The sequence below is a fragment of the Bacillus sp. S2(2024) genome (assembly GCF_050474045.1).
In the GTDB taxonomy this organism is placed as follows: domain Bacteria; phylum Bacillota; class Bacilli; order Bacillales; family Bacillaceae_G; genus Bacillus_A; species Bacillus_A yunxiaonensis.
In genome coordinates this window covers 3195691-3250242 of sequence record NZ_JBFLUS010000003.1, presented here as the reverse complement: position 1 = coordinate 3250242, position 54552 = coordinate 3195691, and the positions used below count along the sequence as shown (strand labels likewise).

Genomic DNA, 54552 nt, shown 5'->3' with positions numbered 1-54552 from the left:
TTAGCAAAACAGGCTGTAATAGAGAGCGAAAAAGAAGTATATGTAGCAGGAGCAATGGGCCCAACAACAAAAGCGATTAGTGTTACAGGCGGGGTGACGTTTGAAGGGCTTATTGAGGCATACACAAGACAGGCGCGCGGGTTATTGCGTGGTGGTGTAGATTTGTTACTTGTGGAAACAAGTCAGGATATGCGTAATGTAAAAGCGGCCTGTTTAGGAATTGAAAAGGCATTTGTTGAGGCCGATAAAAGAGTTCCTCTTATGATTTCTGGAACAATTGAACCGATGGGAACAACGTTAGCTGGGCAAACAATTGAGGCATTTTACTTATCGGTAGAGCATATGAATCCATTATCAGTAGGGTTAAACTGCGCAACAGGACCGGAGTTTATGAGAGAACATATTCGTTCACTCGCAGAGTTATCAGAGTGTTATATTTCTTGTTATCCAAATGCTGGGCTTCCGGATGAAGATGGCCATTATCATGAATCACCGCATTCGCTTGCATATAAAGTGAAGCAGTTTGCAGAAGAAGGTTGGGTCAATATTGTTGGTGGATGTTGCGGAACAACGCCAGCGCACATTCGAGCGATGAAAGAGGCGTTGTTATCATTTCAGCCACGTGTGAAACAAGAAAGAAAAGGACATGGAATTAGCGGGCTTGAAGCGTTGCAATATGAAGATGCAATGCGTCCGTTATTCGTTGGGGAGCGTACGAATGTAATTGGCTCAAGGAAATTTAAACGTCTTGTTGCAGACGGGAATTTTGAAGAAGCAGCAGAAGTAGCGAGGGCACAAGTAAAGAAAAATGCCCATATTATTGATATTTGTATGGCAGATCCAGACCGTGATGAAGTAGAAGATATGGAGAATTTCCTGCAAGCTGTGACGAAAGTATTAAAGGTGCCAATTATGATCGATTCGACAGATGAGAAAGTTATGGCAAGAGCTCTTACTTATTTGCAAGGAAAAGGAGTGATTAACTCCATTAACTTAGAAAATGGAGAAGAGCGTTTTGAAAAAGTGATTCCACTTATTAAACAGTATGGAGCTGCTATTGTTGTTGGAACAATTGATGAAATTGGTATGGCGGTAACGGCCAAGCGGAAGCTTGAAATTGCGAAAAGAAGTTATGAGTTATTAACAACGAAATACGGAGTACGCCCATCTGATATTATTTTTGATGCACTTGTATTCCCTGTTGGAACAGGAGATGAAGAATATATCGGTTCAGCTGCGGCAACAATTGAAGGCATTCGGCTTATAAAAGAAGCAATGCCTGAGTGTTTAACGATATTAGGTGTAAGTAATATTTCGTTCGGTTTACCACCAGCAGGACGCGAAGTATTAAATTCAGTCTTTTTATATCATGCTACAAAGGCAGGCTTAGATTATGCAATTGTTAATACTGAAAAACTAGAGCGCTATGCCTCTATTTCTGAAGAAGAGAAAGCACTAGCAAATGCTCTTTTGTTTGAAACGACGAAAGAAACATTAGAGAAGTTTACAAACTTTTATCGTAATGTGAAGCAGAAAGAAGTCATAGCAGCTGAAACGCTAACGCTTGATGAGCGCATATCTCATTATATTGTCGAAGGAACGAAGCAAGGATTACACGATGACTTGCAAGCTGCGCTTGCTGAAGGAAGAAAGCCGCTCGATATTATTAATGGGCCGCTTATGGCAGGAATGGATGAAGTAGGGCGTTTATTTAATAATAATGAGCTGATTGTTGCAGAAGTGTTGCAAAGTGCGGAAAGCATGAAAGCAGCAGTTGCTTATTTAGAGCCATATATGGAGACAACTGATAGTGCCAAAAAAGGGAAAGTATTGCTTGCTACAGTAAAAGGGGATGTACATGATATCGGTAAAAATTTAGTGGAAATTATTTTATCGAATAATGGATATGATATTGTGAACCTCGGTATTAATGTGCGATCTGATCGTATTATTCAAGAGGTGAAAGAACAAAAGCCCGATATTATTGGATTATCAGGATTGCTAGTTAAATCTGCGCAACAGATGGTGACAACAGCAGAAGACTTAAAAGCAGCAAATATTGATGTTCCCATTGTTGTAGGCGGAGCAGCGCTGACGCGGAAATTCACAGAAACGCGTATTTCTCCTTCTTATCAAGGACTCGTATTATACGCAAGCGACGCGATGACGGGGTTAGATCTTATCAATCGTCTGCAGCATGAAGAGGAACGAGAAAAGATGCGTGAAGAAAAAGCGAATCGCCACTTACATGTTGTTGCAACAGAAGAGAAAAAAGTAGTAGAGGTACCAGTACAGATTGAAAAATTACCTGCAGTGCCAGTTATCATACCAGATTCTACAAAACGTGTCGTTCTCCGGGATTTTCCAGTAGCACATCTTGCTCCGTTTTTAAATCGACAAATGTTACTTGGGCATCATTTGGGTTTAAAAGGGAATGTGAAAAAGTTGCTGCAAGAAGGAGATAGAAGGGCCCATGAACTCAATGATTTAATTGATGAATTGCTTCGTGAAGGAGAATCATGGTTACGTCCGAGTGCGGTTTATCAATTCTTTCCTGCACAAAGTAAAAACCAAGATATCTTAATTTATGACCCAGAAGATCGGGCGCGTGTATTAGAGCGATTTACATTCCCAAGACAAGGGAAAGCTCCGCACCGCACGTTAGGTGATTACCTGCGCCCAGTTGGAGATGAAATGGATTATGTTGCTTTTTTAGCTGTAACGGTTGGGAAAGGCGTACGCGCTGTAGCAGAAAAGTGGAAAGAGCAAGGTGATTATTTGCGCAGCCATGCTATTCAGTCGCTTGCACTTGAACTTGCAGAAGGCTTAGCTGAAAAAACGCATATGCTCATACGTGATCGCTGGGGATTTCCAGATTCACTAAACATGACGATGGAAGAGCGATTCCGTACAAAATATCAAGGAATTCGTGTTTCTTTTGGCTATCCTGCATGTCCGGAACTTGCTGATCAAGAAAAATTATTCCGTCTCATTTATCCAGAAGAAATTGGAATCTCCTTAACTGAAGGGTTTATGATGGAACCTGAGGCTTCCGTTACAGCAATGGTGTTTTCTCATCCGGAAGCACGTTATTTCAGTGTGTTATAATCTAAAGTAAAACTTCTATAAAAGGAGACTTACTGTGAAGACGATTATATTTACAGGCGGAGGTTCTGCTGGTCATGTTACGCCTAATTTAGCGCTTATACCGCATTTTCAAAAGAGTGGGTGGAACGTGTGCTATATTGGTTCGCATAATGGAATAGAAAAGACTATCATTGAAAAAGAAGGGATTCCTTATTATGGTGTAGCAAGCGGAAAGCTTCGTCGTTATTTTGATTTAAAAAATATAAAAGACCCCTTTCTTGTGATGAAAGGGGTTATGGATGCGTATGTACGCATTCGGAAATTAAAACCAGATGTTATTTTTTCAAAAGGTGGCTTCGTATCTGTACCAGTTGTAATTGGTGCATGGTTAAACCGTGTTCCTGTTTTTTTACATGAGTCTGATATGACACCGGGGCTTGCAAATAAAATTGCTCTTCGTTTTGCCTCGAAAATATTTGTTACGTTTGAAGAAGCAAAAAAACATTTACCAAAAGAAAAAACAGTCTATACGGGGTCACCTGTGCGTGAAGAGGTATTGCAAGGGAGTCGCAATAAAGGACTGCAATTTTTACGGTTCACTGCATCAAAGCCAGTTATTACAGTTATGGGAGGCAGTTTAGGGGCAAAGCGCATTAATGAAGCAGTTCGCGGTGCATTGCCGGATCTTCTTCAAACATATCAAATTGTTCATTTGTGCGGGAAAGGAAATCTCGACGAAAAGCTTGAAAGTATGCCAGGATACAAGCAGTTTGAATATGTTCATGGTGAACTGCCAGACATATTAGCAGCAACAGATATTGTCATTTCTCGTGCAGGATCCAATGCAATCTTTGAATTTCTAACACTGCAAAAGCCGATGCTATTAATTCCTCTTCCGAAATCTTCGAGCCGAGGCGATCAAATTTTAAATGCACAGTCGTTTGAAAAACAAGGATATGGACGTGTGTTATTTGAAGAAGATTTAACGGAAACGTTACTTGTTGAATATGTGGAAGAATTGTATAACCATCGTTTGCAGTATAAAAGATCTATGCAGCAGTATAACGGAAAAGAAGCGTTACAAACGATAATTGATTACGTCACGAAAGCATGATTTCATAGAAATCATGCTTTTTGAATAGAGATAACAGCATACTTTATGTTACAATAACATAGATTTGACAGGAGAATTCTAATTGTTGATGCGTGAAAATACGGATGAGATTAGGAGTGACTATGTTGGGGCTAAGTCTCTATGAAAACATTGCTCTAGTTGTTTGTTTAGTATTGTATATTGGTAGTATTATAGTTTATATGGGACGGAATTTTTCACAAGAACGTAAACTAGAAAAATCAGAAATTACAGCTGAATTAGATATGTTAAATGATAAAAGCAATAAAAAAGTAAAAAAAGAGTTATAGTTGTAAACGTTCTCTTTTTTCATGCATATAAAGGGTTTCCTGTCTATGTATTTCATAATAAGGAGAGAAGTAGTATGAAATTTTACATCGCTTCAACCTTTACAAATAAACCTCTTGTCCGCTTTGTAGCTGATAAATTGAAACGAGCAGGATGGATTCATACATATGATTGGACAATAAATGAAAAGGCGACAAATAGATTGGAATTAGAAATTATTGGGAAAGCAGAAAAGCAAGCTGTACAAGATGCAGACGTTTTTCTGCTTTTGTTGGATGGAGGGAAAGGGAGTCATACAGAGTTTGGAATGGCACTTGCTTGGGGTAAAAAGGTATATTTATATAGCGAAAATCATTCTTTAGATACAACGTTTTACCATTTACCAGAAGTACATATAGTGGAAGGCAGTATAGAAGAATTTATTGAACAAGTGTTAGAGGAGGCAAGAGTTTGATTACAATTAATGATACTATATATGGTGAACATCATATAGATGGTGTGCTCGCAGAACTCTTGCAATCAAAAGCAGTACAGCGCTTAAAGAAGATTCATCAAGGCGGCGCAAGCTTTCTTGTGAATCCGGCGTGGAATGTAACACGTTACGAGCACTCAGTTGGCGTTATGATTCTTGTAAAAATGTTAGGTGGTAGCGTAGAAGAACAAATTGCAGCTTTGCTTCACGATATATCGCATACAGCATTTTCTCACATTGTGGATCACGTATTAGAGGAGCAAGATGAAGATTATCATGAACAAATCTTTATGGATGTTATTGAAGCTTCAGATATTCCATCTATTTTGCAGACATATGGCTATGATTATAGAATGATTGAGAAATGGGAACAATGGACGTTGTTAGAACAACCTCTGCCGAATTTATGTGCAGATCGTATGGACTATACGTTACGGGATTTATACACATATGGAATGATTACAAAGCAAGAAGTGTGCTCTTTTTTAGAGGACGTAACAGTTCATAACGGACAAATATGTTTACAGTCTGTACAGGCAGCAGAATGGTTTACAGAAGCTTATTATAAAGAAACGATTGATTTCTTTTTGCATCCGTTGAATTCGTATGGTTATTATATATTAACAAAGGTATTACAAGAAGCGCTACAAAAGAATATTTTGGATTTATCTGATTTTTCAGCTGATGATGAAACGGTATTACATATGTTGCGAAATAGTGGAGATAGTGAAATTGAGAAGATGCTTAGTTCCTTACATTCAAAAGTAGAATTAGAAGAGAACAGGGCAGAATACGACATTTGTTATAAGGGTGGAAAAGCACGATTAATTGATCCGTTTGTTTATAGAAATGGCAAGATGCAAAGAGCATCTGTCTTATCTCCATTTGTTAAACAGTGTAATGAGAAAGCGAAAAGGCAATTGCAACAAAATATATATTTAAAAATCCAGAATGTATAGAAGGAGTAACGAAATATGAATTTAGAGCAAGGATGGAAAACAAACTTTTTAACAGTTGTACAGCAAAGTGAATATAAGAAAAGTGCACTTTTAGCACAATTACTATTTGAAGATGGAGAAGAAGTAGAAGAACTCGTTGATGATTATGGGTATGAAGAGATTATAAATCGTGAACATGATGATGAACTGGAAGAGATCTTAGGCGAAGAATTATTTTATGAACTTGAGCGTAACGTTTTTGTATCATCGCAGTCAAAAGAGAAGTTCATTTCCTTTATAAATGGTTTAGGATTTCATTTATTAGATTGTATTGTGTTATTGGAATCAGAATTTCATGTAGATAGCTCGATATTTTCATCTGATGCAGTGAAAAAAATGGAGAAGCGTTTTCATAAGTTTCCTTATGTAGAAGGTGAGCAAACGATTTTTGATATGACACTAGAAGAAGTAGTTGAATTATTAGAGAATGCGTCAGGTCTTCAAATTAAAGAAAATATGACTGTATAAAAGAAGAACGTGCTTAGCACGTTCTTTTTTTTGTATGTTCTGCGTTTTTATATTGCTTTTCAATGATTGTATTTAAATACTCAACCTTTCGTATGCAAGATTGTATATGCTTCTCGACTTCATGCAATTCTGTAAGGTGATGTGTTTCAATAGGATGAATGTGTACGCTGAATTTTTCAAATTGAGCGCTATATGTTATTTCTGCATAGCCGCTCATAATATCTGTGTCGTTGTGAAACAGATACTGTTTTGTTTTTTCGCAATATGCTGCATTTTGAAATCCATATGATTTTAAAGTTTCGATGATTTTTGTAATAATTACTGTATTCATTGTTTTTCCTCTTTAAGAAATTCGACTTTATCTCGCTATTTGTGAACAGTAAGCCCTCCACTTTAAGACTGTGAGAAAGCCTAAAAGATAGTGAAGAATAAATGCCCACAAAAAACGATGTGCGAAATTGATTATCAGTGAAGTCCCGATTAATGGATTTTTCACTGTATTAGTATAACATGAGTTTATTTTAGAAAGCGCTATCAATTCGTTTGTAACATGAATTTTTATGTATATTTTATACAATTAAAACAAATGAAAAATAATTGTAATAAAGCAAAAAGTAGGGGACTCTTTCATTGTTTCATCATATACATACAGAAATGGAGCAAATGAAAGAGGTGAAGATGTTGAACTTTGATATTACAGGACAAAAAGCATATGTAAAAGATGGCCCGCATCGGAATCAAATTGGATTCATAAAACGAAATGATACGAAGAGCAGTACAGAATATGCGATTGTAATTGACGATATGAATATCGATATTGAATTAAAAGATATTGTTTTAATTGATGTAGATGTTCGGCAATTTCATGATTGGTGCGAGGAACAAGGTTATTTGTAAAAAGTTTTATTACTGTGCTTACTTTAACGATCATTCATTAACAAATTGAATGATATAACTATGTTTGGAAAAAACAGCTGCCAGATTACTGTCAGCTGTTTTTTCTTATAATGCAACTTCTTCAGTTTTATTGACTGTTTCATTGTAAGTATTTACATCTAATTCTCCGAGCCATTTGCTAGAAATCAAACCAGTTGTCATAGAACCGCTCACGTTTAAGGCTGTGCGCCCCATATCAATTAACGGTTCAACAGAGATTAATAGAGCAACAATTCCAATTGGTAAGTTCATTGTAGAAAGTACAATGAGTGCCGCGAATGTTGCTCCGCCTCCAACACCAGCAACGCCAAATGAACTAATCGCAACAACGGCAATTAACGTTAAGATAAATTGCGGCTGCAACGGATCGATACCAACAGTTGGCGCAACCATCATCGCAAGCATTGCAGGATAAATACCAGCGCATCCATTTTGACCAATTGATACACCAAAGGATGCTGCAAAGTTTGCAATTCCTTCTGAAATGCCTAGTTTTTCTTTTTGCGCTTCAATATTTAATGGCAGTGTACCTGCGCTTGAGCGTGAAGTAAACGCAAATGTTAAAACAGGGAATACCTTTTTCAAATATTGGATTGGATTTAAACCAGAAAGAGCGATAAGTAATAAGTGAATAATAAACATAACAATGAGTGCTACGTAAGACGCTAATACAAAGTTTCCAAGTTTTAAAATGGCCTGGATGTCACTACCTGAAACTGTTTTTGCCATAAGAGCAAGTACGCCATATGGAGTAAGACGTAAAATTAATGTTACCATCCGCATTACGACCGCATATACGGCATCGAGCATACTCTTAAATTGTTCTGCCTGCTCTGGGTATTTCTTTTTCACTCCTAAGAAGGCGATCCCAAGAAATGCTGCAAAGATTACAACAGAAATTGTTGATGTTGGACGAGCACCTGTTAAATCTAGAAATGGATTTGCAGGGAGTAATTCTAATAATTTTTGCGGGATGGGTGTTTGTTCAATGGAAGTGAATTTTTCTTCCACTAATTTTAAGCGGGCTGTTTCTGCATCACCTTGCTGCAAGCCAGTTGCTTGCACATCAAAACCAGCGCTTGCAGCAATTCCGACTGCAGCTGCAATTCCCGTTGTAAGAAGTAAAATACCGATAATAAAACCGCTAATTTTACCAAGATTATTTGTTAGTTTCAATTTTGTAAACGCTGAAAGAATAGAAACTAAAATAAGCGGCATAACGATCATTTGTAATAACTTAACATAACCGCTTCCAATTAAGTTAAACCAATTGTTGGATTGGATAATGACTTCAGAAGTTGGTTTATAAAAAAATTGTAAAATAAGTCCAAATACAATTCCGAGTCCAAGTGCGGTAAATACACGTTTATTAAATGAAACGTGCTTGCGTTGCATATAATATAACACGCCTACTAATAAGAGCATAATTACAACGTTTATGCTAACTGACAATGTATTCATACTATTTTCCTCCTTCAAATCTGTTACATACAAATATATTCCAATAAATCCTATAAGTCAACTATGAAATAAGTTAGGTATAAAAAAAGATGGCATATATGCCATCTTAATGTCCTATTCCTGGTGTAAGAAGGAATGTCGTATAGTATGTAAATCCAATGAAGAAAACTGTTAAATATGCGCCGAATACATAAATGTACATGCGCTCTGTTAATTTTAAATAGCTTAAAAGTACAAAAAATCCTGTTTGTCCTAAAAATAATAGTGCTGTGCTATACATATCCCCTAAATAAAACATGACGGAAAAAATACCAGTCCAAAAGCCGAGAACGCGAAACATGCGCTCCATCCCATTCCCCTCCTTTTGTATGAACTAAATACTTCTTTTATTATAATGCACTTTTCTAACTATTGTAAACATTTACAAAATAATAAGAAGCCAGTATAATCTGGCTTCTTATTTTACATATGAATATGATAACTACAAGACTTACAACTTGTTTCTAGCATAGTATCGTTGCGTGTTAAATCCATGTTTGGAAATAGAATTTCAAAGATACCTTTCATCATATCTCCGTGCATGTTGCAAATTTCTTTTGGGTGGTGAATAGCTACTTCTTTAAAAGGACAATTGTATACTTCATAGAAAATTTTTGTTTCATCAATGCTTAATTCAAATGTCGGAGATAATCCGGCTGTTGTTAAAGCTTCTTTGGCAATTTGTACTTTTTGTTCTACAGTCAATTCATTTTCGTTAATGTTTAGATGACGTAGATGTTGTTCCATTAATTCTTTGCCAAACTGTTTACCTGTCTCATATAGCGCAGTTTTACCAACTTCGCCTAAGCTAAGTAATGTATTGCATGCAATTTGTGCTAACAATTGATAATCACGAAACGGAAACTGTAGTTGAATTACATCGTCTGATAGTGCGTATAACCGGCTTGGTCTGCCGCCTTTGCCTGTTTTTTTTGTTTCTGATTTTAACATATTTACATCTTCTAGCTTAGAGAGATGTAGACGTGCAACATTTGGATGAATATTAAATTCGTCAGCAATTTCTTGTACAGTAACATCAGTATGTTTTTGAGAAATATATTGATAAATATAATAGCGTGTTGGATCAGATAGTACGTTTGTAATTTTTAAAGCTTGTTCCATGAGGATCGCCACCTTTATCACTTTATCTGGGATAACAATATTATAATATAGATAATGTTGTATAATAATCAGTTTTGGCAATGATTCATTAATTGTTCATAATCTCACATACTTTTTCTTGTTTTTCTCCCAGAAAATTCGAAAATTTCATGATAGAAATAGAAAACTCCTCATTTTTCTTTTCATGATGGCTATGATATATAAATAGTGAGGAGGGGATAATAGTGAATGCTGTTGAACAGTTTGCTGACACAATCATGAAAGAAGCATGTCGGTTACGTGCATCAGATCTTCATATTGTGCCGCGTCATGAAGATGCTGTTGTGCAATTACGTATTGGAAAAGATTTGATGACAAAGCGCTGTATTTCAAAAGAGTTTTGCGAACGGCTTGTATCGCACTTTAAATTTTTAGCATCTATGGATATTGGTGAAAGGAGAAAGCCGCAAAATGGTTCATTGCAGATGAAAATTGATGAGGAGGAAGTATATTTACGCCTTTCTACTTTGCCAACTATACATCATGAAAGTTTGGTCATTCGTATGCACTTGCAAACGGCGGTGCCAAATCTCTCACATCTCTCTTTATTCCCAAGTTCCGCGAAAACACTTCTCTCTTTTTTACATCATTCGCATGGATTAATTATTTTTACAGGACCTACAGGGTCAGGAAAAACAACAACGATGTATGCTCTTTTAGAAGTAGCGAAGAAGGAGCAGACTCGCCGTATTGTTACGCTTGAAGATCCGGTTGAAAAGAAAAAGGACGGGTTATTACAAATTCAAATTAATGAAAAAGCTGGTATTACGTATGCAACTGGATTAAAAGCAATTTTACGTCATGACCCAGATATTATTTTAGTAGGAGAAATTCGAGATGAAGAAACGGCAAAAGTGGCGATTCGAGCAAGTTTAACAGGCCATTTAGTTATGACAACATTGCATACAAATGATGCGAAAAGTGCGGTGTTACGCTTAATGGATTATGGTATTACCCTTCAAGAAATTGAACAGTCGTTATTAGCAGTAGCGGCACAAAGACTAGTGGAATTGAAATGTCCATTTTGCAAAGGAAAATGCTCGCCGTTATGTAAAAAAATGCGTCATGTACGCCGAGCAAGCATTTATGAATTATTGTACGGTTATGAGCTAAAAGAAGTAATTCGGGAAGCGAATGGAAAACAAGCGATGTATCAATATACAACGCTTCAAGATGAATTAAGAAAAGGATATGCATTAGGGTTTATTGAAGAAGATATCTATGTTTAAACATGAGAAGTGGCGGTTACATGAACAAGCCTTATTGCTCCGAAGGCTTGGTGAGCTCTTAGAGAAAGGATATTCTTTATTACATGCATTAGAATTTCTTCATTTCCACTTAAATCCTCAAAAACAAATACAGCTTCAAGATGCTGCTGAAGAATTTAAAAAAGGAAGTAGCTTGCATGATGTGTTCTATAAACTTGCATTTCACCCAGATATTTTAAGTTATTTATTTTATGCAGAGCAGCATGGTGACATTTCCTTTGCATTGCAACAAGGAAGCTCACTACTCAGCAGAAAAGATAAACACCAAAAAAATATGATGAAAGTATTGCGTTATCCACTTTTTCTTTCCTTGTTTTTATTAGGAATCCTCCTCGTATTTAATATGGTTCTTCTTCCGCAGTTTTCAACTTTATATCGTTCACTCCAAGGGTCTTCTTCTTCGTTTACAGACGATATTTTAACGTTTATTCAAATCCTTCCGTATGTGATAGGTGGAGCTGCTTTGGTAATCGGTATTGTAGTGCTTATATATATGGTGTATGTAAAGAGATTGCACCCGATTAGAAGAATGAATATTTTTATGCGAGTGCCTCTTATAAAACAGTTTTTTATGTTAACGAACTCACACTATTTTGCAATTCAATTAAGCGGTCTTTTGCAAGGCGGGTTATCTATATTAGAAGCGCTCACATTAATGAAGGAACAAAAGCATCATCCGTTTTTTCAATGTGAAGCTCTCAAAATACAGGAGTTATTAACAATAGGCGAACATCTTGATTTCATTATGATGAACCGTCCTTACTACGAACGGGAGCTTTCTTATATTATTAAACATGGACAAGCAAATGGGAATTTAGCAGCTGAGCTTGCCGATTATAGTGAACTGACAATAGAAAAGATGGAAGAGAAAATGAATCGTATTTTATTTGTTGTGCAACCTCTTTTATTTGCATGTATCGGAATAGTTGTTATTCTCATGTATTTGGCGATGATTATGCCGATGTTTCAAATGATGGATTCTATTTAGGAGGCTTGTTCTGTGAAAAATGAAAAAGGCTTTACGTTGTTAGAAATGTTGCTTGTAATGCTTGTGATTTCTGTTTTACTGCTTCTTATTATTCCAAATGTGGTAAAACAGCGCTCTTCTGTACAGGGGAAGGGATGCGACGCCTTTGTAAAGTCTGTTGAAGCGCAAGTACAAGCGTATCAACTAGAATATAATAAAGTCCCAACAGTAGACGAGTTATACAATGGTAAATATATTACATCTAAAACTTGTCCAAAAGGTGAGAGTATTACAATTGATGCGACAAGTGGGGAAGTTGCAGTTGCAGGAAAATCGTGAAGAAAAATGGCTTTACGCTATTAGAAATGCTCATCGTATTAAGCGCCATCTCTATATTAAGTGTTGTAACATACTTTAATCTATCCTCAATATATGAAAAACAAAAAATTGATCAGTTTATTAATCAATTTTCCCAAGACATTCTTTTTATGCAACAATCAGCGGTAAGCCATCGTAATCGTCATACGTTACGATGGTTTACCAATCAAGCAAAGTATAGCATTACATCTTCAGGAGGAACAGATCCTGTTCTTGTTCTTGTTCGTTACTATCCATCTGATATACAGGTGAACTTAAATACGTTTCCAAATCCAATGACTTACGGTGCTGATGGAAATATTAATAGAGGCGGCACAATTATTGTTTCTTATAAGACAAAAACGTATTATATCGTATTTCAGCTTGGGAGAGGAAGATTTACGTATTATGAAGTGTGAAAAAGGTTCGGTTATGCTTGAGATTCTTGTGTCCCTTAGTTTATTAATGATGACGGTCTCACTCTTGCTCCCGCAAACGCTTCTCATTATGCAAGAACGAAAAAATATTCAACTCCGGTACAAAGCACAGCTATTCTTAAAAGAAGCAGCGGCTGTATATATGTATCATCATGTAATTTCACCAGTAATAGAAAATCGATATGAGAATGTAACGTATAGAATTCAATGGCAAACTGACAAGGCATGTGTACAATGGAAAGATATGAAACAACGAGAAAATGAACGGTGTCGCTATGTTGAAAAATAGCAAAAAAGAAAAAGGATTTACGTTATTAGAAGTGATGATGTGTTTTTTATTGTTATCGGTATTCTTTCTTCTTCTACCTCGGCTTCACGTATTATTTATAGAAACTCCTTACTCTAAACAAGTTACGAATTGGGAATGGAATATCTTTTTAGAGCAAGTGCAAATTGAAATTCGAGAAGTACAGGAAGGAAATAGTGGAGACGGAAAATTGTTTTTAAAAACAAAGACAGGAGAACGTATTACGTATGTTATGTCTGGAAATAATGTTGTTCGAAAAGTAAATGGTACGGGACATGAAGTTCTTTTACAAAAAGTAGAGAATATTTCTTATGAATTAACAGCGCATACATTGATAATACGCGTGCAGGATATAAGTGGTAAGATATATGATGGTGTTGTTACCCGTTATTCTGCTATTGAGGTGAATAGATGAGGTCTGAAAGTGGATTTACAATGCCGGGAACAATCATTCTCATATTGTTGCTCATGTCTTTCTATGTATATGAGACAAATATATTCTTATCAGATCAAAAGTTTTATGCAGAAGCAGAAGAATTGTTTATATTAGAAGAAATAACCGATCAAGCTGTTGCAGAAGTGAAACAAGAATTAAAAACTGGAATGGGAAAAAGAGAGTTTTTTTATACGTATGAAAAAGGGGAAGCGAAGGGCGGTTACACAAAAGTAGATGGGGATGCTTTTGTTACTTTGCAATGTATAACGAAACGAAAGCTCACACATAAAGTGAGCTTTCGTTATAATACAAATAACGAAGCGATTACGAATTGGCAAGAGGAGAGGTTGTAGTATGAGAGCATTATATATAACAGGTTTTATGGGGGCTGGGAAAACGACAATTGGTAAAGCATTAAGCAGTGTACTTCAGATCCCAGTGATTGATACAGATCAACGTATTGAAGAAAACACGAAGAAAATCATTCGAAATATTTTTTCGGAAGAAGGAGAAGATGTATTTCGAAAGTATGAAAGTGAAGTACTGCAATCGTTACCTACAAATGATTATATTATTACAACAGGAGGGGGAATAGTCGAAAAAGCTGAAAATCGACAATGGATGAAAGAACATGGCGTTGTAATTTATTTGTATTGTGATCCGTATGTGATTGCAAAGCGCATTGCAGAGGATACAACAAGGCCGTTATTTCAAAAAGAAAACATCCCATCGTTTATAGAGAAATTTGAAGAGCGTCAAGCCTATTATGAAGAAGCAACATTGAGAATAGACACGACAAATAAAAGTATTGAAACAATTGTGCAAGAAATTCAAACGCAGATTAAGGTATAAAAAAGTGGACATACTACTCTAGTAGGGGTGAGAGATATGTCTACAAATGATTATATAAGATATATGACACAACAATTCGTATCATATATGGATGCTCCAAAAGCTGACCGAAAACAAAAGCGGCAACAGCGTCGCGAGGAAAGAGAACCATTTTTAAATCGTTGGTTCGGTGTACTGCCGTTAAGTGCTGCAGTATTTTACCGGCAAGTGAAGAAAAAGCGAAAAAAATCGAGTTAATGCTTTTGGAATAATTTACTACTAGAAAAGAACTGCATGCCATAGTACAATTTCTACGGCGAGTTATACTCGTCATCTATTCGACAATATAACCTAAACAAGTAGCTCCACTGTTTGTAAACAGTGGAGCTACTTGTTTATCTTGCTACTTTTGTTTCTTACTTACTTAACGAATGCACCTATTAGTATCTCTAAAAACATCAAGTTCACTGCCCCATGTTTTTTACTTATTTTGGCTTTTTTTGAGCTCTTAATGCTACTTTTTCAAGTCCATTTTCTCCTGAAAATTCTACATCTGCTTTTGGCTGAGCATTTTTATTATTTTTAAATTGATTATTCTTGTTTTTAACCATTTTTTTCACCGCCCTTGTAGTTTGATTTAGTTATTCCTTCAAGAATGCCAACACTATATAAAGATATCAGAGTGATATTTGTATATGTTTTTCGTTATCGGCATCCACGATTTTAGTTTGCTTTCTTTTTTATTAGCTATGCTATTTCTTTTTCTTTAACAGAACCAAAGAAAAAGAAACACTCTACTTCAAAATAATAAAAAACCCCCACTGATGGGAGTTTCACTTTATAAGTTAAATTCTGCTTCTGTCACTTGCCTAATTTTATGACCAACCCAAAGGAATCCAGCTCCGATTCCTATCGAAACGAACCAACCAATTCCTGTCATAATTGCTTTCATTTCTCCGTATCCATCTACCCCAAACTTAGAAATCATATATATTTTGATGAAACTAAGTACAATAAACTGTAAGCCAAAAAACAAAGTAAAGTACTGAAACGATGGAAAGAGACGAGGATCACGGTACAACACTTGTGATTCCTTTCGATCATAACCTTGGAGTGCAGCATAGTCGGCGGCGAAATATAACATAAGTGGTTGCTTAATAAAAATGGTACATATGACAAGAGTTCCAAGTGTAATGTGATAGTATACGTCATTCCATAACATCTTTTCAGCTGAGCCAGAAAGTAAGTCTACACTTGTGTTTACAATCATCGTAATAAGGATGAAAAAGCCAGTCACATGAAATTGTCGTTCTTTCTTGAAACTATACAATGTATAGAAAATACCTGGTACAGAAGAAATGAGCATTGCATAATACGCATCCATATAATGTTTGCCGAATTTCCAAATAACAAATGGAAAGATGAGATAAAAAACGATATCGTATAGAGCTTTATGGTTTTGTTTCATTAAAATCCTCCTCTAATTGTATTTTACAACAACATTTCTGAATATTACACCTATTTAATTGATAAAGAAACTTAAATTAAAATAATTTTAATTTAATGTTGACTTCAATTTAATAACATGTATAATACTAATTGTAATGATTATAAAATAGAAATAAATATCAATTAGCTCTTAGGAGGAAGAATACGGATATGACAAAACGTTTAGTAGGAAAACAAGCACCGCGTTTTGAAATGAATGCAGTGATGCCAAATAAAGAATTTAAAAAAGTTAGTTTAGAAGAAAATATGAAAAATGATAAATGGACAGTGCTATACTTCTATCCAATGGATTTCACTTTCGTTTGTCCAACTGAAATCATCGCCCTTTCTGATCGTTATGACGAATTTGAAGATTTAGACGCAGAGGTAATCGGTGTTTCTACAGATACAGTGCACACACATTTAGCATGGATTAACACAGATCGTACGAAAAATGGTTTAGGTGATTTACGTTATCCATTAGCAGCGGATACAAATCATACTGTATCCAATGACTATGGTGTGTTATTAGAAGAAGAAGGTATTGCACTTCGTGGATTATTCATTATAAATCCAGAGGGTGAATTAATGTATCAAATTGTACACCACAACAATATCGGACGTGAAGTAGACGAAGTATTACGCGTTCTACAAGCATTGCAAACAGGCGGACTTTGTCCAGCAAACTGGAAACCTGGGCAAGAAACGTTATAATTTAAAGGGGGAATTAAGTTTATGAAATTACGCGAGCAAATGCCATCATTAGAAGGCGCAACACAAATTTTAAATGACACAATCACACGTGAAGAGTTAATTGGAGATAAACCAACGCTTATTCACTTTTGGTCAGTAAGTTGTTATCTATGTAAAGAAGCAATGCCAGAAGTAAATGAATTACGCGATGAGTATGATGATCGTTTAAATGTTGTTGCAGTTCATATGCCGCGTTCAGAAGATGATTTAGATTTAGCGGTAATTGAAAAAATGGCAGAGAGTCATGATATCATTCAACCCATCTTAGTTGACAGCGAACATGTAATTACAGATGTATTTGAAAATAAATATGTCCCTGCGTATTACGTATTTGATAAAGAAGGTAAACTGCGCCATTTCCAAGCAGGTGGAAGTGGTATGCCAATGCTTCGCAAACGTCTTGAGCGTGTATTAAACGAAGAATAGAAACAAAAATGATTACCTCTAGCAAGGTAATCATTTTTGTTATATAATAATTAAAACGCTTTCATTTTTTGGGTTGTTCACAAATTTGTCTAAATTACACATTAATACTGTGACAATATTGTTTTATAATGAAACTAATCATTCATACATGCATACGTTAATTGTGAAATAAATAACATATTGAATCTATATAAATGTAAACGTTATCAAAAAGAGGTGGTATAAATGAGTAAATTTTTCTTTGATCAAAACCCTGCAAGAGTTGAGGACGGAAAGTTGGTAGAGTATGCGGAAACGATTTATGGAAAAGGAGGTCGCTCTGTATTAGAAAATTTAGTTATAAAGGCATCTATTCGACTACGTGATCGTTATCCTGATAAGTCTGATGAGCAGATTTCTTTTCTTGTGAATCAAGGTCTGCATGATATGTTTCAAAAATATGTGTAAGGAGAGGCCAATGCCTCTCCTTACTTTTTTTGCATAAGGAAAATTATGATTGCTAAAACTAATGGTGAAGTATATGCGAGTGGGGTGAACAAAATGAGTAACGGAGCAGGCGGTTCAAAGAAGAATAAAGAAACAGATGCAAATCATGTGAGTGCAAAACAGAGAGAATATCAAAAGCGAATGACAAAGATTCATCAACAAGAACATAACGATGGTCGAAAATATAATGGGAAAATATAAAGTGAAACTTCCATCAGTGGGGAGGCTTCATCCCCTGCTGATGGAAAGCACGTCCAATCGAGCTTCTTAGGGGTAGTTATTCTATCTTCTTGGCTTTCTCTGAATTTTGAGATGAGGGTCTTACTGCCCAAAAGTAGCGGGATAAAAAAGCACCTTCTAGAAGGTGCTTTTTTATGTTAGAAAATGATTCGCTGTGACATAAAAGAGTCCACCGTTTATAACTTGCATGGTAATACGCGGTTCATATTGTTCTTGCAATGCTTGTTTTTCTACCTTGTAGCTTTCTGGTAATTCATCACTTTCCTCGTAAAAGCGATTTAATAGTTGTAAATCGTGATTCCAACGCACTCTTGCTTCTTCAGCCCATGTGTGATCGTCTGTCCCAATGACATTTTTCATTGCTTCTTCAATTCTAGATAACCCGCTTTGCGGTTTAATAATAGGTGTTAATGTAAAACAAAAATCAGGGATTTTTGGTGTTAAACGAAGTGCTGATAATGCTTCATGAAAATTTGTAATCATCGTACCAGAAATAAGATGGATACCAACGGAATACAGCATGTCTTTTTTTCGATCACATTGATAGGAGACTTTTATATTGATGCCAAGCCAAGGATGAAGCGGGGTGCTTACCTGTCCATTAGAATGAACCTCTTCAAATAAACGAATGTAAGCACCTAATTCCTTTGTAGCTTGAAAAATTTGGTGTAAGCGCGGAGAACCATAGTGAATGAACTCGCCTTCTTTCTCCTCATGTTCTGGATCGGTAATGAATGTAAGACGCATCGGGTTTGGTGTTCCGCCAGTCTTCTCAAGATAATGCCAGTAAAATGGACGGTTCATCAGTAACTTGTCCATACTGATTGTTAGTTGTACGTCTAGTAAATGTGGAAAACGCTGCAAAATTTCACAGCTATTTGCCTCGAAAAAACAACTTAAATAACTATGAATTTCATGTTGCTGCATAACCACGCACCTCAGTTTCATTTCGTTTTGCAAATTCAATAATGGATGTCAAGTTTTCCATTTTTATTCGGATTTCTCCTTCACTTTTGGAATGTGCAAAAATATCTTGAATGTGCGCATCAATATTTTTCATATTAATTCTTGTTAAAATTTCATCTAAATCGCCAATGACACGCTCAAATAAGTTAATTTTTTCATACAGCAGTTTTAAAATATGTTCTTCTACTGTATGTTTCGTTGCCAAATTATAAATATGAACATCATGCTTTTGTCCAAGACGATGAATACGTCCGATTCTTTGTTCCAGTCGCATCGGATTCCAAGGAAGATCATAGTTAATCATATAATTGCAAAACTGTAGATTAATTCCTTCACCGCCTGCTTCTGTAGCAATCAATACTTGTGCATGATTTTGAAATAATTCTTTCATCCAATCTTTTTTACCGCGTTTAAATCCGCCGCGAAATGGTACAGACGAGATGCCATGCTGCTTTAAAAACCATTGTAAATACATTTGAGAAGCACGATATTCTGTAAAGATTACAACTTTATCATTAATTTCTTTAATAATTTCTAATGTTTTATTTGCTTTTGAGTTGGAAGAAATACAATTAATTTTTTCCATCAACACATCTATGTATGGATCTAGTGTATATTGTTCATTTTCTTTTTGACGCTTTTCTACATGTTTTTTGAGTGAGAAATAAACAGCTTCTCGGCTGCTGCATGCTTCTCGCTTTAATGTTAAAGCAGAAAATGCAGAAGTAAATGCATCTTGCCTTTTCCACCCTTCAATTGCATCGTATAAGGCTTTCTCTTGTTCATTGAAATCTACAAAAAGTGTATGAACGTGTCGTTTTGGCCATTCAATGCCAGTGTCATGCCGGCGGTTCCGTACCATTACCTTATTGATAAGTTCTTTTAAATGTTCATCTGTTTCAGCGCTGCGATTTTTAGAAGCATAGTATTCTTCAAAATTGGATTGATTGCCGAGATGGCCAGGTTTTAATAATGAGACAAGATTAAAGATTTCATCAATGCGATTTTGAACAGGTGTTGCTGTAAGTAATAAACAAAACTTTTTCTTTAATAGTTGCGCAAATTCATAGTTTTTCGTTTTATTGTTTTTTAGTTTATGTGCTTCATCAATAATAATGAGATCGTATTCTAAATTTAAAACAATATCACGATGCGGAGAGCGCTTTGCTGTATCGATGGAAGAAACGATAACGTCAGCTTGCTCCCAGGAGTAACTTTTTCTTTGTGCGACAGCTGGAATGAAAAATTTCGTATTCAATTCATATGCCCATTGTGAAACGAGTGAAGCAGGTACAAGAATAAGCACTTTTTTCACAAGACCGCGCACCATATATTCTTTTAAAATAAGTCCGGCTTCAATGGTCTTTCCAAGACCAACCTCATCTGCTAAGATTGCTTTTCCATTCATTTGTTCAATGACTGTTTGTGCTACTTCTAACTGATGTGGAAGTGGCGTGAAGTTAGGTAAATGCTTGGGTGCCTGTAACCCGTCAAATGTTGGAATGAGAAGGGACTGTTCAGTTTGATATGCTAGATGAAATAGTTCCCAATTTGTCCACGGGCCATCTTCTTCTATTCGTTTTAAGAAGTTTTCTTGCCAAGAACGATCTATTGAAATTTCGACATTCATGGATAAAATCTCACCTTCTATAAATTCTAAATTATTTTTTTAGCTAGAATATTGATGAAATGACTCGAAAAATGTTAGGATAATGATGTGAAATGTGTGGAATCTTTCGTATTTTATCCAAGAAAGTACTTTTTTATTTACGCTTTCATAAAAAAATAGTGTGAGATTCCGTATATCCCATCTTTTCAGAATTAAAAATGTTTAGATATGGGAAGCCAACTTTTATTGATTTGTCATAGACAGCGTAAGGGGGAGAGAACATGATTACATTACAACGTACACCGCTATTTGATGTATACGCGAAGTATGGTGGGAAGACAATTGACTTTGGTGGTTGGGAATTGCCAGTTCAATTTTCGAGCATTAAAGAAGAACACGAGGCTGTTCGTACAGCAGCAGGTCTTTTTGATGTGTCTCACATGGGAGAAGTAGAAGTAAAAGGTGCAGATAGTTTAGCATTTTTACAACGTGTAGTTACAAACGACGTTTCTATCTTAAAGGTAGGCGGAGCACAATATACGGCAATGTGTTACGAAGATGGTGGTACAGTAGATGATTTATTAATCTACAAACGTGGGGAAGAAGACTATTTATTAGTAATCAATGCATCAAATATTGAAAAAGATTACGAGTGGTTAGCGTCTCATGTAAGCGGTGATGTGCAAGTAGTCAACGTTTCTAGCGAAATTGCACAACTTGCAATTCAAGGACCAAAAGCAGAAGACATTTTACAAAAAGTTGTGTCAGAAGATTTGAAAGAAATTAAGTTCTTTAAATTTAAAGAAAATGTTCTTGTAGATGGTGTAGAAGCCCTTGTATCTCGTACAGGTTACACAGGTGAAGATGGCTTTGAAATTTACTGTAAGAGCGAAGATGCTGCAAAGCTTTGGGAGAAACTTCTTGAAGCAGGAGAAGAAGATGGCTTAAAACCATGTGGTTTAGGAGCTCGTGATACCCTTCGTTTTGAAGCAACACTTCCACTTTATGGTCAAGAGTTATCGAAAGATATTACACCAATTGAAGCTGGAATTGGCTTTGCAGTAAAACCAAACAAAGAAGCAGATTTCTTTGGAAAAGAAACTTTAAAGGAACAAAAAGAAAACGGTGCACCTCGTAAATTAGTCGGCATCGAAGTAATTGAGCGTGGTATTCCGCGTACTCACTATCCAGTATATGTAGGCGATGAAAAAATCGGGGAAGTTACAAGTGGTACACAATCTCCAACGTTAAAGAAAAGCATTGGTTTAGCGCTAATTGATGTAAAATATGCAGCAATTGATACAGAAGTTGAAATTGAAATTCGTAACAAACGCGTCAAAGCAGTTGTCGTTCCAACACCATTTTACAAACGTTCAAAGTAACGGGGAGAGGGGTAGATTTCATGTTGCATCGTTATCTTCCAATGACAGAAGAAGACAAAAAAGAAATGTTACAAACGATTGGTGTGCAATCGATTGATGAATTATTTTCTGATATTCCAGCAAGCATTCGTTTTCAAGGGGATTTAAATATTAAACCGGCAAAATCAGAACCAGAACTTTTAAAAGAACTGTCTGAGCTTGCTCGTAAAAACGCAAACTTAAAAGACTATGCTTCCTTCCTAGGAGCAGGTGTATATGATCATTATGCACCAGTAATTGTTGATCATGTTCTTTCTCGTTCAGAATTTTATACAGCTTATACACCATACCAACCGGAAATCTCACAAGGGGAATTACAAGCAATTTTTGAATTCCAAACAATGATTTGTGAATTAACGGGTATGGATGTAGCAAACTCCTCTATGTATGACGGAGGTACAGCGTTAGCAGAAGCGGCAATGCTAGCAGCAGGTCATACTCGTAAAAAGAAAATTCTTGTTTCTAAAACGGTGCATCCAGAATCAAGAGCAGTACTTGAGACATATGCAAAAGGTCAGCATCTTGAAGTTGTTGAAATTGATCATAAAGACGGTGTAACAGATTTAAACGTATTACAAAGTGAAGTAGACGACACTGTCGCTTGCGTAATCGTACAATATCCAAACTTCTTCGGACAAGTGGAGAGATTAGCTGATATCGAAAAAATTGTTCATCAACAAAAATCATTATTTATCGTTTCTTCAAATCCATTATCACTAGGTGCATTAACACCACCAGGAAAATTTGGTGCTGATGTTGTCATTGGTGATGCACAACCATTTGGTATCCCAACACAGTTTGGTGGACCACACTGTGGTTATTTCGCAACAACGAAAGCATTTATGCGTAAAGTTCCAGGACGTCTTGTAGGACAAACTGTGGATTCAGATGGTAAACGTGGCTTCGTATTAACATTACAAGCTCGTGAACAACATATTCGTCGTGATAAAGCAACATCTAATATTTGTTCAAACCAAGCATTAAATGCATTAGCAGCATCTGTTGCGATGACGGCACTTGGAAGACAAGGTGTAAAAGAAATGGCACGTCAAAACATTTCTAAAGCACAATATGCAAAACGTCAGTTTGAAGCAAAAGGGTTCACAGTAGCATTTACTGGACCATTCTTCAATGAATTTGTTGTAGATTGCAAACGTCCAGTACAAGAAGTAAATGATGTATTAGTACAAAAGAATATTATCGGTGGTTATGACTTAGGCCGTGATTATAAAGAATTAACAAATCATATGCTTCTAGCTGTAACAGAGCTACGCACAAAAGAAGAAATTGACACACTTGTAAACGAAATGGGGGCTATCCAATGAAGAACCAAGATCAAGCACTTATTTTTGAAATGAGTAGAGAAGGACGCGTAGGATATAGCTTACCCCAATTAGATGTAGAAGAAGTAAAATTAGAAGATGTGTTTGAGAGTGCGTATATTCGTACTGAAGATGCAGAGCTTCCAGAAGTATCAGAGCTTGATATTATGCGTCATTACACAGCACTTTCAAATCGTAACCATGGTGTGGATTCTGGATTTTATCCACTAGGATCTTGTACAATGAAGTACAATCCAAAAATCAATGAAAACGTGGCACGATTCCCAGGATTTGCACACATTCATCCGCTTCAAGATGAAAAAACAGTGCAAGGTGCAATGGAATTAATGTATGACTTACAAGAACATTTAATTGAAATTACAGGTATGGATACTGTTACACTTCAACCAGCAGCTGGTGCACATGGGGAATGGACGGGATTAATGTTAATCCGTGCATACCATGAAGCAAACGGTGACCATAACCGTACAAAAGTTATCGTTCCTGACTCTGCACATGGAACAAACCCAGCATCTGCAACAGTAGCAGGTTTTGAAACAATTACAGTAAAATCAAATGAAAACGGTCTTGTTGACTTAGAAGATTTAAAACGTGTTGTGAACGAAGAAACAGCAGCACTTATGTTAACAAATCCAAATACACTTGGTTTATTTGAAGAAAACATCTTAGAAATGGCACAAATCGTTCATGATGCAGGTGGTAAATTGTACTATGACGGTGCAAACTTAAATGCAGTATTAAGTCAAGCGCGCCCAGGAGATATGGGATTTGACGTTGTGCATTTAAATCTTCATAAAACATTTACAGGTCCGCATGGCGGCGGTGGTCCAGGTTCTGGCCCAGTAGGTGTGAAAGCTGATTTAATTCCATTTTTACCAAAACCAATTTTAGAGAAAACAGAAAATGGCTATCACTTTAACTACGATCGTCCACAAGCAATTGGACGCGTGAAACCATTCTATGGAAACTTTGGTATCAACGTTCGTGCTTATACGTACATTCGTTCTATGGGTCCAGACGGATTACGTGCAGTAACAGAATATGCTGTATTAAATGCAAACTATATGATGAGAAGATTAGCTCCATTTTATGATCTTCCATTTGATAGACATTGCAAGCATGAGTTTGTTTTATCTGGTCGTCGTCAAAAGAAACTTGGCGTACGTACGCTTGATATTGCGAAACGTCTGCTTGATTTCGGCTACCATCCACCAACAATTTACTTCCCATTAAACGTGGAAGAATGTATCATGATTGAGCCGACAGAGACAGAATCAAAAGAAACATTAGATGGCTTTATCGATAAGATGATTCAAATTGCAAAAGAAGCAGAAGAGAATCCAGAAGTAGTTCAAGAAGCGCCGCATACAACAGTAATTAAGCGTCTTGATGAAACAATGGCAGCGCGTAAGCCGATTTTACGTTATCAAAAACCATCTATGGTACAAGTTTAATCATCAATAAAATATTTTGGAGAGAACTCGCTATAGGCGAGTTCTTTTTTATATTGCCGAATAAGGTATCAGTACCTAAAAAAGATGTTATAAAATTGCGGGTTTTATGTAAGATTGAAGAATTCTCATACTTTCTCAACATTTTTGTTGAAAAAGTCCCTTTGATAAAATTGTGTATTTTTGTTAGAATTTTAATGAAATTAAAGTGAATGAGAAGCAAAAATGTCAATTTTTCATACATATGTGAAGAAATGAACAAGGGGATGAAAAAGATGGGCTATAAGCGTTATAGGATGGTGTACCATTTAGAAAATGGTGAGATGATTAAGGATATTAAAGAGTTTTATTACCAAGATACAGAAAAAATGTTAGAGAGAGTGAAGCATCACGTATTAGATAATAAAAGTGTAACCGCAATTGATAGTAAAGGAACACTTATTCCAATCGCTTGTCATGACATAGTGAAAGTCGAGTTAGACCATTTACAGGAAAGTTAGTCTTGAGTCATAGGGGAGAATTCGTTACAATAAATGAGTAATTTAGAGAGGAGTTCGTTATGGGTAGTCAAAGACATTTTTACATGTTTATTGTTGCTTTTTTACTTGTTACAGTATTAACGGTATATTTAATTATTGATAGCCACTGGTACAATACAGTACATCCAGCAGTTCTTATTTTTATGTATGTCGGGATTGCTGTTGTTAGTTTTGGGATGAGAGATGAGATGTTAAATCGCTTTGAGAAGTAATACATATATGAAAGACCAACAGGAAATTGTTGGTCTTTTTTTGTTGCCTAAAATAGGAGAGTGTGTATATACTGTGGAGGGAAATAAGGATATTGTTATTTTCAAGTATATGGTTGAAATAGAATTTGGATTTGAAGACATAGAGTTTATAAGTTCTACGATTGCTAGTAGCAATGGAGCTTGTAGTGATTTATTTAAGTTTAGTCATCCCAATTTTCTTTGTGTTTGGACATCAAAAAGCACGTTTGATCAATTTTAGTTTGTATGAAATTATATGAGCAGAAAGATATATAAAGTGAAACTTCCATCAGTGGGAGTTTTACTGCCCACGAATAGCGGGATAAATGGGAGGATGGAATTATGAAAATCATGGGGACCTTCTTCATAATAGTTGGATTGCTATTCATTATTGGAACAGGGCTTGGCGTTACACTTCATTTTATTCCTACTCACATATCAGTCCCCACTTGTCTTATATTCGGCACTGTTTTCATGACGACAGGAAATATAATGAAAAACAAAGAAAATCGTACGTTATAGAAGGTGTCTCATTACGAGACACCTTCTTCAATGAAGCAAATTATGTACAACAAATTTATAAACTGACACCATACTTGGTGAATAAACAGGCACGTTATACGTATGCAGTACTACACTAAAAAACACAACACATACAATAAAGACAAAAAATAGTAGTAAAATATGCTTATGTACAGAAGTTTGCATATAATCAGCTCCTTTTTGGTAGTATGTGCAAAGGAGGAAATTATATGAAAAAAGACAGTTATTTCTTGTCAGAAGAACTGTCTTTTGAAAAGAATTTATTCCAAATTTTCGCGATACTCCAAATGATGATAATTCCAATTGAAGCGATAATCGACCAAGCAAAGGAAGCTATTTCAAGAGCCATGTTTGGAATAAAAGAGATGATTAAAAATGCTTTATGGAATAACCATTCTGCAATATGGAATATAGATTGCAATAAGAGTGCAACTGCAATCATGATTCCTGTCATAATTTGTTTTCCTCTTTTTTTCCACACAGCATTCACCTCGTTAACTCATTAATTTTAAGCCAACTGCACCGCATAAGATGCAGCTTAAGAAAGCAAGGCGGCGCCAATCAGCGGATTCACGGAAAATAAGAATACCAAGCAGTGTACTTCCTGCAGTTCCGATTCCCGTCCAGATTGCGTAAGCCGTTCCCATTGGCAGTGTATCCATTGCGAGGGATAAGAAGAAGAAACTTACTGCAAAGTTGGCGATTAACATAAGTTTTGGCATCCAGCCTTTTTTTTCATTGGCTATCTTCATGAAGATAACACCAGTAATCTCACATATACCAGCAATAATTAAAAATAACCATGCCATGTTTATGCAGCCTCCTTCTCTACTTGTTCACCTGTTACTCGTTTTAAACCAATAACACCAACGAAAATTAAACCGATCAATAAGATTTTTACAAGCGAAAATGGTTCGCCAAAAACAAAAATTTCTGTTAGCACAATTCCTCCAGCTCCGATTCCTGTGAAAACAGCATACACAGTCCCTACAGGGAGTTTTGCATAAGCTTTAAATAAAAGGAAAAAGCTAATACCGATTGCCATCGCTACACCAATCCATTCCAGTGGTGTTGTTGCATGTTTTAAACCAATTACCCATACAATTTCAATGATTCCTGCTATAACAACATAAATCCATTCCATCATTTATTCTCCTTCCTACCAGTCGTTAGGTATAGGGCCGGAAAATGACGCATTGCGTCTGCAATCCGTCAGCTTGACAATCCGCGCCAAAATACTTTCCAAGATGCGTATAATCGATTTTCAAATGGCTGTATTCCAGCAAATAAAAATTCAACCATTAATCCGTCAATTAAACATAAATAAGCTGCAACAGCTTCTGTTACTTCAATGCTACAAAGTTCTTTCTTTTCTTGTGCCTGTTCAAATATAGGTACTAAAAGCTGTCCGATGTTTTCGATGTATGCATTTGCTTTTTCGACAATTTGCTCACGAAAGGCATCTGGTGGAAAAAACGAAGTGCGTAACCAAAACATTGTTTCAATACTTTCTTGAAAGCGATGCCCATAATTTTTAAGAAGATGAAATAAAAAGTCTCCAAAGGGAGTTTCTTCTGAATTCTTCACATACTGTTTAAAGAATTCAAGATCTTTTTGTAAAGATTCTTCTAAGCAAATAAAATATAGCTCTTCTTTTCCCTTAAAATGTGCGTATATTGACGGCTTCTTAATACCAACATCTTGTGCAATGTTGGCTAGTGAAGTTCCTTCATAGCCATAGCGTGCAAAGTGCGATAATGCTACAGCTTTTATACGGTTTGCTGTCATGTTCATCCCCTACCTACCGTTCGTTAGTTAAATTATAAGATGAAAAAAATATATAGTCAAGGAGGACAATTATACAAAATTGAACAGTGTAAGCTCTAATAATAGGGGCTTTACACTGTTCCTCGTTCAATTAAACGAAACGGTAACTCTTCAGAAGTCCCTGTAATTTGTTCCTGTTGTACTTGTTCATAAAATAAGGAAAAAGCACGATCTCCCATTGTTAAGCCAGGATTTTCAATTGTTGTTATTTCTAACGCTTCAGAAATAGGATGGTTATCAAATCCTAAGATTGCTAAATCCTCTGGTACTCGCAGTCCTTGTTTTTTTGCTTCTGTTAGTAATCCAGCAGCAACTTGATCGCTTGCAGCAAAAAGAGCGGTAGGACGATTTTTCATCGTTAGTATGCTTTGAATGACATTCGCACCGTCTTGAATACTATAGCATTGGTAAAACTGCCAGTCTGTCTGTGCGCGTTTTCCAGCTGCACGAAGCGCATCAAAAAAGGCTTGCTCACGTTGCTTTGTACTCACACTTTTTTCACGTGCTAAACAAAATCCAATGCGTTCATGTCCGTTTTGTAATAAATATTCTGTCCCAATACGGAAGCCGTCATAATGATTAACATAGACAGAAGATATAAGCGGATGCAGCAGTTTTTCACACGAAATGATAGGGGCAAATTTTGCGTAAGGTTCAATGGCTTCCCATGAGCTCGTTCGGGAGCAAATAATCATACCATCAAATTGTTTCATTTTCATCATTTCAAGGACACGCATTTCTTCAATGCTATCGTAGTTTGTTTGACAGAGATTAATGCGGTATCCAGCTTCAAGTGCTTTCGTTCCAATCCCTTCAATAAGTGTGCTAAAGTACGGCAGATTAATAAAAGGAAGCATAACACCAATTGTATGTGTTTTCCCTTTAAGAAGATGAACGGCATTTACATTTTTAGCATAATTCAATTCTTCAACAGTTTCTAGGACGCGTTTTCGTTTTTCTGCACTGACATATGGATGGTCATTTAAGACGCGTGAAACAGTCGTAACGGAGACTCCAGCCGTTTTCGCGATTTGTTTTATATTTACCATATGTTTCACCTCTATTTCTATTATACAAGAAAAAGGTAAGAGAAATCTTGTAAAACTCTTGACATGAAAAGCGTTTCATACTCTATTTTGTTAATAACGCTTTTTGCTATTCGCGTAACGATTATATTCGGCGTGAGAATAGGGAAAGCGTTTTTGTCAAATTGTGTGAGATAAACGAGGAAAGTTTTCAAAGGTGGAACAGTAAGAAAAAGAGAATATGAACATAACATACGAAAGCTTCAATTGTATCTTGATAGAAAAGAGAACATTGAGAAAGGGCGGATACACATTGAAAAAACGGGTGCTCTGTTTCGTATTTTCTAGTATGGTGTTAAATGCATGTTCTTTTCAGCAAACGATGGTCGAGGAAAAAAAATTTGCAGCAAGTTTAGAGGCAAGTGAAGATATGATGTCTGATCCAGTATCGGTACAAGCTGTAAAAAACGTTCTTCCGTTTTCGTTTCAAACACCATCATATTTACCGTATGAGTCAAAAGATAATCCAAAAGCAGTAGTTCGAAAAATGGGAAATAAGCGAATTGCCCTTGATATTAAATATGAACGACGTGAAAAAAACATGAAGGATTATATTGAATTAACAGTTGCCAATTTCTCATATAATTTTCCTTTTATTGTAGAACAAAATCATTTTCAGGAGCAAGTAAAGCTTGAAAATGGCATAACAGCTTATTTTAAAAGTAGTGACGGAGAAATGGATGGAGAAGACATTGCGACGCTCACTTGGAAAGAAGAGAAAGTAGAATACCAGTTGCTGTACCGAAATGTGCGTGATCAAAATAGTGAAGATGTAAAGAAAAATTTAACGTATATCGCTAGTAAAATGGAATGAAATAGCTAGCTTGTGATAGACAAGCTAGCTATTTATTATGAATTTTTCTTTTTCACTTTACCAGACCAAGTTTTAAAGCCGCCTTGCAATTGATAAAATTCTTTGTAACCGTGCTTCTTTAAAAACTGTGCTGCGCGTCCTGTTCGGAAACCATTTTGGCAATACATATAAATCGGTTGGTCAGCACGTAATTCTTTGTAACGAAGGCGTAATTGTGATACCGGAATGTTACGTGCTCCTAAAATATGCCCAGCATTATATTCGTCCGCTTCACGAACATCGATAAGTTGTGCTTTACGATATCCAGTGCGAAATTCTTCTTCCGAAAGTGTTTTAATTAATTTCTTTTGATAGAAATACATCCATACAGAGTAGCCGATAAATCCTACGATTATGGCTAGTAAAATAATAACATTTGTTGACACGATTGTATCGCTCCCTTTTTTCTTATCCTACTTTCAATATTATAATGCCCATATGTATTTATGCAACAAGTTCATTTTGTATTAGAAGAAATTTCGTATTCTTTCACAAATTTTGTCGAATTTGATAGACTAGAGAATGTGAGAAAAATTAGTTATATGAGGTGTAGGATGGAAAAGGAAAAATGGTGTTATATAAATTCTGGTAAATGCTCTCCAGCGTTTAATATGGCGTTAGATGAATGTTTATTAAATTGGCAAAGTGAAAAGGAAATGCCGCCAACAATTCGTTTTTATGAGTGGGAAGTTCCGACGTTAACAGTGGGGTATTTCCAACGTGCTTCAAAAGAAATTGATATGGATGCAGTGAATAGAAATGGTTTTGGATTTGTACGCCGTCAAACGGGTGGGCGAGGCGTTCTTCACGATAATGAATTGACATATAGTGTAATTGTATCTGAAGATCATCCAAGCATGCCGAAAACAGTGACAGAAGCATATCGCGTCATTTCGCAAGGTTTATTAGATGGATTTAAAGAACTAGGCTTAGAAGCGTATTTCGCAGTACCAAAAACGGCAGAGGAACGTGAAAATTTGAAAAATCCGCGTTCAGCAGTTTGCTTTGATGCTCCGTCATGGTATGAAATCGTTGTAGAAGGGCGCAAAATTGCTGGAAGTGCACAAACTCGTCAAAAGGGAGTTATTTTACAGCACGGATCGATTCCATTAGAAATTGATTTAGATACGCTGTATGATCTGTTTCTGTTTCCAAATGAACGTGTAAAAGAACGTATGAAAAAAATGTTCTCTTCTAAAGCAATTGCAATTAATGAATTAACAGATCGTACATTTACAATTCAGCAACTTATTGATGCATTCCACATTGGATTTGAGAAAGGATTAAATGTGGAACTTGTTCCGTATCAGTTAACAGAGGAACAATTGCATGAAGTGGAAACATTAGCAAAAGAAAAATATGAAAGTGATGAATGGAATTATAAGAAATAAGGAGATGGATGTCCATCTCCTTATTTTTATATTGTTGAGAGCTTTCCAGCAGTGATGATGAGAAAACGGACTGATGGAAATTTCGCTTTATCATTTATAATAAATTTAATACTTTCTCTACTTTAATTCCTTTTTGCTTTAGTGAACGTAAACGATTTACAACATCCATAATTTCTGCATCAAATGCTACCGATATTCCTTGTTTTTGTAACTCACCTTTTAAGTTCTCGATAGAATCGTCTACATCCATACCAAGTTCATAATCTTGACATACATCCACAGCTTGCTTTACAAGACGAACATACTTTTCTTGTAATTCAGAGTTTGGTTGATTTGTTGCAGGTTGTTTAGCTGTAACTACTGGCTGTACTGGAGTTGACACAGTTACTTCTTTTTGCACTGGAGTAGGTGCAGTTACATCTTTTTGTACAGGAGTTGGTGTAGCTTTAACTACAGGTTCTGGACGCACCGGCTTTGGAATTGGTGTTGGAGTAGGTGCAACATTTACCACTGGTTTTGTTACAGGTGTAACTTCTTTTGAAGTTTCAACTACTGTCTCTTTTTTTGGAGTAGGTGTTTCGACAACTGATAGTGTATTGTCTTCTAATTCTGTCATTTCTTCTTTCGTTTCTTTACTCCACATAACGCGTTCGATTTGCAGTGAAACATTGTTTTTGTTCATTGCGCTTAATGTCACTTTACCAACTTCGGCATTGCCAGTAAAATCGACAATTTTATAAATAACGCTTTTGTTCCAATCTACTTTTCCGCTCAAAAATAATTCTTCGTTACATTTTGGCGTTAAGCCCTCGATTTTAATTTCTGCGTTTACACCGTTTTCACTATATACCATAATTAGCGAAGCATTCACATCTTCGTCTGCTAACATTAGTTCACGTACCATTTTGCCGGTGCGCACCTGTGTTTTCTTCTTAAGTGACATCAAATTTCCCCTCTCAAAAATTTAGTAATAATAAAAAATCGTATAACGAAAAATAATTGCTCACGAAGAAATATGATACCGATAATAAAAGCATCACGTCAACAATTTACTTTAATTATTTTGTATTTTTCTTTTTTGTTTATGTTATTTTTCTTTTTGTAAATTTAGACAAACGAAAAACAGTCCTGAAAAGAACCGTTAAAACCTTGAGACTTTAAATAAAAATTTAGATATCGTAAAGAAGAAAAGGGCCAATGCGGTACCTTGCCACATTATTAAGTGATAGGATAGATACTCTTGCTTTTTTAGGTTAATATTTAAGAATGTAGATAAATAAAAGTGGAAAAGTTTGAACTGCGTTTTCATACAGTCTTTCGTTTATACTAAGAAAACGATGAGGTGGCTATTTTGAAACTGCCCGTAAAAGTCCGATTGGTTCAACTAACTATCAGTGGGGGATGAAGTCCCCCACTGATAGAAGTTTCACTTTATTTACAAACAATCGGGGGTTATATTCATAAATATTTTCCGAATGCTGAAATTCAATATTTTATATGATAGAACCCAAGCTATGTATGTGGATTCTATCATGTGTTGGGAAAATGGGCTTGTTTCCACCCTTGTCACGATATCCTTTCTGTTGTATCATTTTATTGATTGCTTAGTGCGGAATATATAAACTGAATTGGATGGAGGAAACCGATGCCTACTCCTAGTATGGAAGATTATATCGAACAAATTTATTTGTTAATTGAAGAAAAAGGATATGCCCGTGTATCTGATATTGCCGAAGCGCTTAGTGTACATCCATCCTCTGTAACAAAAATGGTACAAAAACTTGATAAAGATGAATATCTAATTTATGAAAAATATAGAGGACTTGTATTAACATCAAAAGGGAAAAAAATTGGTAAGCGCCTTGTCTATCGTCATGAATTGTTAGAGCAGTTTATGCGTATTATCGGTGTAGATGAAAGTAAGATTTATAATGATGTAGAAGGAATTGAACATCATTTAAGCTGGGAAGCTATCGATCGTATTGGTGATTTAGTGCAGTATTTTGAACAAGATGAACTTCGAGTTGAGAAGCTTCGTGGTGTTCAAAAGGCAAATGAGGAACAGGCGCAGTAAGAGAGGGAACTGAGAAACAGTTTCCTTTTTTGTATGTAAAAAAGAGAGATTGGTGCACAGCATAGAATATATATACTGATTATTTGCGTAGGAAGAGGATATGTTGAAAGCGATTGTGTTTGACTTTGACGAAATCCTTGTTTTTGAAACGCATCATTTACGTTTACATTCTATGAAAGATAAAAGTTATTGAACATATTAGGCAAAAAGAAAGACCACACTTCTCTAAAAGGAAGCGCGATCTTTCTTTTTGCCTTTTTTTCCTTCAATAACTGTTAAGTGAGATTGCTTTCGTTTGCGTCTTAGAAAGGAAGCATTTCCTTTTTTTCCTTTAGCATCGGAAGCATTTTTCTTTAACAAATTTTTGCTTAGGGGTGTTACATTCTGTTTTCCATATTTTCGGTTCGATTGTTTCGCAGCACGTTTGTAGGAAGATTGTGAGTTATTAGCTGAACCGCTTGAACTCGTAAGCATCTTATAAAGCAAATAAAAGACACCAACAACAATGAGCATTATCGCAATGTTTTTTACAACTCCCATTGGATTTTCAATTGTGAATGATACAAGGCTAAATACCGCTAACCCAACAATTATAACAAATAGAGCGAACATAAATGAGCGACCCTTCATAAGGAACACCTCCTAAAAAGAAAGATATTTTAATTAGTTTATTAACGAAAGGCAAAGGAGTTGAATAATATTACGAAAAAGTTATTGTTGTCCTTCTTCTAGACGCAGTAGTTCTTCAAAAGATGCAATTGCTACTTCAACTTGATCATCTGTTGGTTCTTTCGTTGTTAACAGCTGAAGCCACAGACCAGGGTATCCTAATGTGCGGAGTACTGGAACGCTTCGCAAGCTGTTTGTAAATTGAAGCACTTCAAACGAAATACCTAGCACTACAGGAATGAGCAAAATACGATTCATAAGGCGAACCCAAAGAGGATCTGTTGGAACGAGAAAATATACAAACATCCCAATAATAACAGTAAATAAAATGAAGCTACTGCCGCAACGATAATGGAGACGGGTTTGTTTTTGTACGTTTTCTACTGTCAATGGGAGATTATTCTCATAAGCATTAATCACTTTATGTTCCGCCCCGTGATATTGAAATACACGTTTAATAAGTGGAGTCAGTGAAACAAAGTAAATATAGCTGAGTAATAATACAAGCTTAATGATACTTTCGACAATGATTTGCCCAGCATGAGATGGGAAAACGGGTCTTGTCAATTCTGCTAAAAGCGCAGGAACCGCAGTGAAAATCACTTTTCCGAAGATAAAGGATAAGACCCCGACTGCCGCAACGCTAAGTATCATCGTTAGCTTCGACTGTTCTTCTTTTTTTTGTACGAATTGTTCATCATCTGCGGGATGTACATCAAAGCGTTCTGTAGCGAAGTTTAAATGCTTTGCCCCATTTGCACTTGCATCAATAATTGCCGCGATGCCGCGTAGAAATGGAATTTTTTTAAACATAGATGATACTTTATTACGAACACGAGGTAATCGATAAAATTCGATAGATTTATCTTTACGACGAATCGCTGTAACAGTATATTCTCTACCGCCAAACATAACTCCTTCTACTACCGCTTGACCGCCGTAGATTTGTTTTGTCTTCTCTGTCATGTCAACACCAACCTGTATTTGTTTTTCTCTTATCAGAAAAGAGGTAGCGACTCTAGGTGTTGTCATTATATTACATGACAACACTACAGTTTCCTTTATTTTATCGACAAAAGCGTACTTCTGACAAGGAAAATCAACAGGTTAGTCAGACATTTCCTATTCTTTTTATAGACAAGTTCTGCAGTATTTAAACATGCTTTAAATTAGTTTCGGACATACTAGTAGGCGGAGGTGTGGATGTGAAACAAGAACAATCTGTCATGAAAAAAATAGTTCAAATTGGTGTGTTTGGAGGTTTGTTTTGGGGAGCTGTTTGGTACTTTTTGCATTTTTTTTCTTTTACTGATGCGGGCCCCAATTATTTGCTGCTCCCGTTTGCACTTGGAAGTTGGAAAGAAGGTGTATGGGGAAACGTAGCGGGAATTGTGTGTATGGGAATACTTTCAATTATTGTGGCTTTTATATATAGGGCAGCTTTGAGTAAGTTTGAAGGTGTGATTCCAGGTGTTATATACGGTCTTATATGGTGGGGAATATTATTTTTTGTGATTGGATCTGTTGCACCTGTCATAAGAAGTGCGTTGGAAATGCCTAGGACAACCATTATAACGACAGCATGTATTTTTATTTTATATGGTGTTTTTATTGCATATTCTGTTTCGTTTGAGGTGAATAACGAAAAGGGTTATAGGGAATGAGGAAAAGACAAACTATTCAAATAAGTGAGAGGTATGGTAAAATGTTATATAGACATTTTTTTTATTAAGGAGTTAGGTATATGAATAAATTGCTCCTCGTTAACGGGCCTAATTTAAACCGCCTCGGTGTGAGAGAGGTTAATGTGTATGGTACGGGAACATTAGCATCGCTAGAAATAGATATGAAACAACAAGCAGAAAGTTTGGGAGTGGAGCTAGAGTGTTTCCAATCCAATCATGAAGGTGCCATTATTGATATCATTCATGAGGCTGAGGGTACATATAAAGGAATTATTCTAAATCCAGGAGCATTTACGCATTATAGTTATGCAATTCGTGATGCGATTGCGAGTGTTTCGATTCCTGTTGTTGAGGTGCATATTTCAAATATTCATCAGCGCGAATCGTTTCGTCATGTATCTGTTACGGCACCGGTCACAGCAGGACAAATTGTAGGATTTGGTTTGTATGGCTATCACTTAGCGTTACTTGCATTATTGGAGAAAATCGGGGAGGCATAATCCATGGAGAAACTTACAAAATTAAGAAGTGCATTTGGAGAAGCTGGTATTGATGGCATTTTATTAACGAATCAACATAGTCGTAGATATATGACAAACTTTACAGGAACGGCAGGAGTTGTATTAATTTCAAATGAACGCGCTTTGTTTATTACAGATTTTCGATATGTTGAACAAGCGCAAAAACAAGCAGTTGGCTATGAGATCGTGCAGCATACGGGTCCGATTCTTGAAGAAGTTGCAAAACAAGTAAAAGACCTAGGAATTCAAAAGCTTGGTTTTGAGCAAGATACTCTTACATACAGCTCTTATACGGCATATAAAGAGGAAGTTGATGCAGAATTTGTTGCAACTTCTGGTATTGTGGAAAAGTTACGCTTGATTAAGACTGATTCAGAGATTAAGATATTAAAGGAAGCTGCACAGATTGCAGATGCTGCCTTTGAACATATTCTATCATTTATTCGCCCGGGAGTATCTGAGATTGAAGTGTCAAATGAACTTGAATTTTTCATGAGAAAGCAAGGAGCAACTTCTTCTTCGTTTGATATTATCGTTGCTTCTGGACTTCGTTCAGCATTGCCGCATGGCGTGGCATCTGAAAAATTGATAGAAAAGGGAGATTTTGTTACATTAGACTTCGGTGCTTACTATAAAGGATATTGCTCTGATATTACTCGTACAATTGCAGTAGGTGAGCCGTCCGACAAATTAAAGGAAATTTATAATATCGTATTAGAAGCGCAGCTGCGCGGTGTAAACGGCATTAAAGCTGGTCTAACTGGCCGTGAAGCTGATGCGTTAACGCGTGACTACATAACTGAAAAAGGATACGGTGAATATTTTGGGCATTCTACAGGTCATGGGATTGGTCTTGAAATTCATGAGGGACCAAGTTTAGCCTTCCGCTCTGAGACGGTACTTGAGCCAGGAATGGTTGTGACTGTAGAACCTGGAATTTATATTCCAAATGTAGGCGGAGTTCGTATTGAGGATGATATTATAGTAACAGTTGAAGGTAATGAAGTGTTAACTAAATCTCCAAAAGAACTCATTATTTTGTAAAATACAGGAGGATTTTTTGCATGATTTCAGTAAACGATTTTCGTACAGGTTTAACAATTGCGGTGGATAACGGCCTTTGGCAGGTTATAGATTTCCAACACGTAAAACCAGGTAAAGGTGCAGCGTTTGTTCGTTCTAAACTACGTAACCTTCGTACAGGTTCTGTTCAAGAAAAAACATTCCGTGCTGGTGAAAAAGTAGAAAAAGCACATATCGAAAACCGTCGTATGCAATATTTATATGCAAGCGGTGAAGCTCATGTATTCATGGATAATGGAACATACGAGCAAATCGAACTTGCTGACAAGCAAATCGAACACGAATTAAAATTCTTAAAAGAAAATATGGAAGTAGCAATCATGACATATCAAGGCGAAGTACTTGGTGTAGAACTTCCAAACACTGTTGAGTTAAAAGTTGTTGAAACAGAACCAGGTATTAAAGGTGACACAGCTTCTAACGTAACAAAACCAGCTACATTAGAAACTGGTCTAGTTGTACAAGTACCAATCTTCATTAACGAAGGTGAAATGCTTATTATCAACACAGGAGAATCAAAATACGTTTCTCGTGCGTAATTGAAAGAGGCACTCGTGGATTATCCACGAGTGCCTTTTTTATGTGAAATAAGGTACGTAATAAATGACAGTAATAATAAGGCTAATGATAAGCAGTAGAAGAGTCCCAGCCATATAGGGATTCATTCGAATTTGAAAAGGTGTTATTTCCCCGGTGTTAAGCCCCGTGAAACTTTTTGTAATAGCACGATCCATATTAGCGTTTCGGTTCATATTTAAAAGTAACAGCCAAGTGATACTGAAAATAGCTAAACTCCCTAAAAAGAAACTTTCTATAAATGGCCAATCGACAAATTTTGCAAACAAGAAAATAGCAGCCACTTCTACCGAGATAGTAAGGATAATTTTAAGAACTTTCATACTTTCACCCTTTTTATTCCAATATATCACAATTTAACAGAAAATTCTGTTTGTTTTTATTTGATAATTAAAAAATTACTTTTCCACTTCTGAAATAGACAACCATTGCATATGGTTGTACAAAGGTACTCTTTCATCTTGTTTCAGCAGGATATATGTGTGCTGTTAGAACGGTGTAAGGATAACGAGAGAGGTGAGAGGATGAAACAATGGCTAGCGGCATTTGAAACATCTGTGCTCGTGATGGCGCTTCTTAGGCTCTTCTCGGGAAGCATGGAGATTTTCGCCGCTTTGCTTATGTTGTATTTCAATGATGCCAAAAAGGCATTGTTCGTAAATGGCATGCTTGCATTTGTTGGGCCAACTGTTTTGATTGTAACGATGTCAATTGGAATTGCGAGCGTTACAAATGAATTTTCTTTTTTGAAATTATTTTTTTTAACGCTTGGAATTGGCTGTATTTTTATTGCGGTACTGAAATAGCGATGTGATGGGGAGAGAGCTATGAAAGAAGTATTAGAGATGTTGCCAAAGCAAATCGAACGTTTTATACAAGACTATAAAGAAAATGACGGATTAGAAGAAATACGGATTCGGATTGGTCGACCGCTTGAATGTATTGCGCGCGGTGAAGCGCATTTTTATAACTATATTGTGACGGTAGAAGACGCAGCATATTTGCTGAATAAGCTGAGTCAATATTCACTTTATACGATGGAAGAAGAATTAAAGCGAGGGTATGTTACATTGCGCGGAGGACATCGCGTTGGTTTAGCGGGCAAAGTAATTATGGAAAAGAGTGCAGTGAAAATGATTCGGGATGTGGCGTCATTTAATATTCGAATTGCTCGCCAAAAAAAGGGGATTGCTGAGCCGCTTATACCATATTTATATGAGAAGCATTGGCTGAATACAATGATTATCGGTCCGCCGCAAACAGGCAAAACAACATTATTACGTGATGTAGCGCGTTGTATGAGTGCGGGGGTTCCAAGGCAACATATTCCTTCTTGTAAAGTTGGTATCGTAGACGAAAGATCAGAAATTGCGGGGTGCGTGAAAGGTGTACCGCAATATGAGTTTGGAACAAGAGTAGACGTGTTAGATGCATGTCCAAAAGCAGAAGGTATGATGATGATGATTCGCTCAATGAGTCCCGATATATTAATTGTTGACGAAATCGGCCGACCAGAAGATAGCGAAGCAATTATGGAAGCTGTTCATGCTGGTGTTCAATTGTTTACTAGTGTGCATGGACAAGGGCATGAAGATATACTGAAACGACCTTCTCTAAGGAAAATCATAGAACTGGGCGTATTTGAACGCTTTATTGAGCTTTCTAAAATAAAAGGACCAGGAACGATTTTGAATATGAAGGATGGCAGCGGAAAGCCAATTCGCCGCGGGGAGAAGGTGCTGAACGTATGATTAAATTTTTTGGTGCCGCACTTATCCTTGCGGTATCAACATTTTTTGGCTTTTCATATGCGAAGAAATATAGTGAGCGCCCTCGCCAATTACGGTTGTTAAAGGCAGCACTGCAATCACTTGAGGCGGAAATTATGTATGGGCATACCCCGTTGTCAGAGGCAGCTGCACGTCTTGAAAAACAAATGCCAAAGCCTTTGAACTGGTTATTTCATAGCTTCCATGAACGATTAGAAAGGGGAGAGCAAACGGTTCGGGAAGCATGGATGGATAGCTTACAAGAAAATTGGAAACTCACGGCCCTGAAGCAAACAGAATATGAAATTTTACAGCAATTTGGAGAAACGTTAGGACAACACGACCGGGAATCACAGCAAAAGCATATTCGTTTATGTATTACGCATTTAGAAAGAGAAGAAGGGGAAGCAAAGGAAATGCAGATTCAGTACGAAAAGATGATGAAAAGTTTAGGTGTATTAGCAGGACTACTTATCGTTATTTTATTGTTGTAAGGGGGAAAGGTGATGTCGATCGACGTTGGATTAATCTTTCAAATTGCAGGCATTGGTATTATTTTAGCTTTCATTCATACTGTGCTGAAAGAACTAAAGCGAGAAGATATTGCCAACTGGGTTATTCTTGTTGGTTTTGTCGTTATTTTATTTCAAGTTGCATTTTTAATTAACAATTTGTTTGAGAAGATTAAAAGCGTCTTTCTCTTTCAGTAAAGGGGGGCGATTCGAATCGAAATATTACAAATTGTAGGACTTGGGCTTGTGGCGACCTTTTTGGCGGCAGTATTGAATCAACATAAATCGAGTATAACTTCATTGTTTATTGTATTTGTCGGTAGTGTGATGTTTTTACTTATAATCGATCAAATTCACTCTATTTTAACGATGATTGAGCGCATTGCGAATGAAGCGAAGGTGAGCAATGTGTATGTGGAAACGCTGCTAAAAATTATTGGAATTGCTTATATTGCAGAATTTGGCGCACAAATTACGAAAGATGCAGGACAAGGAGCGATTGCCTCAAAAATCGAATTAGCAGGAAAAATTTTAATTTTAGTGATGGCGATTCCAATATTAACGGTTGTAATTGAAACAATTCTCGGTTTTTTACCAACCGGATAAAGGAGGGGTGAAATGTGCGATCGTTTGGAATAAAGCTTTTGTTTACCTTTCTCCTCTTTTTTTCTTTGCCAATTATCGTACAAGCTTCTCCCTTAGAACAAAATGTTGTGGATGAACAGCTAGGAAAGCTTGGGATAGAAGATGTAAAGAAATATTGGGATGACCTTGTTGCAAAGTATGGGGGATATTTGCCGGAAAGCCAAAAGGGAAGCTTTATGGAGTTTGTAAAAGGAGAAAAAAACTTTTCAATTAAAGAGTGGTTAATTGGATTACTAAAATATTTATTTCATGAATTAGTGGCTAATGGAAAGTTACTTGGGACACTTATTATGCTTACTATTTTTAGTGCGCTTCTTCAATCACTTCAATCTGCTTTTGAAAAAAGTAGTGTTGGAAAAATAGCAGATGCTGTTGTATATATGGTGCTTATCGTTTTTGCTTTAAATAGTTTTTACGTTGTAATGACGTATGCAAGGGACACTATTCAAACAATGATAGATTTCATTTTAGCACTTCTTCCTATTTTGTTGGCGCTTATTGCTACTGGAGGCGGTGTTGTATCTGTTTCCTTCTTTCATCCGATTATTGTTTTTCTTATGAATACGAGCGGGATGCTCATGAATTATATTGTTTTACCGCTCCTGCTGCTTGCAACGATTTTAAGTATTGTAAGTACAATGAGTGATCAATATAAAGTCACAAAATTGTCCAAGCTGCTTCAAAATGTTAGCGTTAGCATCATTGGCATTTTCTTAACAATCTTTCTTGGTGTGCTATCTGTACAAGGAACGGCAACAGCAGTAGCGGATGGGATTGCTGTTAAAACAGCAAAATTTGTAACGGGAAACTTTATTCCAGTTGTGGGGCGAATGTTTACCGAAGCAGCAGATACAGTGCTCAGTGCATCTGCATTATTAAAAAATACAATTGGAATTGTTGGGATTGTTATTTTATTACTTATCGTTGCTTTTCCTGCGATTCAAATTTTTTGCATTGCTTTTATTTATAAGTTTGCAGCAGCAGTGCTACAACCTGTTGGTGGAGGGGCGATTATCCAATGCCTAGATATTATCGGTAGAAGCATTATATACGTGTTTGCTTGCTTGGCTATTGTATCGTTTATGTTTTTTTTAAGTATCACTATTATTATCGCAGCTGGAAATATTACATTAATGATGCGTTAGGGGGTGATCAGGTTGCAATTTGTAGTAGAGTGGATTCGGAATATTATTGTGTTTCTACTATTAGCGACGATGCTTCATATGTTACTTCCTAATTCAAAATTACAAAAGTATGTCAAATTTGTTGTTAGTTTGCTTCTAGTTGTTTTAATCTTAACGCCCTTGTTTAAATTATTGCAAACAGACATTCAAGATGTAATTGCAAACGTTAGTCAAGACAAGTATGTGGCCAATGGATTAGTAGAAAATCAAATTGATACAAAGAAAAAAGAAATACAAGCCTCACAACGTGCATATATTTTAGAACAGATGGCTGTCCAAATGAAAAAACAAATTGGAAAAGAACTGGAAGAAAAATATGGTATGGCCGTTATGAGTTTGCAGATACAAGTACCAGAAGAAAAAAAGGAAGTGAAATCTCAGCAAGATATTCAGTCTGTTGTCGTAATGCTTCAAAAAAAGGATCGTAATCGAGAAGGAGCTATTGAAACAATTCAAAAGGTAGAAATTAATTCGAAAGAACCTCGAAAGACATCAGAACAAAACACAGCTGAAATGAAACAATTCTTTTCAAACAAATGGCAATTAGAAGAGAACAAAATTAAAGTTCAGATGGAAGGGGGGGCAGAAAAAGCAAATGAATAACAAATTTCAATTTTTCCGCAATTTTTTTAAAGGAAATGAAAAAGATGAGAAAGAGAAAAAAATAACATCAAAGTTTTTAATTATTTTGCTTATACTCGGTATGCTTCTTATGTTTTCTAGTAATCTTTTTCAAGCGAAAAAACCAGAAGTGCCTGTTTTGAAATCGCAGACAGGGCAAGAACAGCCTAAAGATGTACCAACGTTTGGACAAAAGGACAGCGACAATAAATCTATCATTGATAAATATGAAAAAGAATATGAGCAACAATTAAAAGAAGCATTAGAAAGTATTACAGGTGTTAAAGACGTAACAATTACAGTCAATCTTGATTCATCTGAAGAAATAATACTCGACAAAAATACGGTGAAGCGATCGCAAACGACAAATGAAACAGATAAAGAAGGTGGAACACGAAAAGTTGAGGATGAGTCTACCGATGATAAAACCGTGATTGTACGTCAAGGGGATAAAGAAGCTCCTATTGTACTTCGAAAAGAGAAGCCGAAAGTTCGCGGTGTTCTTGTTGTTGCAAAAGGAGTGGATAACATACAAGTAAAACAAATGGTAAAAGAAGCTGTTACGCGTATGCTTGATGTCCCAAGCCACCGTGTATCTGTCTTACCAAAAAAGAATTAGGGAGGAAATAAAGTGCTAAAAAAACAAACAGTTTGGTTATTAACGATGTTAAGTTTAGTTGTTGTTCTTTCGGTATACTATGTAATGACGCCAGATAATAAAAGTAAGGTTGTTACAACATCTCTTGAAGAAGTAACGAAAGAGAAGCAAGGAACTCAAAAGGAAACAAGTAAAAAAGAAACAAGTAAAAAAGAAGGTAATGTATCTAGTCAATCTGCTAGTGATGATAGTTTCACAGCACTACGTTTGCAAATGGAAGATCAGCGCAGTGAAGTGAAAGAAAAATTGCAAGATGTAATGAACTCAACAAACGCTTCTGCTGAAGAGAGAAGTAAAGCAAAAGATGACTTTAATGCATTAAGTGATTTAGCAGCAAAAGAAACATTATTAGAAACATTGATTAAAACAGAAGGTGGCTATAAAGATGCACTTGTACGTGCAGATGGAAATGACATTAAAGTGACAGTGAAAGCAGCGAAGCTTTCTGCGAAAGAAGCAAATAAAATTATGCAGCTTGTAAAAAGTGAAACGGGCTTAATGGCAGACGTTCGATTTGAAATCGCAAAGTAAAAAGCTATCGATTTTTCGATAGCCTTTTTTGTTTATTAGAAGTTAGTCTAGCAATTGTAATTTAGCCTCTTTTACTTTTATAGGAGAAATTCGTTGTGAGCAAAAAATCATCGGTTCTTGATGAAGGCGATTACTTTGTCCGCATTTCATTTGAATAGCAAGAGCCATAACCCAAATAATAACAGTTGGTAGAAAGAGAATAAGCCAAATGTTCACGTTTTCGCACCTCACTGTATAGGATTCTACTTTGACGATACTCCTTTTATATGAAGGGGATATGAAGTGGAGGTAAATAAATCTTTAATATTTGGTAAAAAATAAATAAAATTACATAATAAGGTATATGCCACTGTTTTTTCAGAAGTGGTCTTGCCAATTTTGAGTGAAGCTTGGTATTATTACTAGGTGATAAAATATAATATACTGTTATTTTCACAGGAGTTTTTATTTATCATAAAGAAAAAATAAGTTGGAATGTTAAAAATATTTATCGTAAGATGAATATATAGTGTGAAACTTCATAGTAGTTTTTATTGAGAGTACGCGAAGTAATTTATTATTGTCTGTTATAGCAAGATTTAGTGAAACTTCCATCAATGACGTTTATGAATGATGGCTTGTAGAAGCAACCAAGCTATTGCAGCAGGACAAACAAGTATATAGGAGTGGATTTTATATGTTTAAAATTCAAGAAGTTCGTGAATTAATTAAGTTGATTGATGATTCTAATATTGATGAATTTGAATACAAAAAAGATGGTACTACAATTAAGATGAAAAAGCGTGGCAATGAAGTAGTTGCTGTGCAACCTGCTCTTGCAGCACAAAAACCTGTACAAGCTATCGCAACAGAAGTAGTTGCTGCACCAGCTCAAGGTGAAACGCCAAAACAAGAAGAGAAACCGGCAGTACAAGATGAGAACTTGAAAAAGATTACTTCTCCAATGGTCGGAACGTTCTATGCATCTCCATCACCAGATGCACCTGTATATGTAAATGTAGGAGATCGCGTATCAGAAGGGAAAATTGTTTGTATTGTAGAAGCAATGAAACTCTTTAATGAAATCGAATCAGAAGTAAATGGAGAAATCGTTGAAATCCTTGTGAATAACGGTCAGCTTGTTGAATATGGACAACCGCTATTTCTTGTAAAAGCATAATAAGGGAGTCTTGAATTATGATTAAAAAAGTATTAATTGCGAACCGCGGGGAAATTGCTGTACGAATTATTCGTGCTTGTAAAGAAATGAACATTGAAACAGTTGCGATTTATTCTGAGGCAGATAAAGAAGCGCTTCATGTACAAGTAGCCGATGAAGCATACTGCGTTGGTCCAACCGTATCAAAGGAGAGTTATTTAAACTTAACGAACATCATTAGTGTTGCGAAATTAACAGGTTGTGATGCAATTCACCCTGGATATGGATTTTTAGCAGAAAATGCTGATTTTGCAGAGCTTTGTCGTGAATGTAATTTAATTTTTATCGGTCCAAGTCCAGAAGCTATTTCAAAAATGGGCACAAAAGACGTTGCACGTGATACAATGAAAGAAGCAGGGGTTCCGATTGTACCGGGTTCACAAGGAATCATTAAAAATATCGAAGAAGCTGTAGCACTCGCAGAGGAGATTGGATATCCTGTTATTATTAAAGCAACAGCGGGCGGCGGCGGTAAAGGTATTCGCGTTGCGCGCACTGAAGAAGAGCTTGTGAAAGGAATTCAAATTACACAGCAAGAGGCAAGTACCGCTTTTGGAAACCCTGGTGTATATTTAGAAAAATACATTGAAGATTTCCGTCATGTGGAAATTCAAGTGATGGCAGATAACTATGGTAATGTCATTCATTTAGGAGAGCGTGATTGTACAATTCAGCGTCGTTTGCAAAAGCTATTAGAAGAGTCACCTTCTCCAGCTTTAGATGCTACTATTCGTCAACAAATGGGAGAAGCGGCAGTAAAAGCAGCGGCGGCAGTAGATTATACAGGTGCTGGAACAGTTGAATTTATTTACGAATATAAAACGAAAAGTTTCTATTTTATGGAAATGAATACACGAATTCAAGTCGAACATCCTGTAACTGAAATGGTAACAGGGGTAGATCTTATTAAAGAGCAAATTCGTGTTGCTTCAGGAGAGCGGTTATCGCTGCAGCAAGAAGATGTACAATTTAACGGTTGGGCAATTGAGTGCCGAATTAATGCGGAAAACCCTGCCAAAAACTTTATGCCATCTCCAGGAAAGGTAGAAATGTATTTACCACCAGGAGGATTTGGTATTCGCGTCGATTCAGCTGTATATCCTGGATATACGATTCCGCCTTATTACGATTCGATGGTTGCAAAGCTTATTGTTTACGGAAAAACACGTGAAGAAGCAATTGCAAAAATGAAGCGAGCGTTAAGTGAATTCGTCATTGAAGGTGTACATACGACGATTCCGTTTCATTTACAACTTCTTGACCATCCTGAGTTTGTACAAGGTGAATTTAACACTAAGTTTCTAGAACAGCATGATTTAACGGCGCACTGATACATTTAAAGGAGGTTTTTTCATGGCTGATCATATGTTAGACATGGGGCAAGACACAAGCCTTGGTAAAGTAGAAATCGCACCGGAAGTAATTGAAGTAATTGCAGGTATTGCTGCTTCTGAAGTAGAAGGTGTAGCATCAATGCGTGGTAATTTTGCAACAGATGTTGTTGAGAAATTAGGAAAGAAAAATCACGGAAAGGGCGTAAAAGTAGAGTTAGCAAACGATGACATTATCGTTGATGTTTATGTATTAATGTACTTTGGTGTAGCAATTCCAGTTGTTGCACAAAACATTCAAGATAATATCCGTCAAGCGCTTCTTACAATGACAGGCCTTGAACCGAAAGAAATAAACGTGCATATCGTTGGTGTAACATTTGAAACACCAAAGACAGAAATTGAGCCAGTGTAATACTAAAAAAGGTGCCTCGTTATACAGGCACCTTTTTTATCGTTTTGTATACTTTTACCTTAATTTCAGAAACATAATATCATTCTGAAAAATGAAAAATATTTAAGGGTAAATACGTATTTTTGAAAAATACGTACATTGTGGTATGATATGGAACTTGAAGTTAATCTTTTTATTATTTTTCCGTTAGGGAACCCGTGTATGAAACGATAAATTGTGGTATTATCATTGTATTATAAGGTTGAAAACTCAGCGGAATTTATAAAGAGTAAGTAATTCGACGGCTTATAAATTATAATAATATAACAAAACATAAGAAAGACTTGAAGTATAAAGGAGAGTTATAATGAAACGTAGGACGGCTAGAGAAAGAGCAATGCAAGCACTCTATCAAATGGATATTACCGGAGAATATAATCCGAAAGCTGCAGTAGAAAACGCACTTGAAGAAGGCGAAAGTACAAATGAATTTTTAGAAACACTTGTCTTTGGGTGTGTAGAGCATAAAGAAGCAATTGATGAGCTTATTCGTCAAAATTTAAAAAAGTGGAAATTAGAGCGCATTAGCATTGTTGATCGCAGTATTTTACGACTTGCTGTGTATGAAATGAAATACATGGAAGATATTCCGCATAGCGTATCTATTAACGAGGCAATCGAAATTGCAAAAGCATATGGGGACGAGGAATCTCGTCGTTTTATTAACGGCGTTTTATCTAGTATAAAGTGAAACTTCCGTCTGTGGGGAGATTTTTCCCCACAGATGGAAAGCCTTCACCAATCGGGTTCTTATGGGCAGTTATTCCCTACCTATCTTTGTCGTTTCTTTTTAATCTTAAGGTGGGAATCATACTGTCCAAAAGTAGCGGGATAAAGTGAAACTTTCATCTACGGAGGGTTTCATCTCCTCACAGATGATTAATAAGACTAATTAAGCTTTTATGAGCAGTTAACCCTCACCTATCTTCTTTGAATTTTCAAACCTTTAAGATGGGGGCTCTACTGCTCGTTAGAGCGGGGTAGAAGAAAATAGCTTTATAATTTTTTAAGGGGGAATTTTAACATGGTAGCAGTAATCATCAAAGGAAATGAAGTTGCAGAGAAAAAGCGAGCACAGTTAAAGGAGAAAGTTGCAGAACTAAAAGAACAAGGAATTGTACCAGGATTAGCTGTTATTTTAGTTGGGGATGATCCAGCTTCTCATTCGTATGTAAAGGGGAAAGAAAAAGGGTGCGAACAAGTTGGTATTTATTCTGAATTAATTACATTTCCTGATACAATTACACAAGATTGTTTATTAGCAGAAATCGATCGTTTAAATAACGATAATCGTATTCACGGCATTTTAGTGCAATTACCTTTGCCGAATCACATTGAAGAGAAGGCTATCATTGAAAAAATTTCTCCTGAGAAAGATGTGGATGGTTTCCATCCAATTAGTATCGGCCGTATGATGACAGGACAAGATACATTCCTTCCATGTACACCGCACGGTATTTTAGAATTAGTAAAAGAAACGAACCTTGATATTACAGGAAAACACGTTGTTGTTATTGGACGAAGCAATATTGTTGGAAAACCAGTAGGACAACTGTTTTTAAATGAAAATGCGACAGTTACTTATTGTCATTCAAAAACAGCAAATATAAAAGAATTAACAAAGCTAGCTGATATTCTAATTGTTGCAGTTGGCAGAGCAAAAATGGTAACAGCTGACTATGTAAAAGAAGGTGCAGTTGTAATTGATGTCGGAGTAAACCGTTTAGAAACAGGAAAACTTTGCGGTGATGTTGACTTTGAAGATGTATTAAACGTTGCAGGCTATATTACCCCAGTACCAAAAGGTGTAGGTCCAATGACGATTACAATGCTATTAGAAAATACAGTACTATCTGCAGAGCGCGCAGGTGTTGTTTGTAAGTAATTACAAAGCGGCTATGAGGAGAGAAAGATGGATAAGCAATATTTAACCGTTACAGCATTAACTCGTTATATGAAAACAAAAATAGAGTATGATCCTCATTTACAGTCTGTTTGGTTAAAAGGAGAAATTTCAAATTTTAAATATCATAGCCGCGGTCATATGTATTTCACATTAAAAGATGAAAATGCAAGAATTGCTGCGGTCATGTTTGCAAGTCACAATCGTAATATGAAATTTAGACCAGAAGACGGGATGACGGTGCTTGTAAAAGGGAAGATCTCTGTTTATGAAGCAAGTGGTTCATACCAAATTTATGTTCATGATATGCAGCCGGATGGAGTAGGGAATCTTCATTTAGCATATGAACAGTTAAAGGCTCGTTTAGAGGAGGAAGGGCTGTTTTCACAAGTATATAAACAACCAATTCCTGCTTATCCAACAACAATCGGTGTTATTACGTCACCAACGGGTGCGGCCATTCGGGATATTATAACGACGATTACACGCCGTTATCCTATTGGAAATGTAATTGTATTTCCAGTTCTTGTACAAGGGGAGTTCGCGGCTCCCTCGATTGTACAGGCTATTGAACAGGCAAATGAAATGAACGATATGGATGTATTAATTGTTGGGCGCGGCGGAGGTTCAATTGAAGAACTATGGGCGTTTAATGAAGAAACAGTGGCCCGAGCAATCTTTACGAGTAAAGTTCCGATTATTTCTGCAGTTGGTCATGAAACGGATTTTACAATTGCTGATTTTGTTGCGGATTTAAGAGCGCCAACGCCAACAGCAGCAGCTGAATTGGCAGCTCCTCACATTCTTGAATTAGAAGAAAAAGTGATGCAGCGTACACTTCGGTTAACGCGAGCGATGCGTGAGATGATGAAATATAAGCAGGAACATCTGCAAGCATTACAAAAATCATATGCGTTTCGATATCCAAAACAACTGTATGAGCAAAAGGAAGAACAATTGGATCGTACAATTGATAAGCTGATGCAAACGAAAGAACGTTACATAGAGAAGAAGGCGAATCAGCTTCAGAAGCTGTCCTTTTATTTAGGAAAGCATCATCCTTCGCAAAAAATTGAACAAACAAAGCTTACGGTGGATGCATTGCAAAAACAACTGCAACGCGAAATGCAAACTCTTTTACAAGCGAAAGAATTTGCTTTTACAAGAGCAGTAGAGAAGTTAGAAACCTTAAGTCCTCTTAAAGTGATGATGCGAGGCTACGGTCTTGTGTATAACAATAAAAAACAGGTGTTAAAAAGCGTGAAGGAAATTGACATTGGAGATGCGGTTGCAGTACAGCTTCAAGATGGTGTGTTAGAATGTAATGTATGGGGAATAGAGGAGCGTGAACTAGGCGATGGAAAATAAAGTGAGCTTTGAAGAAGCGATTGCAAAGCTTGAGCAAATTGTTTCTAAGCTTGAACAAGGCGATGTTCCGCTTGAAGAAGCAATTTCATATTTTAAAGAAGGTATGGAACTTTCTAAGCTTTGCGATGAAAAATTAAAAGATGTACAAGACCAAATGGCAGTTATACTTGGTGAAGACGGTGAACTTCGTCCTTTTACTGCCCTAGGAGATGAAGCATAATGGCGTATGTAGCTTTTGATGCTTTTATGAAAGAGAGCAAAGCATTTGTTGAAGAACAGCTTGTGCGTTATGCAAATACATTGCAATGTCCGAATGTGCTTCGCGAGGCGATGGCATATTCATTAGAAGCGGGCGGAAAGCGTCTCCGGCCGTTACTTTTATTTGCGACGCTTCAAGCGTTTGGGAAAGATAGAGATTTAGGGATAGGTACAGCCTGTGCACTAGAAATGATTCATACATACTCTTTAATTCATGATGATTTGCCTTGTATGGATGATGATGACTTACGCCGCGGGAAACCGACAAATCATAAAGTATTTGGTGAAGCGATGGCTGTATTAGCCGGCGATGGATTGTTAACATATGCATTCCAAGTTGTAACAGAGCAAGAGCATACAGACGTTACTCCTGAAATCAAGCTGCGCATTGCGTTAGAACTTGCAAAGGCAGCAGGACCAGAAGGAATGGTTGGAGGACAAGTTGCGGATATGGAAGCGGAAGGAAAACAGTTAACGCTTCATGAGTTAGAATATATTCATAAACACAAAACTGGCCGTTTATTAGAATTTGCAGTATTAGCCGGTGCACTATTATCAGGGGCTACGACTGAGCAACAAGAAAAACTACTTACATTTGCGAAATATGTTGGACTTGCTTTTCAAATTCGTGATGATATTCTAGATGTAGAAGGAACAGAAGAAGAAATTGGGAAGCCAGTCGGAAGCGATATGACAAATGAAAAAAGCACATATACAACGTTGTTTATGGTAGAAGAAGCGAAGCACATTTTAGAAGAGACAATTGCAAAAGCAAAAGACGCAATTTCTTCTTTGCAATTACAAGATGAATATTTGTTAACAATTTGTGATTTAATTGCAAAGCGTAATCACTAGTATTAAGAACGTTTTCGTTTGTTGAGCCATTCAGGATTTTATGGTATAAATGTAGACAAAGGTTTTTCTTTTCTTGTTATTGGCAAAAATATATGTAGATTACATTGCCGTTATCACTTTGTGTTAGCGGCTCTTTTTTCATCGTATAAAATTAAAGAATATGCTTGATTTTTTTAATACAATTAAGTACAACTATGTTTTATAGGTATTTTGTATAATAGTTGACACGATGACAGATTATGAAACGAAAGTGAGTGATCCTTGTGGATCTGACGCAAATTCAAAATCCTAGTTTTTTGAAGGATATGTCTATAAGTGAATTAGAGGCGTTAAGCGAAGATATTCGAAAGTTTTTAATTGAAGAGCTTTCTCAAACTGGTGGACATATTGCTCCAAACCTAGGTGTAGTAGAACTCACAATTGCTTTGCATAAAGTATTTAATAGTCCAAGGGATAAATTCTTATGGGATGTAGGACATCAATCCTATGTACATAAAATTTTAACAGGGCGTGCAAAGGAGTTTGGTACATTACGACAATATAAAGGATTATGCGGTTTTCCAAAGCGCTGCGAAAGTGAGCATGATGTATGGGAAACAGGACATAGTTCTACTTCATTATCTGCCGCAATGGGAATGGCGCTTGCGCGTGATTTAAAGAAAACGAAAGAGTATATTGTTCCAATTATTGGTGATGGTGCGCTAACAGGTGGAATGGCACTGGAAGCGCTAAATCATATTGGACATGAGCAAACAGATATGACGGTTATCTTAAATGATAATGAAATGTCGATTGCCCCGAACGTTGGTGCATTGCATAACGTACTTGGACGTTTACGTACAGCAGGGAAATATCAATGGGTAAAAGATGAATTAGAATACTTATTGAAGAAAATCCCAGCAGTAGGCGGTAAAGTAGCAGCAACAGCAGAAAAAGTAAAAGACAGTTTGAAATATTTACTTGTGTCTGGTGTGTTTTTTGAAGAGTTAGGCTTTACATACTTAGGCCCTGTTGATGGTCACGATTATGAAAGTTTATTTGAAAATCTTCAATATGCAAAGAAAACAAAGGGCCCTGTTATTGTCCACGTCATTACGAAAAAAGGAAAAGGCTATAAGCCGGCTGAAAGTGATGTAGTGGGAACTTGGCATGGCACAGGGCCATACAAAATTGAGTCTGGTGATTTCGTAAAACCGAAAGAAGCTGCGCCGGCATGGAGTTCTGTTATTAGTGAGGCGGTTCGCAAGCTAGCGAAGAATGACCCGCGTATTGTTGCTGTGACACCAGCAATGCCGGTTGGATCAAAGCTTGAAAAATTTGCGAAAGAGTTTCCTAATCGCATGTTTGATGTAGGGATTGCTGAGCAGCATGCGGTAACGATGGCAGCTGGTTTAGCGACGCAAGATATGAAGCCGTTTTTAGCGATTTATTCTACGTTTTTACAACGTGCTTACGATCAAGTTGTTCACGATGTGTGTCGTCAAAATTTAAATGTCTTTTTTGGAATTGATCGAGCAGGGTTGGTAGGAGCTGATGGAGAAACGCATCAAGGTATATTTGATATTGCATTTTTACGTCATCTTCCGAATATCGTTCTCATGATGCCAAAAGATGAAAATGAAGGCCAACATATGGTATATACGGCTATTAATTATGAAAATGGACCAATTGCACTTCGTTATCCACGTGGAAATGGGCTTGGTGTACCTATGGATGAGGAGTTTAAAGAAATTCCAATCGGTACATGGGAAACGCTTCGTGAAGGTTCACAAGCAGCCATTTTAACATTTGGTACGACAATTCCGATGGCAATGGAGGCAGCAGAATGCCTCGAGAAGAAAGGTATTTCTGTAAAGGTTGTAAATGCTCGCTTTATTAAGCCTATGGATGAAGCATATTTACATGAGCTGCTAGGAAAGAATATGCCGATTTTAACAATTGAAGAGGCGTGTTTAATGGGAGGATTTGGTTCTGGTGTGTTAGAATTTGCTAGTGAGCAAGGGTACCATAATGCATTAATTGAGTGTATGGGTATTCCTGATCATTTCATTGAACATGGCAGTGTATCTAAACTTCTTGAAGAAATTGGCTTAACAACAGATGCAGTTGTTGAACGCATTTGTACAATGATTCCATTAAAACAAAAAAGGGCGTAACAAATGAGCGGAAAAAAAGAAAGAGTAGATGTACTATTAGTAGAACGAGGACTTGTAGAAACAAGAGAAAAAGCAAAGCGAGCTGTTATGGCTGGTCTTGTATATGCTAATGAAATGCGTTTAGATAAGCCTGGTGAAAAAATACCGCAAGATACAGAGCTTACAGTAAAAGGCCAAGTGATGCGGTATGTAAGCCGTGGTGGATACAAACTAGAGAAGGCATTAGAGACGTTTCAAATAGATTTGCAAGACAAAATTATGTTAGATATTGGTTCTTCAACTGGTGGATTCACCGATTGTGCTTTGCAAAACGGAGCGAAGTTATCATATGCGTTAGATGTAGGTTATAATCAGCTTGCGTGGAAAATGCGTCAGGACGAGCGCGTTGTGGTAATGGAACGGACGAATTTTCGTTATGTAACACCTGCTGATCTGCAGCAAGGGTTACCGCAATTTGCCAGTATTGATGTATCATTTATATCTTTAAAATTAATTTTACCTGTACTGAAAACAATGTTAACTCCTGGTGGTGACGTTGCAGCCCTCATTAAGCCGCAATTTGAAGCTGGGCGGGAGCAAGTGGGGAAAAAGGGAATTGTTCGCGACCGTAAAGTGCATGAAGCGGTTATAGAAATGATTGTCGATTTTGCATTAAATGAGGGTTACGATGTTCAAAATTTAACGTTCTCCCCAATTACAGGCGGAGATGGGAATATTGAATTTTTAATTCATTTAAAATGGCATGGTGAGCGTGCACAAGGGGAAAATCATTCTCCTATTCGAGTAGAGGAAGTTGTAACAGAAGCTCACGAAGCCCTGAAGCAAAAAGGAAAAGAGGAATAACAATTGTTGTTCCTTTTTTTATCATATAGAAAGTTAGCGTTGTAAATACAATTGTAAAAACAATTGTGTACAAGTAACCGGTTATACGTTAACATAAATAAGAGAAGTATACCAACGTTAAACTAAGGTAAGAGATAGTGCGAGGTGCAAAGATATGAATAAAGGGCAGCGCCATATTAAGATCCGAGAAATTATTGCGAGTAAAGAAATTGAAACACAAGATGAACTAGTAGATATTTTGCGTAATGAAGGTTTTAATGTAACGCAAGCGACAGTATCACGAGACATTAAGGAATTACATTTAGTAAAGGTACCACTTCATGACGGAAGGTATAAATATAGTTTACCAGCCGATCAACGAT

72 protein-coding genes and 2 pseudogenes (2 of these 74 cut by a window edge) are annotated in these 54552 nt (G+C 36.5%); 54 read left to right on the top strand and 20 right to left on the bottom strand.

Annotation, left to right across the window (positions count from 1 at the left end):
• The 6 genes and pseudogenes from metH to AB1284_RS16460 form a co-directional block, all read left to right on the top strand.
• Positions 1-3108 carry the 3' portion of a methionine synthase gene (metH, locus tag AB1284_RS16485; RefSeq protein ID WP_429753872.1) on the top strand. 294 nt of this gene lie to the left of the window's left edge, so the window shows 3108 of its 3402 coding nt (coding positions 295-3402); its start codon lies off the left edge, out of view; it ends in the stop codon at positions 3106-3108.
• Positions 3109-3142: 34 nt separating this feature from the next.
• Positions 3143-4201: an undecaprenyldiphospho-muramoylpentapeptide beta-N-acetylglucosaminyltransferase gene (locus tag AB1284_RS16480; RefSeq protein WP_429753873.1), complete on the top strand. Its 1059-nt coding sequence runs from the start codon at positions 3143-3145 to the stop codon at positions 4199-4201.
• Positions 4202-4286: 85 nt separating this feature from the next.
• Positions 4287-4509: pseudogene (locus AB1284_RS16475) on the top strand (DUF3966 domain-containing protein).
• A gap of 74 nt (positions 4510-4583) precedes the next feature.
• Complete coding sequence (locus AB1284_RS16470; RefSeq protein ID WP_429753874.1) at positions 4584-4961, top strand: group-specific protein; 378 nt, start codon at positions 4584-4586, stop codon at positions 4959-4961.
• Positions 4961-5938 carry an HD domain-containing protein gene (locus tag AB1284_RS16465; RefSeq protein ID WP_429754438.1) on the top strand — a complete coding sequence of 326 codons (978 nt, stop codon included), beginning with the start codon at positions 4961-4963 and terminating at the stop codon, positions 5936-5938. The genes AB1284_RS16470 and AB1284_RS16465 overlap by 1 nt, the downstream gene beginning before the upstream one ends.
• Before the next feature lie 15 nt (positions 5939-5953).
• Entirely contained in the window at positions 5954-6445 is a 492-nt protein-coding gene (locus tag AB1284_RS16460; RefSeq protein WP_429753875.1) for a hypothetical protein, read from the top strand.
• A 13-nt stretch (positions 6446-6458) separates the two neighbouring features.
• Here the strand turns inward: AB1284_RS16460 and AB1284_RS16455 are convergent, their stop codons facing one another.
• Positions 6459-6776 (bottom strand): hypothetical protein, encoded by a 318-nt coding sequence (locus AB1284_RS16455; RefSeq protein ID WP_336481652.1) that lies wholly within the window; start codon positions 6774-6776, stop codon positions 6459-6461.
• A gap of 350 nt (positions 6777-7126) precedes the next feature.
• On the opposite strand from AB1284_RS16455, the gene AB1284_RS16450 reads away from it, so the two are divergent.
• Positions 7127-7342, top strand: coding sequence for a DUF3912 family protein (locus AB1284_RS16450; protein ID WP_429754439.1), 216 nt, complete (start codon positions 7127-7129; stop codon positions 7340-7342).
• A 105-nt stretch (positions 7343-7447) separates the two neighbouring features.
• Here AB1284_RS16450 and AB1284_RS16445 read toward each other — a convergent pair whose 3' ends face one another.
• The 3 genes from AB1284_RS16445 to AB1284_RS16435 form a co-directional block, all read right to left on the bottom strand.
• On the bottom strand, positions 7448-8842 hold the full coding sequence (locus AB1284_RS16445; protein WP_429753876.1) for an L-cystine transporter: 1395 nt from the start codon (positions 8840-8842) through the stop codon (positions 7448-7450).
• Positions 8843-8948: 106 nt separating this feature from the next.
• Positions 8949-9191 (bottom strand): DUF2626 domain-containing protein, encoded by a 243-nt coding sequence (locus AB1284_RS16440; protein ID WP_336481649.1) that lies wholly within the window; start codon positions 9189-9191, stop codon positions 8949-8951.
• A gap of 113 nt (positions 9192-9304) precedes the next feature.
• Complete coding sequence (locus AB1284_RS16435; protein WP_429753877.1) at positions 9305-10003, bottom strand: helix-turn-helix transcriptional regulator; 699 nt, start codon at positions 10001-10003, stop codon at positions 9305-9307.
• 224 nt (positions 10004-10227) lie between these two features.
• Here AB1284_RS16435 and comGA point away from each other — a divergent pair, with 224 nt between their 5' ends.
• From comGA to AB1284_RS16390, 9 genes are read left to right on the top strand one after another with little or no spacing between them, the layout of a single operon-like run.
• Positions 10228-11271: a competence type IV pilus ATPase ComGA gene (comGA, locus tag AB1284_RS16430; RefSeq protein ID WP_429753878.1), complete on the top strand. Its 1044-nt coding sequence runs from the start codon at positions 10228-10230 to the stop codon at positions 11269-11271.
• Entirely contained in the window at positions 11264-12298 is a 1035-nt protein-coding gene (gene comGB, locus AB1284_RS16425; protein ID WP_429753879.1) for a competence type IV pilus assembly protein ComGB, read from the top strand. Before comGA ends, comGB begins: the two co-directional genes overlap by 8 nt.
• A gap of 12 nt (positions 12299-12310) precedes the next feature.
• Positions 12311-12616 carry a competence type IV pilus major pilin ComGC gene (gene comGC / locus AB1284_RS16420; RefSeq protein ID WP_429753880.1) on the top strand — a complete coding sequence of 102 codons (306 nt, stop codon included), beginning with the start codon at positions 12311-12313 and terminating at the stop codon, positions 12614-12616.
• Positions 12613-13053 carry a competence type IV pilus minor pilin ComGD gene (gene comGD / locus AB1284_RS16415; protein ID WP_429753881.1) on the top strand — a complete coding sequence of 147 codons (441 nt, stop codon included), beginning with the start codon at positions 12613-12615 and terminating at the stop codon, positions 13051-13053. Before comGC ends, comGD begins: the two co-directional genes overlap by 4 nt.
• A complete protein-coding gene (locus tag AB1284_RS16410; protein ID WP_429753882.1) occupies positions 13043-13360 on the top strand; it encodes a type II secretion system protein in 318 nt (105 codons plus the stop codon). Before comGD ends, AB1284_RS16410 begins: the two co-directional genes overlap by 11 nt.
• The gene (gene comGF / locus AB1284_RS16405) at positions 13347-13793 is read left to right on the top strand and encodes a competence type IV pilus minor pilin ComGF (RefSeq protein ID WP_429753883.1); all 447 of its coding nucleotides are present in this window, start codon (positions 13347-13349) and stop codon (positions 13791-13793) included. The genes AB1284_RS16410 and comGF overlap by 14 nt, the downstream gene beginning before the upstream one ends.
• Positions 13790-14167 (top strand): competence type IV pilus minor pilin ComGG, encoded by a 378-nt coding sequence (gene comGG / locus AB1284_RS16400; RefSeq protein ID WP_429753884.1) that lies wholly within the window; start codon positions 13790-13792, stop codon positions 14165-14167. Before comGF ends, comGG begins: the two co-directional genes overlap by 4 nt.
• 1 nt (position 14168) lies before the next feature.
• Complete coding sequence (locus tag AB1284_RS16395) at positions 14169-14666, top strand: shikimate kinase (RefSeq protein ID WP_429753885.1); 498 nt, start codon at positions 14169-14171, stop codon at positions 14664-14666.
• Between the two features lie 36 nt (positions 14667-14702).
• Complete coding sequence (locus AB1284_RS16390; RefSeq protein ID WP_336481638.1) at positions 14703-14903, top strand: YqzE family protein; 201 nt, start codon at positions 14703-14705, stop codon at positions 14901-14903.
• Between the two features lie 227 nt (positions 14904-15130).
• On the opposite strand, the gene AB1284_RS16385 is transcribed toward AB1284_RS16390, so the two are convergent.
• Together AB1284_RS16385 and AB1284_RS16380 are read right to left on the bottom strand one after the other, a co-directional pair.
• Positions 15131-15256, bottom strand: a complete 126-nt coding sequence (locus tag AB1284_RS16385; RefSeq protein ID WP_429753886.1) for a hypothetical protein — start codon at positions 15254-15256, stop codon at positions 15131-15133.
• A 227-nt stretch (positions 15257-15483) separates the two neighbouring features.
• On the bottom strand, positions 15484-16113 hold the full coding sequence (locus AB1284_RS16380; protein WP_429753887.1) for a VC0807 family protein: 630 nt from the start codon (positions 16111-16113) through the stop codon (positions 15484-15486).
• 191 nt (positions 16114-16304) lie between these two features.
• On the opposite strand from AB1284_RS16380, the gene AB1284_RS16375 reads away from it, so the two are divergent.
• The 4 genes from AB1284_RS16375 (at position 16305) to AB1284_RS16360 (ending at position 17999) form a co-directional block, all read left to right on the top strand.
• On the top strand, positions 16305-16847 hold the full coding sequence (locus AB1284_RS16375; RefSeq protein WP_429753888.1) for a peroxiredoxin: 543 nt from the start codon (positions 16305-16307) through the stop codon (positions 16845-16847).
• A 21-nt stretch (positions 16848-16868) separates the two neighbouring features.
• Positions 16869-17312, top strand: a complete 444-nt coding sequence (locus AB1284_RS16370) for a TlpA disulfide reductase family protein (protein ID WP_429753889.1) — start codon at positions 16869-16871, stop codon at positions 17310-17312.
• Between the two features lie 225 nt (positions 17313-17537).
• Entirely contained in the window at positions 17538-17759 is a 222-nt protein-coding gene (locus AB1284_RS16365) for a hypothetical protein (RefSeq protein WP_336481633.1), read from the top strand.
• A gap of 45 nt (positions 17760-17804) precedes the next feature.
• Positions 17805-17999, top strand: a complete 195-nt coding sequence (locus AB1284_RS16360) for a hypothetical protein (protein WP_336482025.1) — start codon at positions 17805-17807, stop codon at positions 17997-17999.
• A 171-nt stretch (positions 18000-18170) separates the two neighbouring features.
• On the opposite strand, the gene AB1284_RS16355 is transcribed toward AB1284_RS16360, so the two are convergent.
• On the bottom strand, positions 18171-18965 hold the full coding sequence (locus tag AB1284_RS16355) for a YqhG family protein (protein ID WP_429753890.1): 795 nt from the start codon (positions 18963-18965) through the stop codon (positions 18171-18173).
• Positions 18952-20634, bottom strand: a complete 1683-nt coding sequence (locus AB1284_RS16350) for a DEAD/DEAH box helicase (RefSeq protein WP_429753891.1) — start codon at positions 20632-20634, stop codon at positions 18952-18954. The genes AB1284_RS16355 and AB1284_RS16350 overlap by 14 nt, the downstream gene beginning before the upstream one ends.
• Positions 20635-20894: 260 nt before the next feature.
• On the opposite strand from AB1284_RS16350, the gene gcvT reads away from it, so the two are divergent.
• The 7 genes from gcvT (at position 20895) to AB1284_RS16315 (ending at position 26119) form a co-directional block, all read left to right on the top strand.
• Positions 20895-21995 carry a glycine cleavage system aminomethyltransferase GcvT gene (gene gcvT, locus AB1284_RS16345; protein WP_429753892.1) on the top strand — a complete coding sequence of 367 codons (1101 nt, stop codon included), beginning with the start codon at positions 20895-20897 and terminating at the stop codon, positions 21993-21995.
• A gap of 20 nt (positions 21996-22015) precedes the next feature.
• Positions 22016-23359 carry an aminomethyl-transferring glycine dehydrogenase subunit GcvPA gene (gcvPA, locus tag AB1284_RS16340; RefSeq protein WP_429753893.1) on the top strand — a complete coding sequence of 448 codons (1344 nt, stop codon included), beginning with the start codon at positions 22016-22018 and terminating at the stop codon, positions 23357-23359.
• A complete protein-coding gene (gene gcvPB, locus AB1284_RS16335) occupies positions 23356-24831 on the top strand; it encodes an aminomethyl-transferring glycine dehydrogenase subunit 2 (RefSeq protein WP_429748346.1) in 1476 nt (491 codons plus the stop codon). The genes gcvPA and gcvPB overlap by 4 nt, the downstream gene beginning before the upstream one ends.
• A gap of 272 nt (positions 24832-25103) precedes the next feature.
• A complete protein-coding gene (locus AB1284_RS16330) occupies positions 25104-25328 on the top strand; it encodes a DUF3929 family protein (RefSeq protein ID WP_098307696.1) in 225 nt (74 codons plus the stop codon).
• 59 nt (positions 25329-25387) lie between these two features.
• On the top strand, positions 25388-25579 hold the full coding sequence (locus AB1284_RS16325; protein ID WP_098307694.1) for a hypothetical protein: 192 nt from the start codon (positions 25388-25390) through the stop codon (positions 25577-25579).
• 7 nt (positions 25580-25586) lie between these two features.
• Positions 25587-25838 (top strand): hypothetical protein, encoded by a 252-nt coding sequence (locus AB1284_RS16320; protein WP_429748344.1) that lies wholly within the window; start codon positions 25587-25589, stop codon positions 25836-25838.
• A 101-nt stretch (positions 25839-25939) separates the two neighbouring features.
• Positions 25940-26119 (top strand): hypothetical protein, encoded by a 180-nt coding sequence (locus AB1284_RS16315; protein ID WP_429748343.1) that lies wholly within the window; start codon positions 25940-25942, stop codon positions 26117-26119.
• A 27-nt stretch (positions 26120-26146) separates the two neighbouring features.
• Here AB1284_RS16315 and AB1284_RS16310 read toward each other — a convergent pair whose 3' ends face one another.
• The 6 genes from AB1284_RS16310 to AB1284_RS16285 all read right to left on the bottom strand — a co-directional run bounded on the left by AB1284_RS16310 (position 26147) and on the right by AB1284_RS16285 (position 29016).
• Positions 26147-26305, bottom strand: coding sequence for a hypothetical protein (locus AB1284_RS16310; protein WP_429753894.1), 159 nt, complete (start codon positions 26303-26305; stop codon positions 26147-26149).
• 58 nt (positions 26306-26363) lie between these two features.
• Positions 26364-26621, bottom strand: coding sequence for a DUF3975 family protein (locus tag AB1284_RS16305; RefSeq protein ID WP_429753895.1), 258 nt, complete (start codon positions 26619-26621; stop codon positions 26364-26366).
• 13 nt (positions 26622-26634) lie between these two features.
• Positions 26635-26949, bottom strand: coding sequence for a DMT family transporter (locus AB1284_RS16300; protein WP_429753896.1), 315 nt, complete (start codon positions 26947-26949; stop codon positions 26635-26637).
• Positions 26950-26951: 2 nt separating this feature from the next.
• Complete coding sequence (locus AB1284_RS16295; RefSeq protein WP_429753897.1) at positions 26952-27284, bottom strand: DMT family transporter; 333 nt, start codon at positions 27282-27284, stop codon at positions 26952-26954.
• Positions 27285-27352: 68 nt separating this feature from the next.
• On the bottom strand, positions 27353-27934 hold the full coding sequence (locus AB1284_RS16290) for a TetR/AcrR family transcriptional regulator (RefSeq protein WP_429753898.1): 582 nt from the start codon (positions 27932-27934) through the stop codon (positions 27353-27355).
• A 104-nt stretch (positions 27935-28038) separates the two neighbouring features.
• Positions 28039-29016 (bottom strand): LacI family DNA-binding transcriptional regulator, encoded by a 978-nt coding sequence (locus AB1284_RS16285; protein WP_429753899.1) that lies wholly within the window; start codon positions 29014-29016, stop codon positions 28039-28041.
• Positions 29017-29341: 325 nt separating this feature from the next.
• On the opposite strand from AB1284_RS16285, the gene AB1284_RS16280 reads away from it, so the two are divergent.
• Entirely contained in the window at positions 29342-29866 is a 525-nt protein-coding gene (locus tag AB1284_RS16280) for a DNA polymerase III subunit delta (RefSeq protein WP_429754440.1), read from the top strand.
• A gap of 35 nt (positions 29867-29901) precedes the next feature.
• On the opposite strand, the gene AB1284_RS16275 is transcribed toward AB1284_RS16280, so the two are convergent.
• Positions 29902-30291: a rhodanese-like domain-containing protein gene (locus tag AB1284_RS16275; protein ID WP_429753900.1), complete on the bottom strand. Its 390-nt coding sequence runs from the start codon at positions 30289-30291 to the stop codon at positions 29902-29904.
• 168 nt (positions 30292-30459) lie between these two features.
• On the opposite strand from AB1284_RS16275, the gene AB1284_RS16270 reads away from it, so the two are divergent.
• Complete coding sequence (locus AB1284_RS16270) at positions 30460-31296, top strand: lipoate--protein ligase family protein (RefSeq protein ID WP_429753901.1); 837 nt, start codon at positions 30460-30462, stop codon at positions 31294-31296.
• Between the two features lie 94 nt (positions 31297-31390).
• Here AB1284_RS16270 and AB1284_RS16265 read toward each other — a convergent pair whose 3' ends face one another.
• Positions 31391-32239, bottom strand: coding sequence for a hypothetical protein (locus AB1284_RS16265; protein WP_429753902.1), 849 nt, complete (start codon positions 32237-32239; stop codon positions 31391-31393).
• Positions 32240-32941: 702 nt separating this feature from the next.
• Between AB1284_RS16265 and mntR the strand changes: the two genes are divergently transcribed.
• The gene (gene mntR / locus AB1284_RS16260) at positions 32942-33370 is read left to right on the top strand and encodes a transcriptional regulator MntR (protein WP_336481617.1); all 429 of its coding nucleotides are present in this window, start codon (positions 32942-32944) and stop codon (positions 33368-33370) included.
• Positions 33371-33595: 225 nt separating this feature from the next.
• Here mntR and AB1284_RS16255 read toward each other — a convergent pair whose 3' ends face one another.
• Positions 33596-34000, bottom strand: a complete 405-nt coding sequence (locus AB1284_RS16255; RefSeq protein ID WP_429753903.1) for an SA1362 family protein — start codon at positions 33998-34000, stop codon at positions 33596-33598.
• Between the two features lie 81 nt (positions 34001-34081).
• A complete protein-coding gene (locus tag AB1284_RS16250) occupies positions 34082-35005 on the bottom strand; it encodes a DUF1385 domain-containing protein (RefSeq protein ID WP_429753904.1) in 924 nt (307 codons plus the stop codon).
• Positions 35006-35244: 239 nt separating this feature from the next.
• On the opposite strand from AB1284_RS16250, the pseudogene AB1284_RS16245 reads away from it, so the two are divergent.
• From AB1284_RS16245 to efp, 4 genes and pseudogenes are all read left to right on the top strand, one after another.
• Positions 35245-35731 (top strand): annotated as a pseudogene (locus AB1284_RS16245) (YqhR family membrane protein).
• 52 nt (positions 35732-35783) lie between these two features.
• The gene (aroQ, locus tag AB1284_RS16240; protein WP_429753905.1) at positions 35784-36224 is read left to right on the top strand and encodes a type II 3-dehydroquinate dehydratase; all 441 of its coding nucleotides are present in this window, start codon (positions 35784-35786) and stop codon (positions 36222-36224) included.
• Positions 36225-36227: 3 nt separating this feature from the next.
• Complete coding sequence (gene pepQ / locus AB1284_RS16235; protein WP_429753906.1) at positions 36228-37289, top strand: Xaa-Pro dipeptidase; 1062 nt, start codon at positions 36228-36230, stop codon at positions 37287-37289.
• 20 nt (positions 37290-37309) lie between these two features.
• Positions 37310-37867, top strand: coding sequence for an elongation factor P (gene efp / locus AB1284_RS16230; protein WP_336481610.1), 558 nt, complete (start codon positions 37310-37312; stop codon positions 37865-37867).
• A 39-nt stretch (positions 37868-37906) separates the two neighbouring features.
• On the opposite strand, the gene AB1284_RS16225 is transcribed toward efp, so the two are convergent.
• Entirely contained in the window at positions 37907-38227 is a 321-nt protein-coding gene (locus tag AB1284_RS16225; protein WP_429753907.1) for a hypothetical protein, read from the bottom strand.
• A 201-nt stretch (positions 38228-38428) separates the two neighbouring features.
• Here AB1284_RS16225 and AB1284_RS16220 point away from each other — a divergent pair, with 201 nt between their 5' ends.
• Genes AB1284_RS16220 through AB1284_RS16180 form a run of 9 tightly spaced genes read left to right on the top strand, consistent with a single transcriptional unit; the run spans position 38429 to position 43824 of the window.
• On the top strand, positions 38429-38710 hold the full coding sequence (locus tag AB1284_RS16220) for a YqhV family protein (RefSeq protein WP_429753908.1): 282 nt from the start codon (positions 38429-38431) through the stop codon (positions 38708-38710).
• Between the two features lie 21 nt (positions 38711-38731).
• Positions 38732-39655 (top strand): stage III sporulation protein AA, encoded by a 924-nt coding sequence (gene spoIIIAA, locus AB1284_RS16215; RefSeq protein WP_429753909.1) that lies wholly within the window; start codon positions 38732-38734, stop codon positions 39653-39655.
• Positions 39652-40167 carry a stage III sporulation protein SpoIIIAB gene (gene spoIIIAB / locus AB1284_RS16210; protein WP_429753910.1) on the top strand — a complete coding sequence of 172 codons (516 nt, stop codon included), beginning with the start codon at positions 39652-39654 and terminating at the stop codon, positions 40165-40167. The genes spoIIIAA and spoIIIAB overlap by 4 nt, the downstream gene beginning before the upstream one ends.
• Before the next feature lie 12 nt (positions 40168-40179).
• Entirely contained in the window at positions 40180-40383 is a 204-nt protein-coding gene (spoIIIAC, locus tag AB1284_RS16205) for a stage III sporulation protein AC (protein ID WP_429753911.1), read from the top strand.
• A gap of 9 nt (positions 40384-40392) precedes the next feature.
• Positions 40393-40791 carry a stage III sporulation protein AD gene (gene spoIIIAD / locus AB1284_RS16200; RefSeq protein WP_429754441.1) on the top strand — a complete coding sequence of 133 codons (399 nt, stop codon included), beginning with the start codon at positions 40393-40395 and terminating at the stop codon, positions 40789-40791.
• Between the two features lie 14 nt (positions 40792-40805).
• Positions 40806-41975 (top strand): stage III sporulation protein AE, encoded by a 1170-nt coding sequence (spoIIIAE, locus tag AB1284_RS16195; RefSeq protein ID WP_429753912.1) that lies wholly within the window; start codon positions 40806-40808, stop codon positions 41973-41975.
• A 12-nt stretch (positions 41976-41987) separates the two neighbouring features.
• The gene (gene spoIIIAF / locus AB1284_RS16190) at positions 41988-42617 is read left to right on the top strand and encodes a stage III sporulation protein AF (RefSeq protein WP_429753913.1); all 630 of its coding nucleotides are present in this window, start codon (positions 41988-41990) and stop codon (positions 42615-42617) included.
• Positions 42610-43254 (top strand): stage III sporulation protein AG, encoded by a 645-nt coding sequence (gene spoIIIAG / locus AB1284_RS16185; protein ID WP_429753914.1) that lies wholly within the window; start codon positions 42610-42612, stop codon positions 43252-43254. The genes spoIIIAF and spoIIIAG overlap by 8 nt, the downstream gene beginning before the upstream one ends.
• A gap of 12 nt (positions 43255-43266) precedes the next feature.
• On the top strand, positions 43267-43824 hold the full coding sequence (locus AB1284_RS16180) for a SpoIIIAH-like family protein (protein WP_429753915.1): 558 nt from the start codon (positions 43267-43269) through the stop codon (positions 43822-43824).
• A 42-nt stretch (positions 43825-43866) separates the two neighbouring features.
• Here the strand turns inward: AB1284_RS16180 and AB1284_RS16175 are convergent, their stop codons facing one another.
• Positions 43867-44040 carry a DNA recombination protein RecO gene (locus tag AB1284_RS16175; protein WP_429753916.1) on the bottom strand — a complete coding sequence of 58 codons (174 nt, stop codon included), beginning with the start codon at positions 44038-44040 and terminating at the stop codon, positions 43867-43869.
• Between the two features lie 460 nt (positions 44041-44500).
• On the opposite strand from AB1284_RS16175, the gene accB reads away from it, so the two are divergent.
• The 11 genes from accB to argR form a co-directional block, all read left to right on the top strand.
• Positions 44501-44983, top strand: a complete 483-nt coding sequence (gene accB, locus AB1284_RS16170; RefSeq protein ID WP_429753917.1) for an acetyl-CoA carboxylase biotin carboxyl carrier protein — start codon at positions 44501-44503, stop codon at positions 44981-44983.
• Positions 44984-45000: 17 nt separating this feature from the next.
• Positions 45001-46353 carry an acetyl-CoA carboxylase biotin carboxylase subunit gene (gene accC, locus AB1284_RS16165; protein ID WP_429753918.1) on the top strand — a complete coding sequence of 451 codons (1353 nt, stop codon included), beginning with the start codon at positions 45001-45003 and terminating at the stop codon, positions 46351-46353.
• A gap of 22 nt (positions 46354-46375) precedes the next feature.
• Positions 46376-46768, top strand: coding sequence for an Asp23/Gls24 family envelope stress response protein (locus tag AB1284_RS16160; protein WP_429753919.1), 393 nt, complete (start codon positions 46376-46378; stop codon positions 46766-46768).
• A 346-nt stretch (positions 46769-47114) separates the two neighbouring features.
• Positions 47115-47498: a transcription antitermination factor NusB gene (nusB, locus tag AB1284_RS16155; RefSeq protein ID WP_429753920.1), complete on the top strand. Its 384-nt coding sequence runs from the start codon at positions 47115-47117 to the stop codon at positions 47496-47498.
• 333 nt (positions 47499-47831) lie between these two features.
• A complete protein-coding gene (folD, locus tag AB1284_RS16150) occupies positions 47832-48692 on the top strand; it encodes a bifunctional methylenetetrahydrofolate dehydrogenase/methenyltetrahydrofolate cyclohydrolase FolD (RefSeq protein WP_429753921.1) in 861 nt (286 codons plus the stop codon).
• A 27-nt stretch (positions 48693-48719) separates the two neighbouring features.
• Complete coding sequence (xseA, locus tag AB1284_RS16145; protein ID WP_429753922.1) at positions 48720-50078, top strand: exodeoxyribonuclease VII large subunit; 1359 nt, start codon at positions 48720-48722, stop codon at positions 50076-50078.
• Positions 50068-50298: an exodeoxyribonuclease VII small subunit gene (locus tag AB1284_RS16140; protein ID WP_429753923.1), complete on the top strand. Its 231-nt coding sequence runs from the start codon at positions 50068-50070 to the stop codon at positions 50296-50298. Before xseA ends, AB1284_RS16140 begins: the two co-directional genes overlap by 11 nt.
• Complete coding sequence (locus tag AB1284_RS16135; protein WP_429753924.1) at positions 50298-51191, top strand: polyprenyl synthetase family protein; 894 nt, start codon at positions 50298-50300, stop codon at positions 51189-51191. The genes AB1284_RS16140 and AB1284_RS16135 overlap by 1 nt, the downstream gene beginning before the upstream one ends.
• A gap of 263 nt (positions 51192-51454) precedes the next feature.
• Positions 51455-53347: a 1-deoxy-D-xylulose-5-phosphate synthase gene (gene dxs, locus AB1284_RS16130; RefSeq protein WP_429753925.1), complete on the top strand. Its 1893-nt coding sequence runs from the start codon at positions 51455-51457 to the stop codon at positions 53345-53347.
• A 3-nt stretch (positions 53348-53350) separates the two neighbouring features.
• Positions 53351-54190, top strand: coding sequence for a TlyA family RNA methyltransferase (locus tag AB1284_RS16125; protein ID WP_429753926.1), 840 nt, complete (start codon positions 53351-53353; stop codon positions 54188-54190).
• Positions 54191-54344: 154 nt separating this feature from the next.
• Positions 54345-54552 carry the 5' portion of an arginine repressor ArgR gene (argR, locus tag AB1284_RS16120; protein WP_429753927.1) on the top strand. Its footprint extends 242 nt past the window's final position, so only the first 208 of its 450 coding nucleotides appear in the window; the start codon lies at positions 54345-54347; its stop codon lies off the right edge, out of view.

Bases quoted from the DNA above. Each gene is read 5' to 3' on its own strand.
- AB1284_RS16140 (WP_429753923.1), top strand. From the start codon at position 50,068: ATGGAAAATAAAGTGAGCTTTGAAGAAGCGATTGCAAAGCTTGAGCAA.
- AB1284_RS16440 (WP_336481649.1), bottom strand. From the start codon at position 9,191: ATGGAGCGCATGTTTCGCGTTCTCGGCTTTTGGACTGGTATTTTTTCC.
- AB1284_RS16330 (WP_098307696.1), top strand. From the start codon at position 25,104: ATGGGCTATAAGCGTTATAGGATGGTGTACCATTTAGAAAATGGTGAG.
- AB1284_RS16285 (WP_429753899.1), bottom strand. From the start codon at position 29,016: ATGGTAAATATAAAACAAATCGCGAAAACGGCTGGAGTCTCCGTTACG.
- AB1284_RS16435 (WP_429753877.1), bottom strand. From the start codon at position 10,003: ATGGAACAAGCTTTAAAAATTACAAACGTACTATCTGATCCAACACGC.
- accB (WP_429753917.1), top strand. From the start codon at position 44,501: ATGTTTAAAATTCAAGAAGTTCGTGAATTAATTAAGTTGATTGATGAT.
- gcvT (WP_429753892.1), top strand. From the start codon at position 20,895: ATGATTACATTACAACGTACACCGCTATTTGATGTATACGCGAAGTAT.
- AB1284_RS16300 (WP_429753896.1), bottom strand. From the start codon at position 26,949: ATGGCATGGTTATTTTTAATTATTGCTGGTATATGTGAGATTACTGGT.
- AB1284_RS16270 (WP_429753901.1), top strand. From the start codon at position 30,460: ATGGAAAAGGAAAAATGGTGTTATATAAATTCTGGTAAATGCTCTCCA.
- AB1284_RS16390 (WP_336481638.1), top strand. From the start codon at position 14,703: ATGTCTACAAATGATTATATAAGATATATGACACAACAATTCGTATCA.
- AB1284_RS16125 (WP_429753926.1), top strand. From the start codon at position 53,351: ATGAGCGGAAAAAAAGAAAGAGTAGATGTACTATTAGTAGAACGAGGA.
- AB1284_RS16365 (WP_336481633.1), top strand. From the start codon at position 17,538: ATGAGTAAATTTTTCTTTGATCAAAACCCTGCAAGAGTTGAGGACGGA.
- AB1284_RS16395 (WP_429753885.1), top strand. From the start codon at position 14,169: ATGAGAGCATTATATATAACAGGTTTTATGGGGGCTGGGAAAACGACA.
- spoIIIAG (WP_429753914.1), top strand. From the start codon at position 42,610: ATGAATAACAAATTTCAATTTTTCCGCAATTTTTTTAAAGGAAATGAA.
- aroQ (WP_429753905.1), top strand. From the start codon at position 35,784: ATGAATAAATTGCTCCTCGTTAACGGGCCTAATTTAAACCGCCTCGGT.
- efp (WP_336481610.1), top strand. From the start codon at position 37,310: ATGATTTCAGTAAACGATTTTCGTACAGGTTTAACAATTGCGGTGGAT.
- AB1284_RS16290 (WP_429753898.1), bottom strand. From the start codon at position 27,934: ATGAACATGACAGCAAACCGTATAAAAGCTGTAGCATTATCGCACTTT.
- AB1284_RS16360 (WP_336482025.1), top strand. From the start codon at position 17,805: ATGATTGCTAAAACTAATGGTGAAGTATATGCGAGTGGGGTGAACAAA.
- AB1284_RS16355 (WP_429753890.1), bottom strand. From the start codon at position 18,965: ATGCAGCAACATGAAATTCATAGTTATTTAAGTTGTTTTTTCGAGGCA.
- xseA (WP_429753922.1), top strand. From the start codon at position 48,720: ATGGATAAGCAATATTTAACCGTTACAGCATTAACTCGTTATATGAAA.
- AB1284_RS16315 (WP_429748343.1), top strand. From the start codon at position 25,940: ATGAAAATCATGGGGACCTTCTTCATAATAGTTGGATTGCTATTCATT.
- AB1284_RS16220 (WP_429753908.1), top strand. From the start codon at position 38,429: ATGAAACAATGGCTAGCGGCATTTGAAACATCTGTGCTCGTGATGGCG.
- AB1284_RS16325 (WP_098307694.1), top strand. From the start codon at position 25,388: ATGGGTAGTCAAAGACATTTTTACATGTTTATTGTTGCTTTTTTACTT.
- AB1284_RS16280 (WP_429754440.1), top strand. From the start codon at position 29,342: ATGGTGTTAAATGCATGTTCTTTTCAGCAAACGATGGTCGAGGAAAAA.
- AB1284_RS16375 (WP_429753888.1), top strand. From the start codon at position 16,305: ATGACAAAACGTTTAGTAGGAAAACAAGCACCGCGTTTTGAAATGAAT.
- comGB (WP_429753879.1), top strand. From the start codon at position 11,264: ATGTTTAAACATGAGAAGTGGCGGTTACATGAACAAGCCTTATTGCTC.
- mntR (WP_336481617.1), top strand. From the start codon at position 32,942: ATGCCTACTCCTAGTATGGAAGATTATATCGAACAAATTTATTTGTTA.
- spoIIIAC (WP_429753911.1), top strand. From the start codon at position 40,180: ATGTCGATCGACGTTGGATTAATCTTTCAAATTGCAGGCATTGGTATT.
- AB1284_RS16255 (WP_429753903.1), bottom strand. From the start codon at position 34,000: ATGAAGGGTCGCTCATTTATGTTCGCTCTATTTGTTATAATTGTTGGG.
- AB1284_RS16460 (WP_429753875.1), top strand. From the start codon at position 5,954: ATGAATTTAGAGCAAGGATGGAAAACAAACTTTTTAACAGTTGTACAG.
- folD (WP_429753921.1), top strand. From the start codon at position 47,832: ATGGTAGCAGTAATCATCAAAGGAAATGAAGTTGCAGAGAAAAAGCGA.
- AB1284_RS16370 (WP_429753889.1), top strand. From the start codon at position 16,869: ATGAAATTACGCGAGCAAATGCCATCATTAGAAGGCGCAACACAAATT.
- nusB (WP_429753920.1), top strand. From the start codon at position 47,115: ATGAAACGTAGGACGGCTAGAGAAAGAGCAATGCAAGCACTCTATCAA.
- AB1284_RS16265 (WP_429753902.1), bottom strand. From the start codon at position 32,239: ATGTCACTTAAGAAGAAAACACAGGTGCGCACCGGCAAAATGGTACGT.
- AB1284_RS16445 (WP_429753876.1), bottom strand. From the start codon at position 8,842: ATGAATACATTGTCAGTTAGCATAAACGTTGTAATTATGCTCTTATTA.
- AB1284_RS16350 (WP_429753891.1), bottom strand. From the start codon at position 20,634: ATGAATGTCGAAATTTCAATAGATCGTTCTTGGCAAGAAAACTTCTTA.
- pepQ (WP_429753906.1), top strand. From the start codon at position 36,228: ATGGAGAAACTTACAAAATTAAGAAGTGCATTTGGAGAAGCTGGTATT.
- gcvPB (WP_429748346.1), top strand. From the start codon at position 23,356: ATGAAGAACCAAGATCAAGCACTTATTTTTGAAATGAGTAGAGAAGGA.
- comGF (WP_429753883.1), top strand. From the start codon at position 13,347: ATGTTGAAAAATAGCAAAAAAGAAAAAGGATTTACGTTATTAGAAGTG.
- comGG (WP_429753884.1), top strand. From the start codon at position 13,790: ATGAGGTCTGAAAGTGGATTTACAATGCCGGGAACAATCATTCTCATA.
- AB1284_RS16380 (WP_429753887.1), bottom strand. From the start codon at position 16,113: ATGAAACAAAACCATAAAGCTCTATACGATATCGTTTTTTATCTCATC.
- gcvPA (WP_429753893.1), top strand. From the start codon at position 22,016: ATGTTGCATCGTTATCTTCCAATGACAGAAGAAGACAAAAAAGAAATG.
- AB1284_RS16385 (WP_429753886.1), bottom strand. From the start codon at position 15,256: ATGGTTAAAAACAAGAATAATCAATTTAAAAATAATAAAAATGCTCAG.
- spoIIIAA (WP_429753909.1), top strand. From the start codon at position 38,732: ATGAAAGAAGTATTAGAGATGTTGCCAAAGCAAATCGAACGTTTTATA.
- AB1284_RS16310 (WP_429753894.1), bottom strand. From the start codon at position 26,305: ATGCAAACTTCTGTACATAAGCATATTTTACTACTATTTTTTGTCTTT.
- AB1284_RS16320 (WP_429748344.1), top strand. From the start codon at position 25,587: ATGAAAGACCAACAGGAAATTGTTGGTCTTTTTTTGTTGCCTAAAATA.
- AB1284_RS16160 (WP_429753919.1), top strand. From the start codon at position 46,376: ATGGCTGATCATATGTTAGACATGGGGCAAGACACAAGCCTTGGTAAA.
- accC (WP_429753918.1), top strand. From the start codon at position 45,001: ATGATTAAAAAAGTATTAATTGCGAACCGCGGGGAAATTGCTGTACGA.
- AB1284_RS16455 (WP_336481652.1), bottom strand. From the start codon at position 6,776: ATGAATACAGTAATTATTACAAAAATCATCGAAACTTTAAAATCATAT.
- AB1284_RS16225 (WP_429753907.1), bottom strand. From the start codon at position 38,227: ATGAAAGTTCTTAAAATTATCCTTACTATCTCGGTAGAAGTGGCTGCT.
- AB1284_RS16135 (WP_429753924.1), top strand. From the start codon at position 50,298: ATGGCGTATGTAGCTTTTGATGCTTTTATGAAAGAGAGCAAAGCATTT.
- AB1284_RS16470 (WP_429753874.1), top strand. From the start codon at position 4,584: ATGAAATTTTACATCGCTTCAACCTTTACAAATAAACCTCTTGTCCGC.
- AB1284_RS16250 (WP_429753904.1), bottom strand. From the start codon at position 35,005: ATGACAGAGAAGACAAAACAAATCTACGGCGGTCAAGCGGTAGTAGAA.
- AB1284_RS16295 (WP_429753897.1), bottom strand. From the start codon at position 27,284: ATGGAATGGATTTATGTTGTTATAGCAGGAATCATTGAAATTGTATGG.
- spoIIIAB (WP_429753910.1), top strand. From the start codon at position 39,652: ATGATTAAATTTTTTGGTGCCGCACTTATCCTTGCGGTATCAACATTT.
- AB1284_RS16410 (WP_429753882.1), top strand. From the start codon at position 13,043: ATGAAGTGTGAAAAAGGTTCGGTTATGCTTGAGATTCTTGTGTCCCTT.